Here is a 54,839-nt window from a genome sequence, read left to right on the forward strand (position 1 = left end):
CGCGAACTACACCCGCGCCTGCCGGTGATCATCATGACCGCGCATTCAGACCTCGACAGCGCGGTGGCGTCCTACCAGGGTGGCGCCTTTGAATATCTGCCCAAGCCGTTCGACGTCGACGACGCCGTGTCGCTGGTCAAGCGGGCCAACCAGCATGCGCAGGAACAGCAGCATCTGCAGGAGCCGACCAACCAGCACCAGACGCCGGAAATCATCGGCGAGGCGCCGGCGATGCAAGAAGTCTTTCGCGCCATCGGCCGCCTCAGCCATTCCAACATCACCGTGCTGATCAATGGCGAGTCCGGCACCGGCAAGGAGTTGGTGGCGCACGCCCTGCACCGCCACAGTCCGCGTGCGGCATCGCCGTTCATCGCGTTGAACATGGCGGCTATCCCCAAGGACCTGATGGAATCCGAGCTGTTCGGCCACGAGAAAGGCGCCTTCACCGGCGCGGCCAACCAGCGCCGCGGGCGTTTCGAGCAGGCCGATGGCGGCACCCTGTTCCTCGACGAGATCGGTGATATGCCGGCCGACACCCAGACCCGTCTGCTGCGGGTCCTGGCCGACGGTGAGTTCTATCGCGTCGGTGGTCATACGCCGGTCAAGGTCGATGTCCGGATCATCGCCGCCACCCACCAGGACCTGGAAACCCTGGTGCAGGCCGGCAAGTTCCGCGAAGACCTGTTCCATCGCCTGAACGTCATCCGCATTCACATCCCGCGTCTGTCCGATCGGCGCGAAGATATCCCCGCGCTGGCCCGGCATTTCCTCGCCAGCGCCGCGCAGGAGCTTTCCGTCGAGACCAAGCTGCTCAAGCAGGAAACCGAGGACTACCTGAAAAACCTGCCCTGGCCGGGCAACGTTCGCCAGTTGGAGAACACCTGCCGTTGGATCACGGTGATGGCCTCTGGGCGCGAAGTGCATGTCAGCGACCTGCCGCCCGAGCTGCTCAACCAGCCCGCCGACGCCCTGCCGGCGAACAACTGGGAGCAGGCGCTGCACCAGTGGGCCGACCTGGCGTTGGCGCGCGGCCGATCGAACCTGCTCGATGAAGCGGTACCGGCTTTCGAGCGGATCATGATCGAGACCGCCCTCAAGCACACTGCCGGGCGCCGTCGCGATGCGGCGCTGCTGCTCGGCTGGGGGCGCAATACCTTGACGCGCAAGATCAAGGAGCTGGGCATGGGCGTGGAGGGAGCCGACGACGACGAAGGCGAGGACAACTGACCGCCGGTGCGCCGAGGGTCGCACTCAACGCGGTGCGACTCGCACCTTCAATAGCCAATCGCCGTCCCGCTTCTCGGCGTCCCACTCGGCTGCCAGCGGCCGGGTCGCCACGAAGTGCAGCAGCAATCCCTTCTCGGTCGTTTGCAGGCGCCAACCAATGTTCGTGCCGCCCGGATCAAGCCGTCCACTACCGTCGCGGCCCTGTGCCTGAAACAACATACCGACCGCGCCATCGACATCCTGGCTGTACAGCTCCGGCTCACGATCGAACCAGAGCTGCAAACCATCGGTGGCTGGCTCGACACGCAGTAGCTGCACCGGACCGGGTGCGGTGACCCGACCGATCATGGCACCCACGAGCAACCCGATCAGCACCAGCGAGCCAAAAAAGCGCCGACGCAGGCGAGGTAGCGGATCGCGCCGCGCAGGGGCGCCTGCCGCAGGGTCGCCTGCCGCAGTAGAATGCCGGTCGTTTTCAGAGTCGGTGACGCGCATGTTCCATGTAATCCTTTTTCAGCCGGAGATACCGCCGAATACCGGCAACATTATCAGGCTCTGTGCCAATGCCGGCTGCAGCCTACACCTGATCGAGCCGCTGGGCTTCGAGCTGGACGACAAGCGTCTGCGCCGCGCGGGCCTGGACTATCACGAATATGCGCCGCTCAAACGTCATTCCGACCTCGACAGCTGCCTGGCAAGCCTCAACCAGCCGCGACTGTTCGCGTTCACCACAAAAGGTTCACAACCCTTCCATCAGGTGCAGTTCCATCGCGGCGATGCCTTTCTCTTCGGCCCGGAAAGCCGCGGCCTGCCAGCGGAGATTCGCGACGCATTACCAAACGAGCAGCGCCTGCGCCTACCGATGCGGCCGAACAGCCGCAGCCTGAATCTGTCCAACACCGTCGCCGTCGCGGTATACGAGGCCTGGCGACAGCTGGATTTTGCGCTCGAGTGAAGCGCCGTCTGGCTGAAACCCACCATCCGCACGACAGCCGGCCAGCTCAGGGCACGTCATAGCCAGACACCTCGCCGCCACGTATCGGCGGCAGGCGCGCAAACATACGACGCGAGGCAGGCGGCGCTCGACCCGATGACCCGCCTTCGGGCCGGCCGGGTTTCGGTCTATTCGGCTGGCAGGCCGAGTGTCGGTTGAAATGCGCGGCAGCGTCCCCCATATCAAGCGCATTCGGGCATTCATCGCCCCGCTGCGTGGAGATTTTCCCTTGACCACCATCGTTTCAGTACGCCGCAACGGCAAAGTCGTCATGGGCGGCGACGGCCAGGTTTCCCTCGGCAATACCGTCATGAAAGGCAATGCCAAAAAAGTCCGGCGCCTGTATCACGGCCAGGTACTGGCTGGTTTCGCCGGCGCCACCGCCGATGCCTTCACTCTTTTCGAACGCTTCGAAGGCCAACTGGAAAAACACCAGGGCCATCTCGTGCGTGCCGCCGTCGAGCTGGCCAAGGACTGGCGCACCGACCGTTCGTTGAGCCGCCTGGAAGCCATGCTGGCCGTGGCCAACAAGGACGCTTCGCTGATCATCACCGGCAACGGTGACGTGGTCCAGCCGGAAAACGACTTGATCGCCATGGGCTCCGGCGGAGGTTTCGCCCAGGCCGCCGCCATGGCCCTGATGCAAAAAGGCGGCGATGACATGTCCGCACAGGACATCGCCGAAACCGCGCTGAACATTGCCGGCACCATCTGCGTCTTCACCAACCAGAATCTGACCATCGAGGAACTGGACAGCGCGATCTGACAGGTCGATGAAAAACTACCTGCGTTGGCAATCCTTCGTTAAAAACAGGCTCGGAATGCTCATTTAAACCACTAAACTCCGCTTCCTCGCCTGTTTTTGCCTCGACTTGCCGGCCTCGCCTACGTTTTTCAAACGGCCTGTTTGTATCCTGCCCAGCTTCGGGAGTAACGAAAAAATGTCCATGACGCCCCGCGAGATCGTCCACGAACTCAATCGCCATATCATCGGCCAGGACGACGCCAAGCGTGCCGTTGCCATCGCCCTGCGCAACCGCTGGCGGCGCATGCAGCTGTCCGCCGAGCTGCGCCCGGAAGTCACCCCCAAGAACATCCTGATGATCGGCCCGACTGGCGTCGGCAAGACCGAAATCGCCCGTCGCCTGGCCAAACTGGCCAATGCGCCGTTTATCAAGGTGGAAGCGACCAAGTTCACCGAAGTCGGCTATGTCGGCCGTGACGTCGAATCGATCATCCGCGACCTGGCCGATGCTGCGCTGAAGATGATGCGCGAGCAGGAAGTCGGCAAGATGCGTCATCGCGCCGAGGATGCCGCCGAGGAGCGCATCCTCGACGCCCTGCTACCGCAGGCGCGCCCCACCGGCTTCAGCGAAGAGCCGGTGCACAGCAACGATTCCAACACGCGCCAGCTGTTCCGCAAGCGTCTGCGCGAAGGCCAGTTGGACGACAAGGAGATTGACATCGAGGTCGCGGATAACCCGGGCGGCGTGGAAATCATGGCACCGCCCGGCATGGAAGAGATGACCAGCCAGCTGCAGAACCTGTTCTCCAACATGGGCAAGGGCAAGAAGAAGAGCCGCAAACTGAAGATCAAGGACGCGCTCAAGCTGGTCCGTGACGAGGAAGCGGCACGGCTGGTCAATGAGGAAGAGCTCAAGGCCCGCGCCCTCGAAGCGGTGGAGCAGAACGGCATCGTCTTCATCGACGAGATCGACAAGGTCGCCAAGCGCGGCAATACCGGCGGCGCCGACGTGTCCCGCGAAGGCGTTCAACGCGACTTGCTGCCGCTGATCGAAGGCAGCACGGTCAACACCAAGCTGGGCATGGTCAAGACCGACCACATCCTGTTCATCGCCAGTGGTGCTTTCCATCTGTCCAAGCCCAGCGACCTGGTGCCCGAACTGCAGGGCCGCCTGCCGATCCGCGTCGAGCTCAAGGCCCTGTCGCCGCAGGACTTCGAGCGGATTCTGACCGAGCCGCACGCCTCGCTCACTGAGCAGTACCGCGAGCTGCTGAAGACCGAAGGGCTGGGCATCGAATTCGCAGAGGACGGCATCAAGCGTCTGGCCGAGATCGCCTGGCAGGTCAACGAGAAGACCGAGAACATCGGTGCACGCCGGTTGCACACCTTGCTCGAGCGGCTGCTTGAAGAGGTTTCGTTCAGCGCCGGCGACCTGGCCGGCCAACAGAACGGCGAGCCGATCCGCATCGACACCGCCTACGTCAACAGCCATCTCGGCGAACTGGCCGAAGACGAAGACCTGTCGCGCTACATTCTCTAAACGCAAGCACGCGGCCGACACTGGGCACCATGAGCGCCCGGCGTCGGCACCCGGAGTACCCGATGCGCATCCCTACTGCGATCAAGCTGCACAAGATGTCGAAAACGCTGGAGCTGGAGTATGGCGCCGAACAGCGCTACGTCCTGCCCGCCGAATTTCTACGGGTGCACTCGCCGTCCGCCGAGGTGCAGGGCCATGGCAATCCGATCCTACAGACGGGCAAGATCAATGTCGCGCTCGAGGGTATCGAGCCGGCCGGGCAGTACGCATTGAAACTGACCTTCAGCGACGGCCACGACAGCGGACTCTATACCTGGGATTACCTGCATTACCTGGCCAGCAACCAGCAACAGCTGTGGGATGAGTATCTCGAGGCGCTGGCCAAAGCCGGCAAGTCGCGCGATCCTGACATTTCCCCCGTCAAGCTGATGCTCTAGCAGCGCCGCCTCGACGAGCGGGCCCCGGGCGAGGCGGCATCGGCTTTCCGCCCAACGGCAGTCCCATGGCGGAGCACGCGGGTGGCGGTACGGTCGAAGATTGCGTATCGACGGATCATCCAACACGAGCTGCCGGGAGCGCGATCGCCATGCACGCCAGCAGTGTCACCCATCACCGCCTGGACCTCGACGGTATCGAGGTGTTCTACCGGGCCGCCGGGCCGCAAGGCGCGCCCGTGGTGCTGCTGCCCCACGGCTATCCTTGCTCGTCCTATGAGTTCAGGGCTTACATGCCGCTGCTTGCCGACCGCTGGCGGCTGGTCGCGTCGGACTTCCCGGGCTGCGGCTACAGCGCGACCCCGGAAGGATTCTCCTACGACTTCGACGGTTACGCCGACTTCCTCGCACGCTTTATCCAGCGCCTGGGCATCGAGCGTTTCGCGCTTTACCTGCACGACTTCGGCTCGCAGATCGGCCTGCGCCTGGCGATTGCCGAGCCGCAGCGCATCGCCGCGTTGATCCTGCAGAATGGTGATATCTACGAAGATCAGCTAGGCCCGAAATATGCCGCGCTGCAGCAGTTCTTCGCCAATCCGACGCCGCAGGCCCGCGCAGGGCTGGCGGAGGCCGTCAGCCTGAAAGGGTTCGAGGAAGAATTCCTCAACGAGGTGGACCCCGCGACGGCATTGCGCATCCCGCCCGACCTCTGGCACCTGCACTGGGCGCTGATGACGCCTCGTCGCCACGAAATCGCAACGCAAGTGATCGCGGGGCTCAAGGACAACCTTGCCTGGTTTCCCCGCTACCAGGCCTATCTGCGCGAGCATCAGCCGCCCACCCTGATCGTCTGGGGTCCTCGCGACGGTTATATGCCGCAGGGCTCGGCGAAAGCCTACCTGCGTGACCTGCCGGACGCCGAGCTGCATCTGTTCGACGACGGCGGCCACTGGCTCCTGGAAACCCATCTGGAGCAGGTCGCCCAGCTGTCCAGAGACTTCCTGGGGCGGGTGCATAGCCAGCCGTGACCTTGTTGGCAGTGATGTCGATGCACCTTCCTTGGCGGCTAGCGGATGGCGATACACCCGGGTCAATCACGGCGCCTGCCCCATCCGCCCCCCGCAACGCGCCGGATGGTGTCGACGGAAGCAATCTCCGCGAGATCCTACGGCGCGGATTCTTGCCGACCAGCGCTTTTGTCGCGCTTCGGCTTTTGTCGGCTTTCGGCCTTTTAGGTTTAGAATGCCGGCACATTCTTCCGGTGACAGTGACATGACCGATCCCCGCAAAGAGCGTGACGCAGAGCCCACCACCCACTTCGGCTACAAGAACGTGCCGGAGAGCGAAAAAGCGCAGAAGGTGGCCGAGGTGTTTCATTCTGTGGCCGCCAAGTACGACCTGATGAACGACCTGATGTCCGCCGGCGTGCATCGCCTCTGGAAGCGTTTCACCATCGAGCTGTCCGGCGTACGCCACGGCAACCGCGTGCTGGACATCGCCGGCGGTACCGGCGACCTGACGCGTCAGTTCTCGCGCATCGTCGGGCCGACCGGCGAAGTGGTGCTGGCCGACATCAATGCCTCGATGCTCAAGGTCGGCCGTGACCGGCTGCTCGACAAGGGCGTGGCGGGCAACGTGAAGTTCGTCCAGGCCGATGCCGAGAAGCTGCCCTTCCCGGATAACCATTTCGACGTGGTGACCATCGCCTTCGGCCTGCGCAACGTGACGCACAAGGAAGACGCCATCGCCTCCATGCTGCGCGTGCTCAAGCCCGGCGGCCGGTTGCTGGTGCTGGAGTTTTCCAAGCCGACCAACCCGATGCTCTCCAAGGCCTACGATGCTTATTCGTTCAGCCTGCTGCCAATGATGGGCAAGCTGATCACCAACGATTCCGAGAGCTACCGTTACCTCGCCGAGTCGATCCGTATGCATCCGGACCAGGAAACCCTGAAGGGCATGATGGCCGACGCCGGTTTCGAGCGCGTCACCTACCACAACATGACCGGCGGCATCGTCGCCCTGCATCGCGGCATCAAGCCCTGATGCTGCGCGCAGCCCTCCTGGCCGGCGCCGAGCGCGGGATAAACCGCGTGCTGCGCCTGGATCCGACGGCGTTGCCACGCTTGGCCAAACTCAGCGGGCAGATCATCGAAGTCGACTGTATCGCGCCTGGCTGGCGGCTGTTCATCCTCGCCGATGCCGAAGGGCTGAGACTCGCCGAAGACTGGGGCATCGAGCCGGACTGCCGCTTGCGTGCCTCGGCCGCGAGCCTGATGCGCCTGGCCACCAGCCGCAACAAGACCGCCATCCTGCACGGGCCGGACGTCGAGATCGAAGGTGACAGCGCGCCGTTGATGAATCTCGCCGACGTATTGCAGGACCTGGAGCTGGACTGGGAGTACGAAGTCTCGCGCTGGCTTGGACCGGTCGCTGCTCAGCTGCTCGGCAGCGGTGTCCGTGGCCAGGCCGCCTGGGCACGGCAGAGCGCGCACAGCCTGCGCCAGGACCTGGCGGACTACCTCAGCGAAGAATCACGGGCCCTGGTCGGCATCGCCGAGGCCGAAACACGCTTCGTCGAACTCGATCGTCTCAAGCTCGACCTCGACCGACTCGAAGCCCGAGTCGAACGGCTCAACCAATCTTTGAAACCAGACCAACCCGAATGAAGCTGTTCGCCGCCGCCCGCCGCCTGTTTCGCATCTTGCTGGTGGTGATCCGCTACCGCCTGGATGACATCATCCTCGATCTGCCGATGCCCTGGTGGCTGCGTGCGACCAGCTACCTGCTGCCCTGGCGCTGGCTGCCACGCCGGCGTACCGTGCTGTCCCGTGGCGCGCGCCTGCGCCTGGCCCTGGAAGGCCTCGGCCCGATCTTCATCAAGTTCGGCCAGATCCTCTCGACGCGACGCGACCTGCTGCCGCCAGATATCGCCGAGGAACTGGCGATGCTCCAGGACCGCGTACCGCCCTTCGACTCGGCCGTCGCCACAGCCTTGATCGAGCGCCAGCTGGGTGCACCGGTGGGGCAGATCTTCGCCCGCTTCGACAGCAAGCCGCTGGCGTCCGCCTCGGTGGCCCAGGTCCACGCCGCCAGGCTGCGCAGCGGCGAAGAGGTGGTGGTCAAGGTGGTGCGACCCAACCTGCGCCCGGTGATCAGCCAGGACATCGCCTGGCTGTTCCTGCTGGCCAAGACCGCCCAGCGCGCGTCCACCGAAGCCCGCCGGCTGCACCTGGTGGAAGTAGTCGAGGACTACGCCAAGACCATCTATGACGAGCTCGACCTGCTGCGCGAAGCCGCCAACGCCAGCCAGCTCAAGCGCAACTTCCAAGATTCGCCGCTGCTCTACGTGCCCCAGGTCCATTGGGATTACTGCCGGCCCCAGGTGCTAGTGATGGAACGCATCTACGGCGTGCCGGTGACCGACATGGCGCGGCTGGCCGAACAGCGCACCGACATGAAACAGCTGGCCGAGCGTGGCGTGGAGATCTTCTTCACCCAGGTCTTTCGCGACAGCTTCTTCCATGCCGACATGCACCCCGGCAACATTTTCGTCAGTACCCATCAACCCTGGAATCCGCAGTACATCGCCGTAGATTTCGGCATCGTCGGCAGCCTGACTCCCGAAGACCAGGACTACTTGGCGCGCAACCTGATGGCCTTTTTCAGGCGCGACTACCGCAAGGTTGCGCAACTGCACATCGACTCGGGCTGGGTGCCGGCGGAAACCAAGGTGAACGAGTTCGAGGCGGCGATTCGCACCGTCTGCGAGCCGATCTTCGAGAAGCCACTGAAGGACATTTCCTTCGGCCAGTTGCTGGTGCGCCTGTTCCAGGTCGCACGGCGCTTCAACATGGAGGTCCAGCCTCAATTGGTGCTGCTGCAGAAGACGCTGCTCAACATCGAGGGGCTCGGCCGAGAACTGTATCCCGAGCTCGATCTCTGGGCCACCGGACAGCCTTACCTGGAGCGCTGGATGCGCGAGCGCATGAGCCCCAAGCAGTTGCTGAAGAACGCTCAGGCGCAGATCGAGCAGCTGCCGCACCTGGCCGGCATGACCCGCGAGCTGCTCGAACGCATGTCCAACCCCCACGCGAACAACCCGCCGCCGCCGTGGCACGAGCATCATCGGAACTGGCCGTTGCGCCTCGTCGGTGCCGTGCTGCTGGGTGGCGGTGCCACCCTGGCCGCCACGGCCGACAGTATTACCGCCGTCACCACCTGGCCGGCCTGGGTGATGCTGAGCGCCGGCATCTACATCGTGGTGCGCCGATAGCCAGCAGTCGGTGAGGCTGGCACACTTGGCGCATTGAGCGGAGAATTCGATGAACTGGCTGGACGACATACACTGGAACGAAGACGGCCTGGTACCGGCCATCGCCCAGGACCATCGGACCGGGCGCATCCTGATGATGGCCTGGATGAATCGCGAAGCACTGGCCCTGACCGCAGCGGAACACCGCGCCATCTACTGGTCACGTTCGCGTGGCAAGCTGTGGCGCAAGGGCGAGGAGTCCGGCCATGTGCAGAAGCTGCATGAGTTGCGCCTGGACTGTGACGCCGACGTGATCGTGCTGATGGTCGAGCAGGTGGGCGGCATCGCCTGCCATACCGGCCGCGAAAGCTGCTTCTACCGGGTCTTCGAGAACGACGAATGGAAAACCGTCGAGCCGGTCCTCAAGGACCCGGGCGCGATCTATGCGGAGCACACACATGAGTGACACCTTCGCCCGTCTGGCCGAGGTGCTGGAAGCCCGCAAGGGCGCCGCTGCGGACAGCTCCTATGTGGCCAGCCTGTATCACAAGGGCCTGAACAAGATCCTCGAGAAAGTCGGCGAGGAGTCGGTGGAAACCATCCTGGCCGCCAAGGACGCCGCCGTCAGTGGCGACGCCAGCGATCTGATCTACGAAACCGCCGACCTGTGGTTTCATAGTCTGGTGATGCTGGCCGCACTTGACCAGCACCCGCAGGCGGTACTGGACGAACTGGACCGACGTTTCGGCCTCTCCGGGCACGCGGAAAAAGCCGCGCGCCCACAATCCTGACATTCAACTGGAGTAACGCAGCATGGGTTTTGGTGGAATCAGCGTCTGGCAACTCCTGATCATTCTGCTCATCGTGGTCATGCTCTTCGGTACCAAGCGCCTCAAGGGCCTGGGCTCTGACCTTGGCGATGCGATCAAGGGCTTCCGCAAGTCCATGGGCACCGATGAGGAAAAGCCCAGCGTCGAAGAGAAGCAGAATCACACCATCGATGCCGAGGCCCGCAAGGTCGAAGATCCAACGAAGAAGAACTGAGGCGCCATGTTCGATATCGGCTTCACCGAACTGCTGCTGATCGGCCTGGTCGCGCTGTTCGTGCTCGGCCCGGAACGCTTGCCGGGTGCCGTACGCACTGCCGGGCTTTGGATCGGCCGGGCCAAGCGCAGCTTTGCCAACATCAAGTCCGAGGTCGAGCGCGAAATTGGCGCCGACGAGATTCGCCGTCAGCTGCATAACGAGCGCATCCTCGACCTCGAGCGGGAAATGAAGCAGAGCATCATGCCCAGCTCACCGACCGCCAGCGGCAGCGCCTCTCCGCAGTCCGCCACGCCTGCACCGGAGGCGGGCACGCTCGATGTGCCGGCGCCCAGCGAAGCCAAACCCGCCGAAACGGCCCCCGTACCCCGCCCGGACAGACCCGCTGAGCCATGAGCAATAACTCCATCGATGATCAGGAAATGCCGCTGGTTGCCCACCTGACGGAACTGCGCAAGCGCCTGCTGCGCTGCGTGGTGGCGATCCTGTTGCTGTTCGGCGGGCTGTTCTATTTCTCCCAGCAGATCTATGCGCTGGTGGCAGCCCCGCTGCGCGCCTATCTGCCGGAAGGTGCCACGATGATCGCCACTGGAGTGGCCTCGCCATTCCTGACGCCGTTCAAGCTGACCATGATGGTGGCGCTGTTCCTGTCGATGCCGGTGATCCTGCATCAGATCTGGAGCTTCATCGCACCGGGGTTGTACAAGCATGAAAAGCGGGTGGCGGTGCCGCTGCTGATCTCCAGCATCTTCCTGTTCTACGGCGGCATGGCCTTCGCCTACTTCGTGGTGTTCCCGATCATGTTCGGTTTCTTTGCCAGCGTGACGCCCGAAGGCGTGGCGATGATGACCGACATCGGCCAGTACCTCGATTTCGTCCTGACGCTGTTTTTCGCCTTCGGTGTGGCCTTCGAGATCCCGGTGGCGACCTTCCTGTTGATCTGGGTGGGCATCGTCGACGTCGCCACGCTGCGCAAGAGTCGGCCCTATGTGGTGGTTGGTTGTTTCGTGGTTGGCATGGTCCTTACCCCGCCAGACGTGTTTTCCCAAGCACTGTTGGCCGTGCCGATGTGGCTGCTGTTCGAAGCCGGACTGATCTGCGGCAGCATGGTCAAGAAGCGCGAAGAGGAATTCCGCGGGGATGCTGACGACAGCCAGGTGCATAGCGGTGACCAGCCACCCGCTCCCCGCCCGTGAATCTGTTGCTGCTGGAGGCGGCCGATTTTGTGGCCGCCAACCGCGTGGTCCTGCGTGATCGCCGCCTCAAACACATCCAGGACGTGCACCGTGCCGTGGCGGGCGAAAGCCTGCGCGTCGGCCTGCTAGGCGGTGAGATGGGCCAGGGTCGGCTGCTGCGACTGAGCACCGACGAAGCCGAGCTGGACGTCGAGCTGAACCAACCACCTCCGGCCAAGCTGCCGGTCACCCTGCTGCTGGCGCTGCCCCGGCCGAAGATGCTCCGCCGAGTGCTGCAGACCGTCGCTTGCATGGGCGTGCCACGACTGGTGCTGCTCAACAGTTACCGGGTGGAAAAGAGCTTCTGGCAGACTCCGTTCCTCGAACCGGCGGCGATTCTCGAACAACTGCTGCTCGGTCTGGAACAGGCACGTGACACAGTGCTGCCCGAGGTAAGCATCGAGAAGCGCTTCAAACCCTTCGTCGAAGATCGTCTGCCGCAGCTGGCCGCTGGCACTCGCGGGCTGGTCGGTCATCCAGGCGACTATCCGGACTGTCCGCGCGCCATCTCCGACTCGGTGACGCTGGCGATCGGACCGGAAGGTGGCTGGATTCCTTACGAAGTCGACAAACTCACCGAGGCAGGGCTACAGCCGGTCCAACTGGGCGAGCGAATCCTGCGCGTGGAAACCGCCGTCAGCGCGTTGCTGGCGCGTCTGTTCTGATCGCGGCCCGGCACTTCAGACCGGCTGCCACCATGCGACCGATGAACGTAATGCACCCATCTGGAACATGCAGGTCAGAGCTACTGAACCCCAAGACAGCGGCAACTGCCATGCGACCTTTGACCATTGATCTTCACCGCCTGGAATACGCGCTGGACAGCCGCGACGCCAGCGAGCATTACCTCGATCTGGAGTCCGGCCAAATCCTCGCAGTGTTTCCGGGCGAAACCGTGCCGGGCGCGGACGAGAAATACGACGTACAGGAAGATCGGTTTCTGCATATCGAGCCGCTCGGGCTCGCGCAATCGATCGCCATGCGTGAAGCGTTCCTGTTCACCCAGCACGATCCCAACGCCCATGCCGTGCTGAGCCATGCCTTGCAGGGTCGCAAGCCGTTGCGGACCTTCGATTTCAAGCTGGAAGACTTCCCCGAGGTTCGCCAGGCCTGGCTGGATTACCAGACCGTACAGCTGCGCGAGTATGCGATGACCTGGCTGCATGAGAACGGCCTGGAGCCGTCGAAGCGCTGAGCCACCGCGGCGGGGCGTCTCAGCTTTCCAGCAGAAAAGTCACCGGCCCATCGTTCTGCAGGTGGACCTGCATCTCGGCGCCGAAACGGCCGCAGGCGACCTGCGAATGCTGCCGGCGCGCCTGGGCGAGCAGGTATTCGTAGAGCTCTTCGCCGAGGGAGGGCGGCGCTGCGCTGGAAAAGCTGGGCCGCAGACCGCTGCGCGTATCGGCCGCCAGGGTGAACTGTGAAACCAGCAGCAGGCCGCCACCGATGTCGCTCAAGGAGCGATTCATCTTGCCTTGCTCATCGCTGAATACCCGGTAACGCAGCAGTTTGTGCAACAACTTGTCGGCCCGGGCACGGTCGTCTTCACGCTCAACACCGACCAGCGCCAGCAACCCCTGATCGATGCTGCCGACCACCTCGCCCGCCACCTCGACCCGCGCATGCCGCACGCGCTGGATCAGTCCCTTCATCAGGCCTCCTCGGGGGGAAGGTGGAGCAATCGCTGGGCGATGTCAGTGGCGGCTCGGACCAATGCATCACAGGTGCCTGATTCCGACGCCGAGTGGCCCGCCTCTCGGATGATTTGCAGCTCGCTGTTGGGCCACGCCTCGTGCAGTTCCCACGCGTTTTCCAGCGGGCAAATGACATCATAGCGCCCATGTACGATGATGCCTGGCAGGTGAGCGATCTTGTGCATATCACGCAGCAGTTGGTCGGGCTCGAGAAAGGCGTTGTTGACGAAGTAGTGGCATTCGATGCGCGCCATCGCCAGCGCCCGATGAGTGTCGGAGAAGCGATCGACCACCTGGGTGTTGGGGCGCAGTGTGGCGGTGCGGCCCTCCCAGCAGGACCAGGCCTTGGCCGCGTGCATTTGGGCGATCTGATCGGTGCCCGTCAGGCGCTTGTAATAGGCCTGCATCAGATCCCCACGCTCTTCCGGCGGAATCGGAGCGAGGAAATCCTGCCAGTAATCGGGGAACAGGCGGCTGGCGCCCTCCTGATAGAACCAGGAAAACTCCTTCGGACGACAGAGAAATATCCCGCGCAGAATCAACGCATGTACATGCTCGGGATAGGCCTGAGCGTAGGCCAGGGACAGTGTCGACCCCCAAGAACCGCCAAACAGTACCCATTTATCGACACCGAGGGATTCACGAATGCGCTCCATATCGGCGATAAGGTGAGCGGTGGTGTTGTTTTCCAAGCTGGCGTGGGGGGTGGAGCGACCACAACCACGCTGGTCGAAGGTAATGATGCGGTACAGGTTGGGATCGAAAAAGCGCCGGCTTAGCGCATCACAACCGCCGCCTGGGCCACCATGCACGAACAGCACGGGCAGCCCCTCCGGTGATCCACTCTCGTCGACGTAAAGCACATGCGGTGATTCGACCGCCAGCTCGTGCCGGGCGTAGGGTTTGATCTCCGGGTACAAGGTCTGCATGGCACACTCCATGGTCGTGGCGCGGGCTCAACGGCCCGCCTGACGTTTCCGGCATCATAACGAGGTTCGAGAGGTTCGGCATGCCCCTATGGAAATTAGCCGCAACTGCCGTGGCACTGGTGCTGCTGGCCGGTTGTGGTCGCGATGATCCGCAAGCCGCGCTGGATATCGCCGCGCAGTCACTGCAGGACAGTATCGAGAACAAGGACGCCGGCGAACTGATCGCGCGGATTCATCCTGAGTTCAGCGCCAATCAGCACCTCAATCGAGACTGGGTGCGGCGCACGGCCGGCTTGATGTTCCTACGTCATGAAAATGTGCGGGTAATTGCGCTCAACCGCCATAGCTGGATCGACCCAAACTATTCGAACAAGGGCTACAGCGAGGCACAGGTGGCGCTAACCGGTGCCGAGCGCTGGCTTCCCCAACGCGTCGGTCACTATCAAGTCAGACTCGAGTGGTGGCGGGAGGACGGCGAGTGGCTGTTGGCACGGCTGCACTGGGAATAATGGCAACTCGCTTGCCAGAGCGAGAGCGGCGCCGCTCAGCGGGCCCGACGCCCAGGGGGTCAAGATTTGCCGCGCCAGATCAGCCCACTGACGTCGTAGCCGCGCCTACGGGCTTCATCGAGCAGCCTGTCGCGCATCGCCGAGTCGACTTCCGGCTCCCGTGACAGCAGCCAGAGGTAGTCGCGATCCGGACTCCCCACCAGCGCCACGCGATAGTCATCGTCGAGGTAAAGAATCCAGTAATCGCCCTTGGTTAGCCCCGGGAAGAGATTGCTGAACCAGTTGTCGAAAATAACCCAGAGCTTATCGGTGTGTCCTGGTTGCTGAGGTGCCGCCTCGCCCTGAGCCTGTTGCCATTCGCCATCAGCGGTTTCACAGCGGTTGGTCACTGCCACGCGGCCATCGTCCCGTAGCTCGTAATGGGCCTCGGACCGCACGCAGTTACGCTGGAAGAACATCGGCAGACGCGCCAGTTCATACCAGGTCCCCTGATAGCGCTGGAGGTCGACCTGCCCGGTCGTTTCGGGCGTTTCACGCGCATCCTGACGTACGCAGCCTACCATCGACAAGACACAGCACAGGGTCACGACGAGACGCATAGAGGGTCCTATTTCAGGCCTTGGCCGGAGAACATCATCACCTTGTCGCCGGCGAACTGAATACTGATGAAACTGTTCTTCTGGCCCCAGGTGCAACTGGACATGCCCAGCGCACCAGCGCATTCGCCCGGCTTGCCCAACAACTCTTCGACCTCCGAGCGGGGCATGCCGGCTTTCAGCTTGGCGAAGTTCTCTTGAGTGATCGGGCTACAGGCAGCCACCAGCACAACGGCGACGATCAATGATAGATAACGCAACGACATGGCAGATATCCTTGGGTCGGTCGGTGGCTGGCCCTGCTTGGCCACGCCGTTCAAATTAACGATTCGGAGCGGGTCGTAAGGCAACGCGTGCATCGCCTAGAAGCGGGATCCAGGCTTGGTCAGGAATACCTGCTCGGCCTCGGTGGTTTCCCGGCCGAGCACTTCATTGCGATGGGGAAAGCGGCCGAATCTGGAAATCACATCGCGATGGCGCACTGCATAGTCGAGGAAATCGGCAAACAGCGCCTGGTCTTCGGTCCCGACGAGGCCGTGGAGCATCTGGAACTGCGCGACGGCCTGATCCTGTACCCGAAGATCCTCCGCATGCTCGAGCACCAAATAAATGAACACGCGCTGAATCGGGGCGAGCAGCACATCGCCGCCATGGGCCATGCCGTCGCGCACCAGCTGCAGGGCGCGCTCATCCCCGGCGAATGCCTGCGGTGTCCCGCGATAGATCATGCGGGGCAGTTGGTCGAGCAACAACACCAGCGCCAACCAGCCATGGGGCGACTCAGCCCAGTCGGTCAGCTCGCCAGCCAGCGCCCGGTCGACCAACTCACCGAAGCGGGCTCGGGCTTCGGCGTCCTGCTCGGGCTTGTAGCCGAACCACAAGCCATTTTTTTGTTCGGAAATTTCACTGACGGTGGCGCCCTCGCCGAACCACCAGTTCAGCAATTCCAGCCAGGGCATCCGCTGCATCGGTTAGCCCTGATGGTAGCCGGTGATGCGTTCGACTTCTTCCTTAGAACCGAGGAAGACCGGCACGCGCTGATGCAACGATTCGGGCTGGACATCGAGGATACGCTGAGTGCCTGTCGTTGCCGCGCCGCCGGCCTGCTCGATGATGAAGGACATCGGGTTGGCTTCGTACATCAATCGCAGCTTGCCGGCCTTGCCTGGCTCGCGTGCATCCTTGGGATACATGAACATGCCACCGCGGGTCAGGATGCGATGCACATCAGCCACCATCGAGGCGATCCAGCGCATGTTGTAATTCTTGTTCAACGGGCCTTCGGCACCAGCCAGAAGTTCGCTGACGTAGCGCTGCACCGGTGCTTCCCAGTGGCGTTGGTTGGACATGTTGATCGCGAACTCGGCGGTGCTTTCCGGTACACGGATGTTTTCATGGGTGAGCACGAAGCTGCCCAGCTCGCGGTCCAGGGTGAAGCCCATCACGCCGTTGCCCAAGGTGAGCATCAGCATGGTCTGCGGACCATAGATGGCGTAACCCGCCGCGACCTGCTTGGTGCCCGGCTGAAGGAAGGCTTCTTCGCCCAGCGCATCGTTCTGGCTGAAGCATTCACCGGGGCAGCGCAGCACCGAGAAAATGGTGCCGACCGAGACGTTGACATCGATGTTGCTGGAACCGTCCAGTGGATCGAAGACCAGCAGATAAGCACCCTTCGGGTACTTGCCGGGAATCTGGTAGGCGTTGTCCATTTCCTCCGACGCCATGCCGGCCAGGTGGCCACCCCACTCGTTGGCTTCGAGCAAGATTTCGTTGGACAGCACGTCGAGCTTCTTCTGCACTTCGCCCTGAATGTTCTCGGTTTCGGTCGAACCGAGTACGCCGCCCAATGCGCCCTTGGAAACGGCGTGGCTGATTTCCTTGCACGCTCGGGCCACTACCTCGATAAGGAAACGCAGATCGGCAGGAGTATTGTTGCTGCGGGTCTGCTCGATCAGGTAGCGACTCAGGGTTACGCGTGACATGAAAATGACTCCGGAGGATGGAAAAACCCGCGCAGTTTAGCAGGCCAGGGGGAAACTAACCCTCCCTCAGACCCACCCAGGGGTGGCAGAGTTCAGCGCAGCGGCAAAGTGCCTGCAGCGTTCATCAAGCAGCCGCTCTGGCGGGCGCTTTGCTCCCCTGACGAGCCGGGCGCCTGCAGTGCGCGTAGGACTGCTGCAGACGATCGCCCCGCTTCGCTCAGAGCACCTTCCAGATTTCCTCGGCGTATTCGCGGATGGTCCGGTCGGACGAAAACCAGCCCGTGCGCGCCGTATTCAGCACAGCCGAACGCCACCAGCTATCAGCGTCGCGCCAGCGTGTTTCGACGTCCAACTGCGCCTTCCAGTAAGCCTCGAAATCGGCACAGACCATGAAGGTGTCATGCCATTTGAGGCCATCGATCAGCGCTGTGTAACGGGCCGGATCATCGGCTGAGAAGGCACCGTTGCGAATCGCCATCAGTACCTCATTGAGCCGCGGAGAGTCGATGATGGTGGCTTCGGCGTTGTATTCGTTGGCTTGCTTGCGTGCCTCGACCTCCTCGGCGGTCATGCCGAAGATGAACATGTGCTCGGCACCGATCTGCTCGCACATCTCGACGTTGGCTCCATCGAGCGTGCCGATGGTCAGCGCGCCATTGAGGGCGAACTTCATGTTGCTGGTGCCCGAGGCCTCGAGTCCCGCAGTGGAAATCTGCTCGGATAGGTCGGCGGCGGGAATGATGCGCTCGGCCAGGCTGACGTTGTAGTTGGGTAGGAACACCACCTTGAGCAGGCCGCGCACTGTCGGGTCATCATTGATGGTCCGAGCAATGTCGTTGGTCAGTTTGATGATCAGCTTGGCCGTGTGGTAACTGGCGGCTGCCTTGCCGGCGAAGATCTTCACACGTGGCACCCAGCTGCCGCCCGGGTCGGAGCGAATTGCCTGATACAGCGCCACGGTATGCAGCAAATTGAGCAGCTGCCGCTTGTATTCGTGGATGCGTTTGACATGAACATCGAACAGCGCATTCGGATCGACACTGATACCCAGCCGCTCCTGAATCATCCGCGCCAGCAGCTGCTTGTTGCCAAGCCGCTGGGCAGCGAACCGCGCCCGGAAGTCCGGTTGGTCGGCGAAGGGCTCCAGTTTCCGCAACATTGTTTCTGGCGCGTCGAGCAGCTCCTCACCGATGTGGTCGACTAGCAACCGGGTCAGCTGCGGATTGGACTGGTAAAGCCAGCGACGGAAGGTGATCCCGTTGGTCTTGTTGCTGATGCGTTTCGGGTACAGCGAATGCAGATCGGTGAATACCGTCTCGCGCATCAGTCCGGTGTGCAGCGCCGAGACGCCGTTGATGCAATGCGAACCGAGGAATGCCAGGTTGCCCATGCGCACCCGCCGACCGTGCCCTTCCTCGATCAGCGATACCGAGCGCAGCAGGTCGAGGTCATGCACGCCCCGCTCCCGCAAGGCATCGAGATGCTGCGCATTGATCAGGTAGATGATCTGCATGTGACGCGGCAGCAGGCGCTCCATCAGCCCCACCGGCCAGGTTTCCAATGCCTCCGGCAGCAGGGTGTGGTTGGTATAGGACAGCGTACCGACGGTCAGCTCCCACGCCTTGCGCCAGGGTATGTCGTGCACGTCGACCAATAGCCGCATCAGCTCCGCCACGGCGATAGCGGGATGCGTGTCGTTGAGCTGGATGGCAGCGAATTCCGGCAGGTTCAGTAGCGTACCGCGTTGGTCCAGGTGACGCCGTATCAGGTCCTGCAACGAGGCAGCGACGAAGAAGTACTCCTGACGCAGGCGCAGCTCCTGACCGGCTTCGGTGCTGTCGGCGGGATACAGCACTCGCGAGATACTTTCGGCACGGGCTTCCTCGGCGACAGCCCCGATATGGTCACCGGCGTTGAAGCGCTCCAGATGGAAATCCGCCTCGGCGCGGGCCCGCCACAATCGCAGCGTATTGACGCTCGCCCCGCGCCAGCCGACTACCGGCGTGTCATAGGCGATGGCGCGCACGCCTTCGGCCCAGTGCCAGAAATGCTTGGGCTGGTCCGGCCCGGTAGCGTCGTGCGGCATGGCCGTGACACTGCCACCAAAGCCGATCAGATAGCTCACTTCGGGGCGTTCGAATTCCCAGGGGTTGCCGAAATTCAGCCAGGTTTCGGTCTGCTCGTGCTGCCAGCCGTCGACGATGGCCTGGCGGAACAGCCCATGATCGTAACGAATCCCATAACCATGCGCCGCGATGCCCAGCGTCGCCATGCTTTCCATGAAGCAGGCCGCCAGCCTTCCCAAACCGCCATTGCCCAACGCAGCATCCGGCTCAGCCAGGCGGATGCGCTCGAAATCCACATCCACGCCAGCCAGCGCCTCGCGAGCCACGTCCAGCAACCCGAGGTTGCTCAGGCTGTCAGTGAGCAGCCGGCCGATCAGAAATTCCAGCGAGAGGTAATACACCCGCTTCTTGCCTTCGCGATATCCCTGGCGCGTACGATCCATCCACTGATCGATCATACGGTCGCGAGTGGCGAGTGCGACTGCCTCGAACCAGTCATGGTTGGAGGCGTGTTCTGGATCCTTGCCGATCGAGTAGGTCAGCTTGCTGATGATCGCGTTGCGAAAGGTAGCTACGTCATCGGCATTGGGAGCAGTCGATTCTTGCGACATGGACAGACCTCGTGAAGCTGGGAATAGGGGATGAGGGTTCTTGGCGGCACCGACTCACCGCTACAAAGGGCAATACAGACAGGTTTGCAGGTTTCAACTGAACCTGCGCGACCGTCTGTCCGGCGTTCGACTCGTCGGAATCGCTGGAAATTCCACCGTGGGCCGTTATCATCGCGCGCCGCCATTACCGATACCGCCGCATTGAAGACCCGACTGATCGCTTCCGCCGACCCCGACCGCCTGGAAACCTGGGCCCGCTACAGCAACGGATTGTGCCGCGATTGCCAGGCCACGTGCTGCACGCTGCCGGTCGAGGTGCGCATCGATGACCTGATCCGCCTGGAATTGGTCGATGCCTTCGAGCGTGACGAGCCGCCGAAAAACGTCGCCAAGCGCCTGAGCAAAGCCGGCATCGTCGAGCACTTCAATCAGAAGCATGGCATTTTCACCCTGACGCGGCTGGCCAACGGTGATTGTCTCTACCTCGATCGCAAGACACGCTTATGCACGGTCTATGCCAAGCGCCCGGACACCTGCCGCAACCATCCCAGGATCGGCCCGCGCCCCGGCTACTGCGCCTACCAGCAGAAAACCGCCGCTCGCTGAAGCAGGCTACCTACGCACCTCCTCCGACCGTCGAGTGGCGCCTGGAAACCGGGAAAAAAGCGCATGTGGAAACTGGCAATCTCGTGACTCAGCAGTCATGCTTGACGTCTGCCTGTATCTGCAAACGTTTAGGAATCCACCCGGCATGAGCCGCGATAGCCGCTACCTGGAAGCCATTCTGCATCACGACATCCCACTGACCCGGGCGATGGGCCTGCGTGTCGAGCAATGGGAAAATCACGAGCTGCGCCTGAAGGTCCCGCTGCAAGCGAACATCAACCACAAGAGCAGCATGTTCGGCGGCAGCCTGTATTGTGCGTCGGTGCTGGCTGGCTGGGGCTGGTTGCATCTGCGCCTGCGCGAGGCAGGGATCGAGGACGGCCACATCGTCATTCATGAGGGTCAGATCGACTATCCGCTCCCGGTTGTAGACGACGCCACCGCGATCTGCTCCGCACCGGACGACGAGGCCTGGAATCGCTTCGAAACCATCTATCGTCGACGTGGCCGCTCTCGTCTCACGCTGACCAGCCGGATCCTCGCCGCCGACGGCCGCGACGCCGTGCGTTTTACCGGCCAGTTCGTCCTGCACAAGTAGCACCCCCACCGCGATCCGCTCCAAATCGGTGCGCCGACTTTCCGTGCGGCGCACCGCCAGCGTGTCGAGCCAGACGGCACCGTCCACTCCGCAGCCCTTACGTACCGCGTCCCGCATCCTTCGCCTGTTTCAACTCGCCTCGACGGCCGTCGAGAGGCGCATGGCGGAGCGTTTCGATTTGGTTCACGTCGAGAGGCCTCCGCGCTAGCAACGCAGACATCGCGCGACTACCCTTGGCGGGCCAACAATAAAAACAGCGTCAAGGAAGCCGATACTATGGGCCATCTTCATAAATTCATCCTATTGCTCGCTGTTCTGCTCGCCGGAACGGGCGTTGCCCATGCTGAACTGCCAAGCAACTATAAAATCATCCTGCAGACCGATAACTTCCCGCCGTTCAACATGGGGCCGAACCACAAGAGTTTTGCCCGTGGCGACGAAGTCGAGGGCATCAGCACGGACACCGTGCGGGAAATCTTCAAGCGCGCCGGGATTGCCTACAGCCTGACGCTACGTTCGCCCTGGGACCGTATTTACACCCAGACCCTGAGCGACACCGGTCATGGGCTGTTCTCGGTTACCCGCACACCGCAGAACCAGTCGCAATTCAAATGGGTCGGACCGCTCGCCCGCTACGAGAGCGTTCTGCTCGCCGCGCCGGGTGCGGCGATATCGTTGACGGATCTGAGCCAGGCCAAGCACTACGAAATCGGCGCCGAGAAAAGCAGCGGCGTCAGCCAGCTGCTGACGAGCCAGGGTTTTCAGCCAATCGACAGCCTGAGCGAGGAAGAGAACCTGCGCAAATTGCTCAGCGGACGCATCGACCTCTGGGCGACAGCCGATCCGGTCTGGCGCTACCAAGCTAAACAGCACGGCGCGGAAGGCTTACAGCAGGTACTGAGTTTCCAACCGACCGATCTCTATCTGGCGCTGAACAAGGACACCCCGGACGAAGCGGTAAGTCGTCTGCAACAGGCGCTGAATGAGGTCATCAGCGAAGGATATGCCGGCTGCAGCAAGACGCCGGACCTCTGCTACCTGATCCGCGACCGCAAGGCGCCCTAAGGCGCCTTGGGTCGAAAGTCGTCAAACGTAGCGTGACTTGGGCGTGGCCATCGGCAGCGGGCCATCGCCAATCAGGCGAAACTCACCGCGCGACGCATCGTAGGCACGAATCTCGCTGGTGCCGATGTTGTACACCCAGCCATGAATGAACAACTCACCACTGGCTAGCCGCGCCGCAACCGACGGATGAGTGCGCAGGTGATCGAGCTGAGCCAGTACGTTCTCCTCGATCAGCACCCCCAGGGTATTGTGGTCAGCGCAACCACAGTTGGCCTCCACCACCGTGCGAGCCACCTCGGCATGCCGCAGCCAGGTTCTTACGGTGGGCATTTTGTCCAGACTGGACGGGTTCAGCACCGCTTTCATTGCGCCACAGTCTGAGTGACCGCAGACGATGATGTGATGGACCCCGAGGGCCATCACGGCAAACTCAATGGCGGTCGATACGCCCCCGTTCATGACTCCGTAAGGCGGCACGATATTACCGACGTTGCGTGTAACGAACAGATCGCCTGGCGAGCTTTGAGTGATCAGCTCCGGCAGGACGCGCGAGTCGGCGCAGGTAATGAACATCGCACGCGGCGTCTGTTCGTTGGCCAGCTTGCTGAACAGCTCGCGCTGCTGCGGATAGATATCTTCGCGGAACTGCATGACCCCCGCGATCAGGTTATCGAGCGCCTCCTGCGCCGTTTCGGTCGTCTTGTCTTCGAGACTCATGGCAATCTCTCTTTATGGTTTGGTTGGATACGACGTTGCACGCTCAAGGCCAGACACCGCGAAGGTGTGACAGACCGTAACGAAAGCCGGGAAGCCATCTCCCGGCTCGATGGAACAGATATCGAGGCGCCTCAAAAGATAGACCAGCCGATGCGCTGCGATAGTTTCTCCAGTGCCGCCATTCCGATCAGCGAGTTGCCGGCCTGGTTCAGCTCCGGCGACCAGACGCAGACGGTGAAACGGCCCGGCACCACCGCGACAATTCCTCCACCGACACCGCTTTTACCAGGCAGGCCGACGCGGTAGGCGAAATTGCCAGCCTCGTCGTAAAGCCCGCTGGTAGCCATGATGGCGTTGACCTGTTTGACCTGCCGTGGGCTCAGCACTGGGGCGCCGCCCTCTGGGCAAGCGCCATCGCGGGCGAGGAAGGCGAACGCTCGCGCCAGGTCGACGCAGCTCATGCGCAACGCGCAATGATGAAAATAGCTGCGTAGCACCGCCTCGACATCGTTGTGGAAGTTGCCGAACGCCTGCATCAGGTAGGCCATCGCCGCGTTGCGTGCTCGGTGTTGATATTCCGAATCGGCGACTTTCGTATCGGAGATGATCAAGGGGTTTCCCGACAGATGCCGAACGAAATCACGCATGGATAGCGCCGGCACGGCGAAGCGTGACTGGTTGATATCGCAGATCACCAGCGCGCCGGCGTTGATGAAGGGGTTCCGGGGACGGCCACGCTCGAATTCCAGCTGCACCAGCGAGTTGAACGGCTGGCCGGACGGCTCGTGGCCCAGCCGCTCCCACAGCGACTCGCCACCATGCTGAATCGCCTGAACCAGGCTGAATACCTTGGAAATGCTCTGGATCGAAAACGGTGTCTTGGCATCCCCGGCATGGAAGAGCTCGCCGGACGCGCTGCAAACGGCGATACCCAATTGATTGGCCGGCACGTCCGCCAGTGCGGGAATATAGTCCGCTACCTTGCCCTGACCGAGCAGCGGACGGACTTCATCGAGGATTTCGCTCAACAGGCTTTGCATATAGGCCCTATGGGTGGAGAAAGTCGCGGCACGCCAGTGCATTGCCGCGCCGGCCAATTGCGCCGTAGGCTACAGACGCCAGGCAGACGGTGATCATCACAGTCCATCCCAGCCCCTGCCGTAGGCCTTCCAGTGTCCCGATCAACGCCAGACGGAACCCTCTCATGTCGTCTATCCAGATCCGCCCCGTAACGCCCGATGATCACGACGCCTGGCTGGCGCTCTGGCTGGGCTACCTGAGCTTCTACCAAACCGAGCTGCCCGCTGAGACCAGCGCCAACACCTGGCAACGCTTCCTCGACCCCACCGAACCCACCCACGCCGCACTGGCCTGGCAGGATGGAAAAGCGCTCGGTCTGGTGCAGTGGATCTTTCACCGCTCCAACTGGACGGTCGAAGACAGCTGTTATCTGCAAGATCTGTTCGTAAGCCCGGAACTGCGCGGCACTGGCGTCGGACGTCGATTGATCGAGCACGTCTACGCCGAGGCCCGCGCCGCTGGCAGCTCGAAAGTGCACTGGCTGACTCATGAGAGCAACCACACCGGGATGCAACTTTACGAGCGCATCGCCGAGCGTTCCGGCTTCCTGCAGTACCGTCATGCGCTTTGACCAAGGAAGCCAAACCAGCCTAGCCCTTCCAAACACACCTCCATAGCAAGGCCGGGGTCCAGCGCAGCAGCGCTACATCGACCCCGCGGCGGTTGAGACAACCGCTCGACCACGGTTTTGCGACTGCGCCGTTCAGCGCCACAGTTTCGCCATCATCCGTGCGCGGGGGTATAGTGCCGCCCGCTTTACAGGGCGCGGTATGTGCCCTGGGCATCACCACAAGGAACGAATCGATATGATGTTGAAACGAGCGGCGAGCCTGTTGGCACTTGCTATCTTCCTCAGCGGTTGCTCCACCGCGACCTATTTCAAGCTGCCGGAACACAGCCAGGTGTCCGTCTATGAGCGACCGCAGCAATACTCCCAGGGCCTGGTCAAGACCCGTCCGTTCTTCTGGACCGCCGCTGGCGGCATTCCCTACAAGCTCAGCAATGATCAAGGCGAACTGCTGCAGCAAGGCAAACTGCGTGCGCGCTTTCGCGTTGCGTCGATCTTCTGGCCACCCGGCGGCATCATCTATTGGCCGATGGGCTTCGGTCAGCGCTGCTATGACCTGACTGGCGCCGAACCGCTGACCTGCACCCAAGGCGATCTGATGGAACTGCGCAAGCAAACCCGCCTGAAGCGCTGAGTTGCCCTACACCGCGCTCTGCTTGATCAGAACAGCATCGACGATCCGGTGCATCGCCGGTTGCTCCCGGATCGCTCGATGATCAGCAGACCGCGAACAAAAAAGGGGAGCCTTGCGGCTCCCTAAGGGACATCTGTCAGGCCTCGATCTCTATCAGCAGATCGCCGGGGGTCACCCGGTCGCCCTTGGCCACGTGTACCGCCTTCACCGTGCCGGCGATGGGCGCCTGGATTTCGGTTTCCATCTTCATCGCCTCGCTGATCAGCACCGGTTGTCCGGCCCTGACCACGTCGCCTTCCTTGACCAGCACATCGACCACATTGCCCGGCATGCTGGTGCTCACGTCGCCCGGCGCGCTGGCTTGCTTGCGTTTGCTGCCGCCTTCGCCGACGAAGTTGTTCAGCGGTTCGAACACCACTTCCTCCGGCATGCCGTCGATGGACAGGAAGAAGTGCCGCTTGCCTTCACCTTTGACGCCGACACCGGTGATGTCGACCCGGTAGGTCTCGCCGTGCACGTCGATGACGAACTCGGTCGGTACACCCTCGCCACCGGCGGCACTCACGGCACTACCGTCTGGAATCGGCAGCAACACTTCCGGTTGCAGGGTGCCGGCCTCGCGCTCCTCGAGGAACTTGCGGCCGATGTCGGGGAACATGGCGTAGGTCAGCACGTCCTCTTCGCTGTGGGCCAGCGCACCGATCTCCTGGCGCAGCTTGTCCAGCTCAGGCTTGATCAGGTCGGCCGGACGTACTTCGATGATCTCCTCACCGCCGATGGCCTGGCGCTGCAGCTGGGCGTCGATGGTGCCCGGCGCCTTGCCGTAGCGACCTTGCAGGTAGAGCTTCACCTCGTTGGTAATGGTCTTGTAGCGCTCGCCGGCGAGCACGTTGAAGAACGCCTGGGTGCCGACGATCTGCGAAGTCGGGGTCACCAGCGGCGGGTAGCCCAGGTCCTTGCGCACGCGGGGGATTTCGGCGAGCACTTCGTCCATGCGGTTGAGAGCACCCTGCTCCTTGAGCTGGTTGGCCAGGTTGGAAATCATCCCACCGGGCACCTGGTTGACCTGCACCCGGGTATCGACACCGGTGAAATCGCTTTCGAACTGGTGGTACTTCTTGCGCACCGCATAGAAGTACAGGCCGATCTCCTGGATCAGTTCCAGGTTAAGGCCGGTGTCATAGGGCGTGCCGCGCAGGGCTGCGACCATCGACTCGGTGCCCGGGTGGCTGGTGCCCCAGGCGAAGCTGGAAATCGCCGTGTCGATGTGGTCGGCGCCGTTCTCGATGGCCTTGAGCTGGCACATGCTGGCGACACCGGCGGTGTCATGGGAGTGGATGAACACCGGCAGGTCGACCTCGGCCTTCAGCGCGCGCACCAGATCTCCGGTGGCGAACGGCGTCAGCAGGCCGGCCATGTCCTTGATGGCGATGGAGTCGACGCCCATGTCGCGCATCGCCCGACCCTGCTCGACGAACAACTCGACGGTGTGTACGGGGCTGGTGGTGTAGGCAATGGTGCCCTGGGCGTGCTTGCCAGTCTTCTTTACCGCACGAATCGCGGTTTCCAGGTTCCGTACATCGTTCATCGCATCGAAGATACGGAACACATCGATGCCGTTCTCCGCCGCCTTGGCACAGAAGGCCTCAACCACATCGTCGGCGTAGTGGCGGTAACCGAGCAGGTTCTGCCCGCGCAGCAGCATTTGCAGACGCGTGTTGGGCAGCGCCGCCTTGAGCTGGCGCAGGCGCTCCCACGGGTCCTCCTTGAGGAAGCGCACACAGGCGTCGAACGTCGCGCCGCCCCAGACTTCCAGCGACCAGTAGCCGACGCGGTCGAGCTTGTCGCAGATCGGCAGCATATCTTCGGTGCGCATGCGGGTGGCGATCAGCGACTGGTGGGCGTCACGCAGGATGGTGTCGGTAACGGTGATTTTCTTCTGAGCAGTCATGGTTCGTTCCTCACAGGCCTGCGTGGGCGGCGATGGCGGCAGCGATGGCCAGGGCCAGTTCGCCCGGCTTGCGTTTGATCGAGTAGTTCAGCAATTCCGGATGGTTATCGACGAAGCTGGTGTTGAACTGCCCGCTGCGGAAATCCGGGTTTTCCAGAATTTTCTGGTAGTAGCTGGCGGTGGTCTTCACGCCCTGTACACGCATGTCATCCAGCGCACGCGAGCCGCGCGCCAGCGCCTCTTCCCAGGTCAGCGCCCAGACGATCAGCTTCAGACACATGGAGTCGTAATACGGCGGAATGGTGTAGCCGGTGTAAATCGCCGTGTCGGTGCGCACGCCTGGCCCGCCGGGAGCGTAGTAGCGAGTGATCTTGCCGAAGCAGGGCAGGAAGTTGTTGCGCGGCTCCTCGGCGTTGATGCGGAACTGCAGGGCGAAGCCGCGATACTGGATGTCTTCCTGCTTGACCGAAAGCGGCAGGCCGGAGGCGATGCGGATCTGCTCACGGACGATGTCGATGCCGGTGATTTCCTCGGTGATGGTGTGCTCCACCTGCACCCGGGTGTTCATCTCCATGAAATACACCTCGCCGTCGGCGAGCAGGAACTCCACGGTGCCGGCGTTCTCATAGCCCACCGCCTTGGCCGCGCGCACCGCCAGGTCGCCGATATAGGCACGCTGTTCGGGCGTGAGCTGTGGGCTCGGTGCGATCTCGATAAGCTTCTGGTTACGTCGCTGGATCGAGCAGTCGCGCTCGAACAGGTGCACGGTATTGCCGAACGAATCAGCCAGCACCTGAGCCTCGATGTGTTTGGGCTCAACGATGCACTTTTCCAGGAACACGTCCGCCGAACCGAACGCTTTGGTCGCCTCGGAGATCACCCGTGGGTAGGCCTGCTCAAGCTCCTCGCGCGAATTGCAGCGACGGATACCGCGACCGCCGCCACCGGAGGTGGCTTTGAGCATGACCGGATAGCCGATGCGTTCGGCCTCGCTCAGTGCCTCACGGACATCCGCCACGTTACCTTCGGTGCCCGGGGTGACCGGCACGCCGGCCTTGATCATGCTTCGGCGCGCCTCGGTCTTGTCGCCCATACGGCGAATCACTTCGGCGCTGGGGCCGACGAAGCGGATGCCGCGCTCGGCGCAGATTTCCGCCAGCTCAGCGTTTTCCGACAGAAAACCATAGCCCGGATGCAAGGCGTCGCAGCCGGTTTCCACAGCCAGGTTGACCAGCTTGCGCGGGTTCAGGTAACCCGCCAGCGGATCTTCGCCAATGAAATAGGCCTCGTCGGCACGTTTGACGTGCAACGCGTGGCGATCGGGTTCGGCAAACACCGCCACCGAGCGCACTCCCATTTCTGCGCAAGCCCGCACGATGCGGACGGCAATTTCCCCGCGGTTGGCGATCAGCAGCTTCTTGATCACGCTTCGTCCCTCGGATCAGTGAGCAGGCGGTCCCGTGTCGGACCGTGTGATTACGCCGCTTCAGGCGATGTGTTTTACCCTACCCTTTGCGCAGCAATTACCGAAAATGAATAATTGTTTGGTCAGGCATAAGCTTTGACTTATACAACTGTGCCGAACGTCCTTCATTCGCAACCGATATCCGCAGACGAGAACCGCTAGAGGCCCCATGAGAAAGTCACTGATGCGCATGACCCTGCGCCAGCTACGCGTGTTCCGAGCGGTGTGCGACAACCACTCCTACAGCCGTGCAGCCGAGCAGATGGCCCTGACCCAGCCAGCCGTCAGCCTGCAGATTCGCCAGCTGGAAGAACTGCTGGGCCAACCGCTCTTCGAGTATTCGGGCAAGAAGCTCTATCTGACCGAGGCCGCCGAAGCGCTCAGGCGCACCAGCGAAGATATATTCGGCAGGTTGGAAAGCCTCGACATGCAGCTGTCGACGTTACAGGGCTCATTGCAGGGCCAGCTGAAACTGGCGGTGGAATCGAGCGCCATGTACTTCGCACCTCACCTGTTCGCCTCGTTTCGTCAATTGCACCCTGAGGTCAGCCTGCAGTTGGTGGTGGTCAACCACGCCGAGGCGATTCATCGATTGAGCGCCAACCGCGACGACCTGCTGCTCATCTCCCAGGTGCCGGCGGATATGGATCTCGAATTCCTGCCCTTCCTGGACAACGCCATCATTGCCGTCGCGCCTGCAGGCCATCCGCTGTGCAGCAAAGCGGCGCTGACATTGCAGGACCTTACCGTTTGGCCATTGCTGATCCGTGAGTCCGGCTCCGGCACCCGCCGAGCCACCGAGCGTTATTGCGACCAGAAACGCGCTCATTTCGCCCAGACCATGGAGCTCGGCTCACTGGAGGCGCAGCGTGAAGCCGTACTAGCCGGGCTCGGCTTGGCGCTGCTGCCAAGACATGCGGTACTCCGTGAACTGAAGGCCGGCGTGCTCTGCGAGCTACCCGTCGAAGAGTTGCCGTTGATGCGCAGCTGGTGCCTGGTGCACCCGCGCGGAAAATACCTGTCACCCGTGGCGCAAACCTTCTTCGCCTTCGCTCGTACCGAACGGCAGCGGATCAACGCACTGGAACGTCAGTTCAGCGCAGGCAACCCATAATGATTCGAGAGGCCGCTGGCGGCGCCCGGCCCTTTATCGGAAAACGTGAAGCGGATTTGCGTATACGATATTCTCCGCTCATCCCCCGTCATCCAGAGTTCATTGCTGTGCCGCTCAATTCCTTCAACGCACCGAACCTCGGTATCGTCCCCTCGGCTTCCGAAGTGATTGCCAAGCACCTGCGCGAGGCGATTATCAGCGGCCAGTTCGCCGAGGGCGAGCCGGTGCGTCAGGATGATGTGGCGCGCCTGTTCAATGTCAGCAAGATCCCGGTGCGCGAAGCGCTCAAACGTCTGGAAGCCGAAGGGTTGGTGTCGTTCCAGCGCAACAAGGGCGCGGTCGTGACCGTGCTCACCGAGCCGGAACTCGCGCAGATATTCGAAGTGCGAGTGCTGATGGAGACCCAGATCATCCGCCTCGCCGTGCCGAACATGAACGACGCCACCTTTGCCGAAGCCGAGTCGATCTGTGCCGAATTCGTGCATGAAGACAACGCCGCGCGCTGGGCCGAATTGAATTGGGCCTTTCATGCCTGCCTCTACGGGCCGGCGCAGCGCCCGTTCATGATGCAGTTGATCCGCTCCATCCATGACAAGGTCGAGCGCTACCTGCGGGTACAGATGAGCATTCATGAAGGCAAACACGGCGCCGACCTGGAACATCGCGAAATCCTCCGTGCCTGTCGCAGCGGTGATGTAGACCTGTGTGCGGAACTGATCGAACGTCACATCATCGGTGTGTGTCGGGCGTTGTTCGAGCATCTGCCTCATGGCCACCGCTGGACCGGTATCGAAACACCCGTCTGGCCTGTGCCGATTTCGTCATCCACGCAGGCGAAAACGTTCAAGCCGTAAGCAGGCCGCCGATGGATGCTTGTCACTCACTCCCCATACAGGCAGGGCGGCTATGAAGCGCATTCAGGTTCTCGACAGCCACACCGGTGGCGAACCGACTCGGCTGGTCATCGATGGTTTTCCTGAGCTCGGGGCTGGCAGCATGGCCGAGCGTCGTCGAGTGCTTGCCGAACAGCATGATCACTGGCGTGCGGCAACCATGCTCGAACCCCGTGGCAACGACGTGTTGGTCGGCGCACTGCTTTGCGAGCCAGTAGACCCAACGGCCTGCGCCGGCGTGATCTTCTTCAACAACAGCGGCTACCTGGGCATGTGCGGCCACGGCACCATCGGCCTGGTGGTGTCGCTGGCGCATCTAGGACGCATCCAGCCCGGCGTTCACCGCATCGAGACGCCGGTGGGTACGGTGCAGGCGACCCTGCATGAAGACCGATCGGTGAGCGTGCGCAACGTCCCCGCCTATCGCTACCGCAAGGCCGTAAGCGTCGAGGTGCCAGGCCTCGGCACGGTGACCGGCGATATCGCCTGGGGTGGCAACTGGTTCTTCCTCATCGCCGAGCACGACCAACGCATCGCCGGCGACAACATCGAGGCGCTCACGGCCTATACTTGGGCGGTGCGCCAGGCCCTGGAAGCACAGGGGGTACGTGGCGAAGACGGCGGCGAAATCGACCATATCGAGCTGTTTGCCGAGCCCGACGAGGCGAGTAGCCAGCCGGGCGTTTCACCGGCAAGAGACAGCCGTGCGGGTGCGGCAGCTTCGCCGCGAGCCGACAGTCGTAACTTCGTCCTGTGCCCCGGCAAGGCCTATGACCGTTCGCCCTGCGGTACGGGCACCAGCGCCAAGCTGGCGTGTCTCGCGGCGGACGGCAAGCTGCAACCCGGCGAAACCTGGCGCCAGGCCAGCGTCATCGGCAGCGAATTCACGGCCAGTTACGAGTCGGACGGCGAGCGTATCGTGCCGACCATCCGCGGCCGCGCGCACCTGAGCGCCGAAGCCACCTTGCTGATCGAGGACGACGACCCCTTCGCCTGGGGCATTCATCCGTGAATGCGGATGTGATCATCATTGGCGCCGGCATCATCGGCGCCGCCTGCGCCCACGAACTGGCCGCCAACGGCCTCGATGTGCTGCTATTGGACGCCCAGCGCAGCGGCGCGACGGCGGCCGGCATGGGCCATCTGGTGGTGCTGGATGACAACCCGGCCGAGTTGGCGCTGAGTGACTTTTCGATCCAGCGTTGGCGGGAGTTGGGCCGGGTGATGGACGAAAGCTGCGGCTATCGCAACAACGGTACCCTCTGGCTCGCCGCCAGCGATGACGAAATGGCGGTAGCCGAACACAAACTCAAGACCTTGTCGGAACAGGGCATGAGCTGCGAATTGTTGGGCGGCGCAGCGCTCCGAGCAGCCGAACCCGAACTGCACAGTGGGCTGCATGGCGCCTTGAAAGTCAGCGGCGACGGCGTTCTCTATGCGCCCAACGCGGCGCGCTGGCTGATCGCGCAGGGCGGCAAGCGCATCGTTCAGCGGCGGGCGTGCGTGACGGGCCTACAGGGCCAACAGGTCGAGCTGAGCGACGGCAGCCTCCTGCACGCACAGGCAGTGGTGCTGGCCAACGGGATTGACGCGACCGAACTCTGCCCAGAGCTGCCGATCCAGCCGAAGAAAGGCCACCTGCTGATCACCGACCGCTACCCCGGCAAGGTCAGTCACACGCTGGTCGAACTGGGCTATGTCACCAGCGCCCACAACGCCCAAGGGCCATCAGTGGCCTGCAACATTCAGCCGCGCCCGACCGGGCAATTGTTCATCGGCTCTTCGCGGCAGTTCGGCACCCGCGATCCGGAGATCGACAGCTGGATGCTGGCGCGAATGCTCAAGCGCGCCGTCGACTTCATGCCCGGCCTGGCCCGGTTGAACGCCATTCGCAGCTGGACCGGTTTTCGCGCGGCGAGCCCGGATGGCTTGCCGCTGGTGGGTGAGCATCCGCAGCAGCCGGGCCTGTGGCTGGCTGTCGGCCATGAGGGGCTGGGTGTGACCACGGCACCCGGCACGGCCGAATTGCTGGTCGCACAGTTGCTGGGCAGACAGCCCGCACTGGCCATCGAGCCCTACAGCCCAGCGCGCTTTCATCAGTCATCAGACAGGCCATCGACATCTGCCACTGCCGCCTGGAGGCCTGGGTCATGATTGAAATCACGCTCGACGGTCGCGTGCTGCAGGTCGCACCCGGCACCACGGTGGCCGCGGCGCTGTATCTGGGCGGCGACGGTAGCAGCCGCACCTCGGTATCCGGCGAACGCCGCGCGCCGCTGTGCGGCATGGGCATCTGTCAGGAATGTCGGGTCAGTATCGACGGCCAGCGCCGACTGGCCTGCCAGACGCCCTGTCTCGCTGGCATGAATGTGGAAACCCGTCCATGAAATCGCATTACGACATTCTCATTGTCGGCGCCGGCCCTGCCGGAATGTCCGCCGCCCTGGCCGCCGCGCCCAGCGGCGCGAGTGTCGCGATCCTCGACGACAATCCCGTCCCGGGCGGACAGATCTGGCGTGACGGGCCGCAGGCCCAGTTGCCCGCCATGGCTCGGCAGCAGCGACAGGCGTTGGCGGACGCCGCGAATATCGAGCTGTGCAATGGCGTACGGGTGATCGCGGCACCCGGCGACAAACGATTGCTCCTCGAAGATGCGCAACAGGGACATCTCGTCAGCTACGACAAATTGATCCTCTGCACCGGCGCGCGCGAGCTGCTGCTGCCTTTTCCCGGCTGGACGTTGCCCGGCGTGACCGGCGCCGGTGGGCTGCAGGCGCTGATCAAGGGTGGCATGCCAGTGACCACTCAACGCCTGGTGATCGCCGGCAGCGGTCCGCTCCTGCTGGCCAGCGCGGCCACCGCCAAACGTGCCGGCGCGCACTTGCTGCGCATTGCCGAGCAGGCGCCACTGACGGCACTCGCCGGTTTCGTCGCGCGTTTACCACGCTGGCCAGGTAAGGCCCTGCAGGCAATCACGTTGAGCGATGCGCACTATCGCAGTAGCACGCAGGTGCTGGCGGCACTGGGCACCGAGCGCCTGGAAGCGGTACGCCTGAGCCAAAACGGCAAAGTTTCGGAAATCGCCTGCGACCGTCTGGCCTGTGGCTTCGGCCTGATCCCTAACACCGAGCTCGGTCAGGTACTAGGTTGTGCCCTCGCCGAGCGCTCCCTTCGAGTCGACGCCTATCAGGCTACGAGCCTGGCGGATCATTTCGCAGCCGGCGAATGCACCGGCTTCGGCGGCAGCGAACTGGCGCTGGTCGAGGGCAGCATCGCCGGCTACACCGCTATCGGAGATCTCGGGCGGGCCAAGGCGAGATTCGCCGAGCGACAACGCTGGCAGGCCTTTGCCGAGTTGCTGGGGCAAACCTTCCGGCTGAACGAGCGGCTGAAGACGCTGGCCGCTCCCGACACGCTGGTATGCCGCTGCGAGGACGTGCCCTACTCGGCGATGGCCAGCCACGGCAGTTGGGTCGAGGCCAAGCTGGAGAGTCGGTGCGGCATGGGCGCCTGCCAAGGGCGCATCTGCGGTGCAGCCAGCGACTTCCTGTTCGGCTGGCAGCCGCCAAAACCGCGCCAGCCGATCAGTCCGGCGCGCATCGGTACGCTCATGGCCCTGGCCGAAGGCGAACAGACGGACCCGCACCAGACACAGTCCTGAGCCATGCCTACCATTCGCCGGTTGTCGATCGTATCCTCGGGCTTCCCCTGCTCGTAGCGCGCCCGATGCACTCCCTGCTTTCGACCGACACACCCGCGGATCTGCCCACATTGCTGGCCAGCCTGAAGCTGATCGCACCCTTGCTTGACGCCATGCCCGAGGTGGTGTTTTTCATCAAGGACACCGACGCTCGCTACAGCCTGGCCAACCGCACGCTGGCCGAACGCTGCGGGCATCGCGAGCCGAATGCGCTGCTGGGCCTGACCGCCGAGCAGGTTTTCCCCTCCGGCTTCGGTGCTCAATACACCAACCAGGACCGCCGTGTGCTCAGCCAGGGGCTGCGCCTGCAGGATCAACTGGAGCTGCACCTTTACCCGGGCCGGCAGCCGGGCTGGTGCATGACACACAAACTGGCACTACGCGATCCCGACGGCACGATCATCGGTATGGCCGGGGTGTCCATCGACCTGCAGGCGCCTGAGGCCAACAACCCCGCCTACCTCAAGCTCGCCGCAGTGGACGCCCACATCCGTGCAAACCATTTCCGCCCCATCAGGCTGTCGGAGCTGACCACCATCGCCGGGCTATCGGTCGCGCAGCTGGAGCGAATGTGCAAACGGATATTCCGCCTCACCCCTCGGCAGATGATCCACAAGGCCCGGCTGGACGCCGCAACCGAGCTGCTTAGCGGAGCGCTGCCCATCACCGAGATAGCCCTGCGTTGCGGTTATACCGATCACAGCGCTTTCAGCCGCCAGTTCCGTGCGCTGACCGGCCTGTCCCCCAGCGCCTATCGAGACGCACTCCCGACCAACCATCGGGCAACTTGGTAACGCGCTGCTCCCATTTGTAGCAGACGAGCCCAGCGTGCATCGTGTCCGCGCAGAATCCGACGAACGGTCGCTTCGCTCCCATGGCTCGAGGCGCCCCAGAGCTTTCGGCTCTAGATCGCGCCTTACGGCAAGACTACTGGCTACTTGGTCAGCCCGCCGGTCGCGCTTGGATCGACCGGCACGGCTATTGCTCTGCGGATAACGTATACGAAATCTCGAAACAGCTGCTTGAATCAACTGGACGATCAACCGCATCGACGAGGACTGTATGAAGAAAACCCTAGTTGTGGCCGTTAGCGCTCTGCTTGCCGCCTCCATCACCTCCATTGCCCAGGCCGACAAGCTCGACGACATCATCGGCTCGGGCAAACTGCGCTGCGCCGTTACCCTCGACTTCCCACCCATGGGCTTTCGCGATGAAGGCAACAAGCCCGCTGGCTTCGACGTCGACTATTGCAACGACCTGGCTAAGGTCCTCGGAGTCGATGCGGAAGTGGTTGAAACACCCTTCCCCGATCGAATCCCGGCGCTGGTCTCGGGCCGCGCGGACGTGATCGTCGCCTCCACCTCGGACACCCTGGAGCGCGCCAAGACGGTCGGCATGAGCATTCCGTACTTCGCCTTCAACATGGTGGTGCTGACCCGCGAAGAGACGGGCATCAACGACTACGACGACCTCAAGGGTCGCCCGGTCGGTAACACCAGCGGCACCTTCGAAGCCATCGCGCTGGAGAAGGATGTGAAGAGTTGGGGCGAAGGCAGCTTCCGCGCCTACCAGTCGCAGAACGACACCATTCTCGCGGTCGCGCAGGGCCATGTGGACGCCACGGTGGTCACCAATACCGTCGCCGCTTCCACCATCAAATCGGGCAAATACAAGGGTCTGAAGATCGCCGGTGACGCTCCCTACGTCATCGACTACGTATCGCTGGCCGCCAAGCGCAGCGAGTATGGCCTGGTCAATTACCTGAATCTGTTCGTCAATCAGCAAGTGCGCTCCGGGCGCTATGCCGAGCTGTACGAAAAGTGGGTCGGCGGCAAACCGGTGGATCTGACCGTGCCGGGCGTCTACTACTGATCGGCGGATAACGATGCTTCGTCGCGACGCGCTCATCCAACAGCCTGCGCTCAATTTCCGGGGGCGCAGCCTGGTGTCGGGCAGTGCCCAGGCAGCCTGTCTGCATGCGGAGGTGGGCCTGAGTTTCTGGGGCGGCGTTGATCCGTTGAGTGGCGAAGTGATCGACCGTCACCACCCGCTCAACGGTCAGGTCATCGCCGGCCAGGTGTTGGCGATTCCCAGCGGGCGTGGGTCCTGCACCGGCAGCAGTGTCCTGCTGGAGCTCATCCTCAACGGTCATGCACCGGCCGCGCTGGTCTTCGCCGAAGCAGAGGAGATTCTCACCCTCGGCGTACTGGTGGCGCAGCAACTGTTCGGCCGTTCGCTACCGGTGGTGAGCATCGGTTCGCAAGCCTTCGCGGCGCTGCGCGACGCCCGCTACCTGCGCATCGAAAACGGCCGGGTGGAGGGCTTCGCCGAGCTGCCAAAAGATGAATGGACCGCTTCGACGGCTCCCGAATACCCCTTACCGGCAAGCATTACCTTGAACGCGCAGGACCAGGCCATGCTCGCCGGTGAGCATGGCAAGGCCACTCAGGCGGCCATGCAAATCCTGTTGCGCATGGCCGAACTCCAAGGCGCGCGGGAGCTGGTGGATATCACCCAGGCGCATATCGACGGCTGCATCTATACCGGGCCGGCGAGTCTCAGGTTCGCACGGCAGCTGGCCGACTGGGGCGGGCAGGTGAAGGTCCCGACCACCCTCAATTCGATCTCTGTGGATCAGCGCCACTGGCGACAGATGGGCGTCGCCGCCACGTTCGGCGAGCCGGCCAGCCAGTTGGCCGACGCCTATGTCGAAATGGGCGCCAGCGCCAGTTTCACCTGCGCGCCCTATCTGCTCGACAGCGCGCCAAGCGCCGGTGAGCAGGTCGTCTGGGCGGAATCCAATGCCGTGGTGTATGCCAATAGCGTGCTGGGTGCGCGCACGTTGAAGTACCCCGACTTCCTGGATATCTGCATCGCCCTGACCGGCCGCGCGCCGCTGACGGGCTGCCACCTGGCCGATCAGCGCCACGCCACACTGCGTATCGACCTGCCTGCGCTGCAGGATCTGGATGACGCCTTCTACCCGCTGCTGGGCTATCACCTCGGCCTGCTCTGCGGCAGCGACATCCCGGTGATCTGCGGGCTCGAACAACGCGAACCGACGCTCGACGACCTCAAGGCCTTTGGCGCTGCCTTCGCCACCACCTCGGCAGCGCCGATGTTTCATATCGTTGGCGTTACACCGGAAGCGCCATCGGCCGAGGCTGCCCTGGGCGGCCAAGCGCCAGCCCGCACCCTCTCCATCCGACATGCTGATTTACTGGCCAGCTGGCGCGAACTGGACAGCGGTGAATTCGCAGCCGTCGAATTGATCAGCCTGGGCAATCCGCATTTCTCGTTGAGCGAATTCGCCCGCCTCGCACAGCTCTGCGAAGGCAAGGTCAAGCATGCCGATGTGGCCGTGCTGGTCACCTGCGGCCGCGATATCCAGCGCCAAGCCAGTGCAGCGGGCCATCTGCGGGTACTCGAGCACTTCGGCGTGCAGATCATCACCGACACCTGCTGGTGCATGATCGAAGCGCCGGTCTTGCCCCCAACCACACGCACCCTGATGACCAACTCAGGCAAATACGCCCATTACGCGCCCGGTCTGGTTGGCCGGCAGGTGCGCTTCGGCAGCCTGGCCGAATGCGTCGATACCGCCTGCAGCGGCCAAACCAGTGGTCGCCTGCCGCGCTGGCTTACCGCTGCCGACATCGAAGGAGTGCACTGAGCGATGTTCGACTACACCTTCCATTGGCGGCCCGCCTTCCGCGCCCTGCCGGATATGCTCGCCGGCGCGGTGGTCACCTTCGAGACCGCCGCGCTGTCGATGATTTTCGGCGTGCTCATCGCACTGGTGCTGACCGCCATGCGCGAGACCCGCAACCCGCTGCTCAAAGGCGTTGGCAGCGCCTGGGTCTCGGTGGCACGCAACACGCCATCGCTGTTCCAGATCTACGCGCTGTATTTCGGCCTCGGCGCCTTCGGTTGGCACATCAGCTCCTGGGCGGCGCTGCTTGCCGGCATCACCTTCAACAACGCCGGTTACCTGGCGGAAAACTTCCGCGGCGGCCTGAAAGCAGTGCCGGATACGCAGATGCGCGCCGCGCGATCGCTGGGCATGAGTGCGTTCCAGGCGTACCGGCTGATCGTCATTCCTCAATTGCTGCGCATCGTCTTCCACCCGCTCTCCAACCAGATGGTCTGGGCCGTGCTGATGACCTCGCTGGGCGTGATCGTCGGCTTGAACAACGACCTCACCGGCGTGACCCAGGACTACAACGTCAAGACCTTCCGCACCTTCGAATATTTTGCCCTGGCCGCCGTGATCTATTACCTGATCGCCAAGCTGATCGTAGGGGTGGCCCGGCTGATGGCCTGGCGGCTGTTCCGCTACTGAGGATCCGAGCATGTTTGATACCAGCCTGACCTCAACCGATCTGCTGTTCCTGCTCAAGGGCGCCGGTGTGACCTTGATGCTGACCTTCTGGGCGATGCTGCTGGGCACCATTGCCGGCATCGTCTTCGGCGTGATTCGCGCGCTGTTTCCCCGGGCAAGTCTGCCGCTGGCCTGGTTCCTGGACATCTTTCGCAGCGTGCCGCTTCTGATCCAGTTCGTCCTGTTCAACGCCCTGAAAAGCATCGTCGGGCTGGACTGGAGCGCCTTCACCGTCGGCTGCGTGGTGCTGGGAATCTACGCCGCGGCCTTTTTCACCGAAGTGGTGCGCGGCGGCGTGCTGGCGGTGCCGGGCAGCTTGCGTCTGGCCAGTCGCTCGCTGGGCCTGACCTATTGGCAGGACCTGCGCTATATCGTCTTGCCGGTCGCGACCCGCGTCGCCTTTCCAGGCTGGGTCAATCTGGTGCTGTCGGTAATGAAGGACACCGCGCTGGTGATGTGGATCGGCATCATCGAGCTGCTACGCGCCTCGCAGACCATTGTCACGCGCATTCAGGAGCCGCTGCTGGTGCTCTGCATCGCGGGACTCATCTACTACGTCATGAGCCTGGTGGTCGCTCGCCTGGGCGCCCGGCTGGAAAAAAGGTGGCAGCAATGATTGAGATCGAAAAGGTGCACAAGTCCTTCGGCGAGCTCGAAGTGATCAAGGGCGTCGACCTGACCGTCAACAAGGGTGAGGTGGTCTCGATCATTGGTGGCTCGGGCTCGGGCAAGTCGACCCTGCTGATGTGCATCAACGGGCTGGAATCGATCAAGAGCGGTTCGATCCGTGTCGATGGCACCGAAGTGCACGCTAAGGGCACCGACATCAACAAGCTGCGGCAGAAGATCGGCATCGTTTTCCAGCAATGGAACGCCTTCCCGCATCTGACGGTGCTGGAAAACGTGATGCTGGCGCCACGCAAGGTACTCGGCAAAAGCCGCGCCGAAGCCGAAGAACTGGCGGTCAAGCAACTCACCCATGTCGGCTTGGCGGACAAGCTGAAGGTATTCCCCAGCAAGCTGTCCGGCGGCCAACAGCAACGCATGGCCATCGCCCGCGCACTGGCCATGTCGCCTGATTACATGCTGTTCGACGAAGCCACTTCGGCCCTGGATCCACAGCTTGTTGGCGAGGTGCTCGACACTATGCGCCTGCTCGCTGAAGACGGCATGACCATGGTGCTGGTAACCCATGAGATGGGCTTTGCTCGCGAGGTGTCCGATCGGGTCGCGTTCTTCCGTGATGGCCTGGTGCACGAGATCGGCCCGCCCGATCAGGTCATTAGCAACCCGCAGAAGCCGGAAACCGCGGCTTTCCTGAAGTCGGTGATTTAGGGGAGATCGCATGCGTTCGAGCAAGGTCATACACGTCGTCAGTTGCCACGCCGAGGGTGAAGTCGGTGACGTCATCATCGGCGGCGTCGCCCCACCACCGGGCGACACGCTGTGGGAGCAGTCCCGCTGGATCGCTCGTGACGAAACCCTGCGCAACTTCATGCTCAACGAGCCGCGCGGCGGGGTGTTCCGTCACGTCAATCTGCTGGTCCCGCCAAAGAACCCGCGCGCGCAGATGGGCTGGATCATCATGGAGCCGGCCGACACACCTCCGATGTCCGGCTCCAACTCACTGTGTGTCGCCACGGTACTGCTGGACAGCGGCATCCTGCCGATGACCGAGCCGGAAACACGGCTGACGCTCGAAGCGCCGGGCGGGCTGATCGACGTGGTCGCCCAGTGCCGTAACGGCAAGGTCGAGCGGGTCGAGGTGCGGAACGTGCCTTCCTTCGCCGACAAGCTCGACGCCATGCTCGAAGTCGAAGGCCTCGGCACGCTCAAGGTCGACACAGCCTATGGCGGTGACAGTTTCGTGATCGCCGACGCTCAGGCGCTGGGCTTCAGCATCCGTCCCGACGAGGCGGCCGATCTGGTCGCCACGGGGTTGAAGATCACCCGCGCGGCCAACGAGCAGCTCGGTTTCGTCCACCCGAGCAACCCGGATTGGGCGCATATCTCTTTCTGCCAGCTGGCCGCCCCGGTGGTCCGCGAGCAAGGCGTGGCCACCGGTGCAAACGCCGTGGTCATCCAGCCGGGCAAGATCGACCGCTCGCCGACCGGCACCGGTTGTTCGGCGCGCATGGCGGTGCTGCATGCCAAGGAACAGCTGGCCGTGGGCGAGCCCTTCATCGGACGCTCGATCCTCGGTTCGGAGTTCCATTGCCGCATCGATTCGCTGACCGAGCTGGCCGGCCAGCCAGCGATCTATCCGTGCATCTCGGGACGTGCCTGGATCACCGGCACGCACCAACACATGCTCGACCCGGACGACCCTTGGCCGGAAGGCTATCGGCTCTCCGACACCTGGCCGGGAGCCAAACAGCAGTAGAACAGACGCCCGTCCTTCGGGCGCGACGGAGCAGGGATGCCTTCTTTACACGAAGCACAACGTATACGAAATACCATAAGACGGGAGACAAACATGAGCAAACGAGTCAACTGGAGCGGGGTCTTCCCCGCCGTTACTACGCAATTTAACGATGACTTTTCCATCAACCTTGAACAAACCCACAAGGTCATCTCCAACGTCATCCGTGACGGCGTGTCAGGGCTGGTGGTCTGCGGCTCGGTAGGCGAGAACACCTCGCTGAGCACAGAAGAAAAGATCGCCGTCACCGAGGTCGCCGTGGACGCCTCCAAAGGCCGCGTGCCGGTAATTTGCGGCGTGGCCGAGTTCACCAGCGTGCAAGCGGCGAAGGTCGCCAATGCGGTGAAGCGGGTCGGCGTCGACGGCGTGATGCTGATGCCGGCGCTGGTCTACGGCTCCAAGCCGTTCGAGACCGCCGAGCACTACCGCTACGTGGCGAAGAATGCCGATGTACCGCTGATGGTCTACAACAACCCACCGATCTACAAAAACGACGTCACGCCGGACATCCTCATCTCGCTGTCCGACTGCGACAACGTGGTCTGCTTCAAGGACTCCTCGGGCGACACCCGCCGCTTCATCGATGTGCGCAACGAAGTTGGCGACCGCTTCGTGCTGTTCGCCGGCCTCGATGACGTGGTGCTGGAAAGCATCGCCGTGGGCGCCGAGGGCTGGGTGTCGGGCATGTCGAACGTGTTCCCCAAGGAAGGCGAAACCATTTTCCGACTGGCCAAAGCCGGCCGTTTCGCCGAGGCCATGCCGATCTACGAATGGCTGATGCCGATCCTCCATCTCGACGCCCGTGCCGACCTGGTGCAATGCATCAAGCTCTGCGAAGCCATCGCCGGCCGCGGCAGTGCCCTGACTCGCCCACCACGCCTGGCCCTACCCGATGCTGACCGTCAGTACGTCGAACAGATCATGGCCAAAGCCATGGCCAATCGTCCGACGCTGCCCGACGTAGGCCTGTGAGCCGTTCCGCCCCTGCCGCAACCTGCCTGTGCCGCGCCTGCGGCCAGGCCCCTGACTCGCCATGAGAGGTTTCGCCATGCAACTGAAAAAAGCCCATCTGTTCGCCGTCTTCGGCCTGGCCCTGGCGTGCGCCGGCACCCAGGCCGCCGAGACTTACACGGTGCCAACTTCGGTGCCGGAAGGCAGTTTCTTCTTCGAGAATTTCCTGGTGCGCTTCGCCAAGAACGCTGACCTGCTGACCGATGGCGAGGTGAAGATCCGCCCGGTCGGCGCCGGGGTGATCGTCCCGGCGCTGCAGGTCTTCGAATCGGTACAGAACGGCGTACTCAAGGCTGGGCACTCCACCTCCACTTACCTGGTCAATCAGGACCCGTTGAACAACGTGTTCGCCAGCTACCCGGGCGGCATGTCCGGCGAAGAGACGCTGTCCTGGCTGTACGAGGGCAATGGCTTGAAATACCTGCAGGAATACCGTGAGAAGGAGATGGGCCTGCACTCGATGGTGGTCGGCGTCGGCAGCACCGAGATCCTTGCCCACTCGAACAAGAAGATTCAAAGCCTGGAAGATTTCAAGGGCGTGAAGTACCGCACTGCCGGCGCCTGGGCCGAAGTGGTCAAGCAGGTCGGCGCCTCGCCAACGGTGGTGCCGCCAGGCGAGATCTACACGCTGCTGCAACGCAAGGGCGTGGACGCCATTGAGTGGGCAACGCCGGGCGCCAACCTCACCGAGGGCTTTCACGAGGTCGCGCCCTACATTCTCACGCCGGGCGTGCACCAGCCGTCGTTCGTCTGGGAATTTTTCATGACCACCAAGAGCTGGGACTCGCTGGACAAGGACACCCAGGCCAAGCTCGAAGCGGCGGCCAAGCTGACCACGATGCAGAGCTACTTTCACTTCCTCGACGCCGACATGAAAGCCATGCAGACCTACAAGGACGCCGGCATCGAGATCCTCCGGCTGGATCCGGCAGCGATTGAGGATCTGGCCAAGCGCGGCAATGACCTGGTCACCTCACAGATCGAGGCACGCGCCGCAGGGAAGACTGACGCCAAGGCGATCCTCAAGGACTACCAGGACTACATGAAGCGCTGGTCGGACAACTCGTCCTACCTGTACCGTCACTGAGCAACGCCGCCGGCCGCCCAGTGGCGGCCGGCCTGGAGGTTCAATGAAGCGCAATTGTTTCGACTGGCCGGGCACCGCCCTGCTCTGGGTCGCGGCGGCCATGGCGCTGTTACTGGTGCTGGCGATGATCTTCGAAGTGTTCTCGCGTTACGTGCTGAACGCGCCGACGCTCTGGGCCTTCGACATCTCCTACATGCTCAATGGCGCCATGTTCATTCTCGGCTGCGCCTATGCGCTGAAGATCGACGCCCACGTGCGCATCGACTTTCTCGCCTCGCGGCTCAAGCCGGCCGTGCAGCGCTGGATCAACGGCCTGTTCTACCTGCTGTTGTTCGCCCCCATTCTTGGCGCCCTGACCTGGACGGCCGGCAAACGCACCTGGCACGCCTTCGTCACCGGCGAGGTCGAACACGTCAGCCCCTGGGCACCGCTGATCTGGCCGTTCTACAGCGCTCTGGCCATCGGCCTGGCTGCACTGACCCTGCAGGTGCTGGTCGACGCCTACCGCTACTTCACCGACCAGAAGCAGCCCAGCGGGGGAATGCCCGAATGATGGATTTCATCCCGCTGTTGATGTTCGCGATGCTGTTCGTCTTCATCTTTCTCGGCATTCCGGTTTCGTTTTCGCTGATCACCGTGTCAGCTCTGTTCGGCATGCTGCTGTTCGGCGAAAACATCTTCCAGCAGATGTTCGGCTCGCTGCTGCAGGCCTCGACCAACTTTTCGCTCTCCGCGATCCCGTTGTTCGTGCTGATGGGTGCAATCCTCGAGCGCAGCGGCCTGGCCCGGCGGCTGTACGAGGCGCTGCAGCTCTGGCTCGGCGGCTTTTCCGGTGGCCTGGCGATGTCGACCATGTTGATGTGCGGCATCTTCGCCGCCAGCTCGGGGATCGTCGGCGCAGTTGAAATCGTCGTCGGCATGATGGCCATCCCGGCCATGAGCAAATACCACTACGACCGCTCGCTGATCGCCGGCACCATCTGCGCAGGCGGCTCGCTTGGCACCATTATCCCGCCATCGGTGATCGTCGTGGTGTACGCCTCGATGGCGCAGCTATCGATCGGCCAGCTGTTCGCCGCGACACTGATTCCTGGTGTGCTGATGCTGGCGTTGTTCCTGCTCTACATCGGCGTGCGCTGCTGGATCACACCTTCGCTGGCCCCCGCCGTGCCGGCGATGCAGGCCACGCCGCTGATGGAAAAGCTGGCGATCACGCTCAAGGCGCTGATTCCGCCGTTCCTGCTGATCTTCGCCGTGCTCGGCTCGATGCTTGCCGGGATCGCCTCGCCCACCGAATCCGCCGCGGTCGGTGCGTTCGGTGCGGCCTTGCTGGCGCTGTGCTTTCGCGAATTGAGCGTGGCCCGGCTGATCGAGGCGTTGGTCTCAACCATCACCATCACAGCCATGATCATGCTGATCGTTACCGGCGGCACCATGTTCACCGCGATCTTCGCCGCCAGCGGCGGTGGCTGGATGCTCGCCGATTTCATGGGCGCGATGGACCTGAGCCCTTATTGGCTGATCCTGGCGCTGATGGCCATCGTGCTGATCGCCGGCATGGTGCTGGACTGGATTTCGATCGTGCTGATTTTCGTACCGATCTTCATGCCGTTGGTGAAGCTGGCAGGGATCGATCCGATCTGGTTCGCGGTGATGTTCATGGTAGTGGTGCAAACGGCCTACCTGACGCCGCCGCTGGCTCCGTCGATCTTCTACCTGCGTTCGATCGCGCCGCCGGATATGAGCTACGGTCACATGTACAAGGGCGTTCTGCCGTTCATCGCCATTCAGCTGCTGCTGTTCCTGATCATCCTCGCCGTACCGGGCATCGCCACCTGGCTGCCGAGGCAACTGTTCTGAACCGCTACCCCTTGGGATTCATTTAGAGGAGAAATGCATGGCCCGCTTAACCCTGGATGAAGTACGCGATCTGGCGCAGCGCATCCTGCGCCAGCACGGGTTCGCCGAAGCCTATGTCGAGGCCATCGCCGAAAGCATGGTCGCGGCGGAACGCGACGAGTGCAAATCCCATGGCATCTATCGCCTGCTGGGCTGCATCGCGACGCTGAAAGCCGGCAAGGTAGTTCCCGATGCGGTACCCGAGGTCGTCGATCACGCGCCGTCCGTGGTGCGTGTGGACGCCAGGGGCGGCTTCGCTCAGGTGCCGTTCCAAGCCGGCCTGCCCCTGCTGCTCGACAAGGCGCGGCAACAGGGCATCGCTTTGCTGGCCATCAACCACTGCGTGCATTTCTCGGCGCTCTGGTCGGAAATGGAGACGCTGACCGCAGCCGGGCTGGTGGCCCTGGCCTGTACACCGAGCCACGCCTGGGTCGCGCCTGCCGGTGGCAGCCGACCGGTATTCGGCACCAATCCGATCGCTTTCGGTTGGCCACGCGCCGGAAAGCTTCCGTTCATCTTCGACTTCGCCACCAGCGCCGTGGCGCGCGGCGAGATCGAGCTGCATCGCCGCGCTGACAATCCGATCCCCGAGGGTTGGGGAATAGACGCCCAAGGCAACCCCACCACCGACGCCGCACAGGCACTCAACGGCGCCATGCTGACCTTCGGTGGCCACAAGGGCTCGGCCCTGGCGGCTATGGTCGAGCTGCTCGCCGGTCCGCTGATCGGCGACATGACCAGCCAGGAATCGCTGACCTACGATGCCGGCACCAAATCGGCGCCCTATGGCGGTGAGCTGATCATCGTCATCGACCCCAAGCGAATCCTCGGCGATGCCGCTGATGAGCACCTGGCGCGTGCCGAGACGATGTTCGAGTCCATTCAAGGCCAGGGCGCCCGACTGCCGTCACAGCGGCGCTATGAGGCCCGCAAGCGGACGCTGCGCGATGGCGTGGACATACCCGACGCGCTGCACGCCGACCTCATGGCGTTACTGGAACAACCCGCATAAGCCGGCGCGGGCCACACCGGCGCTCAGGCCGGTGTGGCGCTCACTAGCGGCACTCTGCCGAGGACGACAGCTGCGGACCGGCAATCATCAGGTCGGGAAACTCCATCAGTTGCGCCTGCAGCTGGCGTTGCTCGTCATAGCTTTCGATGGCGCGGCGAAAATACATGCGACGCTCGTCTTGCTGCTTGCGGCGGGCACGGGCGTCGAGGTTGACGTAGGCTTCGCGGTGCTGGGCCATGCGGGTCTCCCGAGAAAGGTGCTGGGAGGCTCAGCATCGGCGCCATGGGTGACGCTATAAGGTCAGGCTGATGACACTGCGATGACGACCGGTGCGGCGCCAGCCACTCAATCTTCGTGAGGTTTCACCGATTTGGGCGACAGACGCAGGCTGCGCAGGCTGCGCTTGACGCTCTTCAGGTGGTTCACCAAGCTCGGCCCACGGGCCATGGCGACGCCCATCGCCAGCACGTCGATGACTACCAGATGGGCGATGCGTGAGGTCAGCGGCGTGTAGATTTCGGTGTCTTCCTGGACGTCGATGGCCAGGTTGATGGTGGCGAGTTCGGCCAGCGGTGTCTGGCTCGGACAGAGCGTGATCAGCGTGGCGCCGGACTCGCGCACCACATTGGCGGTGATTAGCAGGTCCTTGGAGCGCCCCGACTGGGAAATGCAGATCGCCACGTCGGTGGGCTTCAAGGTGACAGCCGACATCGCCTGCATGTGCGGATCGGAATAGGCCGCCGCGCTGAGCAGCAGGCGAAAGAACTTGTGCTGGGCATCGGTGGCCACCGCGCCGGACGCGCCGAAACCGTAGAACTCCACCCGCTCCGCTTTGGCCATGGCGGCGACCGCACGCTCCAACGCATCGGAGTCGAGCTTTTCGCGCACTTCCATCAGCGTATGCAAGGTGGTGTCGAAGATTTTCAGCGCGAAGTCAGTGACCGAATCATTCTCACTGATGGCGAACTGGCCGAAGCTGGCGCCGGCAGCGAGGCTCTGCGCCAGTTTCAGCTTCAGATCCTGGAAACCCAAGCAACCAATGGCGCGGCAGAAACGCACAATGGTCGGCTCGCTGACCCCCACCACATGGGCCAGGTCGGCCATCGAGCTGTGCATCACGGCGGCTGGATCGAGGAGCACATGGTCGGCCACCTTCAGCTCCGACTTGCGTAGCGAACTTCTCGATTGAGCGATGTGTTGCAGCAGGTTCACGTTCCGGACTCGCTATGATCAATACCTGGCAAGAGGGGTCGAACGCTGCGGGTGCGCTCGCATCCATTCTTGCCGGCTGGGTGTAGTGGGCTTGTAGTTATACTACAAGCCTTGCAGCATCGCCCACCTTTGAGTCTGTCCACCTTCTAGGAGTGACGCTGTGTCTATTTCCTGCGACATGCTGGTATTTGGCGGTACCGGCGATCTGGCGCTACACAAACTCATCCCTGCGCTCTACCACCTGCACCGTGAAAAGCGATTGCACGACGACGTGCGCATCCTCGCGATCTCCCGTCAGGACATCGACCGCAACACCTATCTGAGCCTGGCCGAGCGTCATTGCCGCGCGGAAATCGCACGCACCGATTTCGAGGCCGACGTCTGGCAAGCGTTCAGCCGACGGCTCGACTACTTCGCCATGGACGCGTCCCAGCGAGGCGAATTCATCGGCCTCGCGCATCACCTCGGTCAAGCCGAGGGACGCGTGCGGGTACATTACCTGGCCACCGCGCCAAGGCTGTTCGAGCCCATTGCCTCCAATCTGGAAAGCGCAGGTCTTGCTGGGGAAGACGCGCGCATCGTGTTGGAAAAGCCAATCGGCCATTCGCTGGATTCCGCGCTGGAAATCAACGAGGCGATCGGCGCGGTGTTTCCCGAATCGCGGATCTACCGGATCGATCATTATCTGGGCAAGGAAACCGTACAGAACCTTATGGCGCTGCGCTTCGCCAACGCGTTGTTCGAGCCGATCTGGCGCAGCGGCCATATCGACCATGTGCAGATTACCGTGGCCGAAACTCTCGGCGTCGAGAACCGCGGCAGCTACTACGACCACGCCGGCGCCATGCGCGACATGCTGCAGAATCATCTGCTACAGCTGCTCTGCCTGGTTGCGATGGAGGCGCCGGTGCGGTTCGATGCCAAGTCGATACGTGGCGAGAAGGTAAAGATTCTCGAAGCCCTCAAGCCGATCACCAGCGACGACGTGCAGGACAAGACCGTGCGCGGGCAATACGGCGCCGGGCGCATCGGCGGCCACGATGTGCAGGCCTATTACTTCGAAAACGATGTCGACAACGACAGCGACACCGAGACCTTCGTCGCGGTGAAGGCCGAGATCGACAACTGGCGCTGGGCCGGCGTGCCCTTCTATCTACGCACCGGCAAACGCATGGCGCGCAAGCGCTCGGAGATCATCATCACCTTCAAGCAGGTGCCGCACATGCTCTTCACCAAGGGCGAGGTGAACCGCCTGGTGATCAGCCTGCAACCCGAAGAAAGCATCAGCCTGCAGGTGATGGCCAAGGCACCAGGCAAGGGCATGCAACTGGAGCCCGTCGAGCTGGACCTCAACCTCGCCAATGCCTTCAGCAAGACCCGCCGCTGGGAGGCTTACGAGCGGCTGCTGCTGGATGTCATCGAAGGCGACTCGACGCTGTTCATGCGCCGCGACGAAGTGGAAGCCGCCTGGAATTGGGTCGATCCGATCCTGCGTGGCTGGCACAGCCACTACCGCAAACCGAGGCCCTATCCGGCCGGCACCGACGGCCCGGACCAGGCGCACCAGTTGATCGAGCACCAAGGCCGGCAGTGGTGGCGTTGAGGCACCTTTCCGGGCGCGCCATCAGCGGCGCCCGGAACAGTTGCAGCACGCGGCACAGAGCGGCTTGCGGCTTATCGAGATAACTAACTCAGCCGCCGCCCATCAACTACCAGAACAACTTGATCGAACCCGCTCAATTCAATTCGCCACAAAAATTTCATTGAACGCGACGAAGTCGTCAATCTTCCCGGAACATATCGCCGATATTCGCGCTGAATATCTCTGGGCGAACACGATAGTGCAGCGGCCGAATCTCGAGCGTTTCGCAGCGCAACTTCCGTTACATCTCTTCCGGCCTGCATCGGTGCCAGACGGCGGCACCAGCGGCGGCATGGATTTTCGCTACAGCCCTTGATTTCGCTGGCTTACACGGAAACTCTCGGCGGCCGCAGGATACCCACTGAAAGCAGGCCAGCGGGGCCCGAAATGCACGTTGATTCTTCAGCTCAACTCACAGAAGATATCTGCCGTGATATTTAGCCGAATTCGGCTCGCACTCCTCGGCCTCGTCAAAAAGTTCAGATTGCTCGATAAGCGGCGAACTTCCGCCATATCAACGACGAATCCAGGCCAATGAAAGGCAGCTCGGGTTGAGATTAAATTTTTGATGTGTTTATTCTAATAAAGGATTCAATCAACAACCCCAAAGGATTTGTTTTGAGTGTTCCTACCGTAACGCTCCGTCGCCCAACCGACGGCGACGGTTCTGCCCTCCATGATCTGGTAGCACGCTGCCAGCCTCTGGATACCAACTCGGTGTACTGCAACCTGCTGCAGTGTTCCGACTTCGCCGACACCTCCATCGCGGCCGAAAACGCAAACGGCCAGTTGGTAGGTTTCATTTCCGGTTATCGCCCTCCCGCTCGCCCCGACACGCTGTTCGTCTGGCAAGTCGCGGTAGACGCTTCGATGCGGGGCCAGGGTCTGGCACTGCGCATGCTGATGGCCCTGGTCACTCGGGTCGCCAGAGAACAGGGCGTCCGTCACCTGGAAACGACCATCTCGCCTGACAACGGCGCCTCGCAGGCGTTGTTCAAGAAGGCTTTCGCTCAACTGGAGACCGACTACAGCACTCGCACGCTGTTCTCTCGGGCCAAGCACTTCGCCGGGCAACACGAAGACGAAGAGCTTTATCGGGCGGGTCCGTTCGACGCCACCGACTCCAGACAACGAATCAAAGGAAACCCTATGCAAACGTTCGAACTGCACGAATCCGGTGTCCGTAGTTATTGCCGCTCCTTCCCCGTGGTCTTCAAGCAGGCCCGCGGCGCAGAACTGATCACCCGTGAAGGCAAGCACTACATCGACTTCCTCGCCGGCGCCGGCACGCTCAACTACGGGCACAACCATCCGGTACTGAAGCAGGCGCTGCTCGATTACATCGCCGCCGATGGCATCACCCACGGCCTGGACATGTATTCCGATGCGAAGGAGCGCTTCCTGTCGACCTTCGATCGGCTGATCCTCAAGCCGCGCAACATGGACTACGTCATGCAGTTCACCGGCCCGACCGGCACCAACGCGGTCGAGGCCGCGCTGAAGCTGGCGCGCAAGGTGACCGGCCGCAACAACGTGATCAGCTTCACCAACGGCTTCCACGGTTGCAGCATCGGCGCCCTCGCGGCGACCGGCAACAAGCATCACCGTGGCGCTGCCGGCGTTCCGCTGACCGACGTCAGCCGCATGCCGTACGCCAATTACTTCGGCGAGAAGGTCAACACCATCGGCATGATGGACAAGCTGCTTACAGACCCTTCCAGCGGCATCGACAAACCCGCCGCGGTGATCGTCGAAGTGGTCCAGGGCGAAGGCGGCCTCAACGCCGCGTCGGCCGAGTGGATCCGCAAGCTGGAAAAACTCTGCCGCAAGCACGAGATGCTGCTGATCATCGACGACATCCAGGCCGGCTGCGGGCGTACCGGTAGCTTCTTCAGCTTCGAAGAGATGGGCATCAAGCCGGACATGATCACGCTGTCCAAGTCCCTTTCGGGCTTCGGTCTGCCGTTCGCCATGGTGCTGCTGCGCAAGGAGCTGGACCAGTGGAAGCCGGGCGAGCACAACGGCACCTTCCGCGGCAACAACCACGCCTTCGTTACCGCTGCTGCGGCCATCGAGCACTTCTGGAGCGATGACCAGTTCGCCAAGAGCGTTCAGGCCAAGGGCAAGCGCATCGCCGACGGCATGCACAAGATCGTGCGCCGCTACGGCCCTGATTCGCTGTTCGTCAAAGGCCGCGGCATGATGATCGGCATCAGCTGCCCGGACGGCGAAACCGCCGCCGCCATCTGCCGCCACGCTTTCGAAAACGGCCTGGTGATCGAAACCAGCGGCGCCCACAGCGAAGTGGTCAAGTGCCTCTGCCCGCTGATCATCAGCGAAGAGCAGATCGACAAGGCCATGAGCATTCTGGACAAGGCGTTTGCCGCCGTGATGTCCGAACAGGACAACAATCAGGCTGCCTCTTAAGGAATCGAAAATATGATCGTACGTACCCTGGCTGACTGCGAGCAGTCCAACCGCAAGATCAAGACCGAGACTTGGGACAGCACCCGCATGTTGCTCAAGGATGACAAGATGGGCTTCTCGTTCCACATCACCACCATCTATGCCAACACCGAAACGCATATCCACTACCAGAACCATCTGGAGTCGGTGTATTGCATCAGCGGTAACGGTGAGGTCGAAACCATCGCCGACGGCAAGATCTACAAGATCGAGCCCGGCACCCTGTACATCCTCGACAAGCACGACGAGCACCTACTGCGCGGCGGCAGCGAGGACATGAAGATGGCCTGCGTGTTCAACCCGCCACTCAATGGCAAGGAAGTACACGACGAGAGCGGTGTCTATCCGCTTGAGGCCGAAACCGTTTGAGCGGGCAGCGGGGCGGGCTGAGCCCGCCCCGCTGCCTCCCGAAGGCATCGAAAGGAGAGCTAACGTGAACCCCGCACAAGCCGACCTGTACCCTTCACGCCAGCAAGACGAGCCCAGCTGGCAGGAGCGTCTGGATCCGGTTGTCTACCGCAACGACCTGGCCAATGCGCCCCTCTCGCCGGAGCAGATCGAGCGCTACGAGCGTGACGGCTATCTGGTCGTCCCCAATCTGTTCAGCGCTGAAGAAGTCGCAGTCTTTCGCGAAGAACTCGAACGCATGCGTCTGGACCCGGCGGTCGCCGAGTCCGGCAAGACCATCAAGGAACCCGACAGCGGCGCGATTCGCTCGGTGTTCGCCATCCACAAGGACAACCCGCTGTTCGCCCGGATCGCCGCAGACGAGCGCACGGCCGGCATCGCCAGTTTCATTCTTGGCGGTGACCTTTATGTCCACCAGTCGCGGATGAACTTCAAGCCGGGCTTCACCGGTAAGGAGTTCTACTGGCATTCGGATTTCGAGACCTGGCACATCGAAGACGGCCTGCCGCGCATGCGCACGCTGAGCTGCTCGATCCTGCTGACCGACAACGAGCCGCACAACGGTCCGCTGATGCTGGTACCGGGATCGCACAAGCACTACATCCGCTGTGTTGGCGCGACGCCGGAGAACCACTACGAGAAGTCGCTGCGCAAGCAGGAGTTCGGTGTACCGGACCACGACAGCCTGACCCGTCTCGCGGACCGTTATGGCATCGACACCGCCACCGGCCCGGCAGGCAGCGTAGTGTTCTTCGACTGCAACACCATGCACGGCTCGAACAGCAACATCACACCCAGTGCGCGCAGCAATCTGTTCTACGTCTACAACCACGTGGATAATGCCGCGCAGGCCCCGTTCTGTGGGCTTTCGCCCCGTCCGGAGTTTGTCGCCGAACGCGAGCGTTTCGAGCCGTTGCACATCCAGAAACAGAAGTATCTCTGACATCCAGGCGGTTAGAAACGTCAGCGAGGCAGCCAAGACAAGGCAGGAATCGCTGAGAAAAGGACCGGGCTCGCGCTCGGGTTTAGAGCTGTAAATGGACATTTCGAAGCGATTCCTAACGCCGTATTGGCGCGGCCGGCTAGGCAACGCAGGTAGTTTTTAACGGCTGGATCTCATCAGGCCCGACTATGGGTCTGATCTTTGTTGGCGGCCAGATGGCGGCCCAGGGATGAAAATTCACCCCCAAGACGGGAAGTTGAATCGATGCATACCGTAGAAAAAATCGGCGGCACATCCATGAGCCGCTTCGACGAGCTGCTGAACAATATCTTCATCGGCGGGCGCGAAGGCGATGCGCTCTATCAGCGCGTCTTCGTCGTCTCGGCCTACAGCGGCATGACCAATCTGCTGCTGGAACACAAGAAAACCGGCGAGCCGGGTGTCTACCAACGCTTCGCCGATGCTCGCAGCGAAGGGGCCTGGCTCGACGCGCTGGAAACCATCCGCGAGCGCATGGTCGGCAAGAACGCCGAACTGTTCGCCAGCGAATTCGAGCTGCGTGCCGCCAACCAGTTCATCAACTCGCGCATCGACGATGCCCGCGAATGCATGAGCAGCCTGCAGCGCCTGTGCGCCTATGGTCATTTCCAGCTCGACGAGCATCTGATGAAGGTCCGCGAGATGCTCGCCTCCCTCGGCGAAGCGCACTCGGCCTTCAATTCTGTATTGGCGCTCAAGCACCGCGGCGTCAACGCCAAGATGGTCGATCTGACCGGCTGGCATCGCGATGCACCGCTGCCGTTCGAAGAGATGGTGCGCCACAGCTTCGCCGAGGTGGACCTGTCTCGCGAACTGGTAGTCGCCACCGGCTATACGCACTGCAGCGAAGGGCTGATGAACACCTTCGATCGCGGCTACAGCGAGATCACCTTTGCGCAGATAGCCGCCGCTACCGGAGCCCGCGAGGCGATCATCCACAAGGAATTCCACCTCTCCAGTGCTGACCCGAATCTGGTCGGTGCCGACAAGGTGGTCACCATCGGCCGCACCAACTACGACGTGGCCGACCAGTTGTCGAACCTGGGCATGGAGGCGATCCATCCGCGTGCGGCCAAGACGCTGCGCCGTGCTGGGATCGAACTGCGCATCAAGAACGCCTTCGAGCCGGAACACGCCGGCACCCTCATCAGCCAGGACTACAAGAGCGAGCGGCCCTGCGTCGAGATCATCGCCGGGCGCAAGGATGTCTTCGGCATCGAGGTGTTCGACCAGGACATGCTCGGTGACATCGGCTACGACATCGAGATCAGCAAGCTGCTCAAGCAGCTGCGTCTCTACGTGGTCAACAAGGACTCGGATGCCAACAGCATCACCTACTACGCATCGGGCTCGCGCAAGCTGATCAACCGCGCCGCACGGCTGATCGAGGAAAAGTACCCGGCTGCTGAGGTTACGGTACACAACGTTGCCATCGTCTCGGCGATCGGTTCCGACCTCAAGGTCAAGGGCATCCTCGCCAAAACCGTCGCGGCCCTGGCCGGTGCCGGCATCAGCATCCAGGCGGTGCACCAGTCGATTCGTCAGGTGGAGATGCAGTGCGTGGTCAACGAGGAAGACTACGACGACGCGGTCGCTGCGCTGCACCGTGCACTGATCGAGCCGGAAAACCACGGCGACGTGATCGCCGCTGCATAGCGCACCGCGACAGCACGCCACGAACCGCCGGACCCGGCTCTGCTAGGTCCGGCGGTTTGCTGTCTGCCAGTCGAGCGCGTCGGACATTGCGCGGCGCCGATACCAAGCGGCGAAGAACACCAGTGCCAACAGCAACTCGGCCAGGTCGCCGCCGTAATACATCAGCTGGGCAGCGGCCTCGATCTGCGCCAGATCGTGTGCCGAGTCACGTGGAAAGCCGTAGGCGTACATCAACTTGCCGAGCACGGCATGAGCGGCGATGGCAACGAACAGCACCCCTAACCGCAGCCACATACCAGGCCGATGGGGCGCGGGATCCGGCCCGGCAATCGACCAGCTGAACAGGTAGCCGGCCAGGACGAAATGCAGCTGCAGCCAGACATGCAGCAGTGGCTGATTGAAGCTCAGCTGA

60 protein-coding genes and 2 pseudogenes (2 of these 62 cut by a window edge) are annotated in these 54,839 nt (G+C 62.6%); 47 read left to right on the plus strand and 15 right to left on the minus strand.

Translation table 11 applies throughout. The annotated features are described in order from the left end of the window. Positions 1-1,227 carry the 3' portion of a nitrogen regulation protein NR(I) gene (gene ntrC / locus ACL0K2_RS12120; RefSeq protein WP_045160234.1) on the plus strand. The gene continues 210 nt to the left of window position 1, outside the view, so only the last 1,227 of its 1,437 coding nucleotides appear in the window; the start codon falls outside the window, past its left edge; its stop codon occupies positions 1,225-1,227. A 24-nt stretch (positions 1,228-1,251) separates the two neighbouring features. On the opposite strand, the gene ACL0K2_RS12125 is transcribed toward ntrC, so the two are convergent. Further along, positions 1,252-1,722, minus strand: a complete 471-nt coding sequence (locus tag ACL0K2_RS12125) for a hypothetical protein (RefSeq protein ID WP_045160233.1) — start codon at positions 1,720-1,722, stop codon at positions 1,252-1,254. Here ACL0K2_RS12125 and trmL point away from each other — a divergent pair. The 15 genes from trmL (at position 1,721) to ACL0K2_RS12200 (ending at position 12,666) form a co-directional block, all read left to right on the plus strand. Beyond that, a complete protein-coding gene (gene trmL / locus ACL0K2_RS12130; protein WP_045160232.1) occupies positions 1,721-2,182 on the plus strand; it encodes a tRNA (uridine(34)/cytosine(34)/5-carboxymethylaminomethyluridine(34)-2'-O)-methyltransferase TrmL in 462 nt (153 codons plus the stop codon). The two genes, ACL0K2_RS12125 and trmL, sit on opposite strands and share 2 nt — an antisense overlap. A gap of 268 nt (positions 2,183-2,450) precedes the next feature. Further along, a complete protein-coding gene (gene hslV, locus ACL0K2_RS12135; protein ID WP_045160342.1) occupies positions 2,451-2,987 on the plus strand; it encodes an ATP-dependent protease subunit HslV in 537 nt (178 codons plus the stop codon). 175 nt (positions 2,988-3,162) lie between these two features. Continuing rightward, on the plus strand, positions 3,163-4,506 hold the full coding sequence (gene hslU / locus ACL0K2_RS12140) for an ATP-dependent protease ATPase subunit HslU (protein ID WP_045160231.1): 1,344 nt from the start codon (positions 3,163-3,165) through the stop codon (positions 4,504-4,506). 62 nt (positions 4,507-4,568) lie between these two features. Continuing rightward, positions 4,569-4,943 carry a gamma-butyrobetaine hydroxylase-like domain-containing protein gene (locus tag ACL0K2_RS12145; RefSeq protein WP_045160230.1) on the plus strand — a complete coding sequence of 125 codons (375 nt, stop codon included), beginning with the start codon at positions 4,569-4,571 and terminating at the stop codon, positions 4,941-4,943. Positions 4,944-5,092: 149 nt separating this feature from the next. Next, a complete protein-coding gene (locus ACL0K2_RS12150) occupies positions 5,093-5,968 on the plus strand; it encodes an alpha/beta fold hydrolase (protein ID WP_413042740.1) in 876 nt (291 codons plus the stop codon). Between the two features lie 244 nt (positions 5,969-6,212). Further along, positions 6,213-6,983: a bifunctional demethylmenaquinone methyltransferase/2-methoxy-6-polyprenyl-1,4-benzoquinol methylase UbiE gene (ubiE, locus tag ACL0K2_RS12155; RefSeq protein WP_045160229.1), complete on the plus strand. Its 771-nt coding sequence runs from the start codon at positions 6,213-6,215 to the stop codon at positions 6,981-6,983. Next, positions 6,983-7,606, plus strand: coding sequence for an SCP2 domain-containing protein (locus tag ACL0K2_RS12160; protein ID WP_239609949.1), 624 nt, complete (start codon positions 6,983-6,985; stop codon positions 7,604-7,606). Before ubiE ends, ACL0K2_RS12160 begins: the two co-directional genes overlap by 1 nt. Continuing rightward, positions 7,603-9,213: a ubiquinone biosynthesis regulatory protein kinase UbiB gene (ubiB, locus tag ACL0K2_RS12165; protein ID WP_045160227.1), complete on the plus strand. Its 1,611-nt coding sequence runs from the start codon at positions 7,603-7,605 to the stop codon at positions 9,211-9,213. Before ACL0K2_RS12160 ends, ubiB begins: the two co-directional genes overlap by 4 nt. A 49-nt stretch (positions 9,214-9,262) precedes the next feature. Beyond that, entirely contained in the window at positions 9,263-9,658 is a 396-nt protein-coding gene (gene hisI, locus ACL0K2_RS12170) for a phosphoribosyl-AMP cyclohydrolase (protein WP_045160226.1), read from the plus strand. After that, the gene (locus ACL0K2_RS12175; RefSeq protein ID WP_045160225.1) at positions 9,651-9,983 is read left to right on the plus strand and encodes a phosphoribosyl-ATP diphosphatase; all 333 of its coding nucleotides are present in this window, start codon (positions 9,651-9,653) and stop codon (positions 9,981-9,983) included. The genes hisI and ACL0K2_RS12175 overlap by 8 nt, the downstream gene beginning before the upstream one ends. A 22-nt stretch (positions 9,984-10,005) precedes the next feature. Then, positions 10,006-10,236, plus strand: a complete 231-nt coding sequence (gene tatA, locus ACL0K2_RS12180; RefSeq protein ID WP_045160224.1) for a twin-arginine translocase TatA/TatE family subunit — start codon at positions 10,006-10,008, stop codon at positions 10,234-10,236. Positions 10,237-10,242: 6 nt separating this feature from the next. Continuing rightward, positions 10,243-10,632 (plus strand): Sec-independent protein translocase protein TatB, encoded by a 390-nt coding sequence (gene tatB / locus ACL0K2_RS12185; RefSeq protein WP_045160223.1) that lies wholly within the window; start codon positions 10,243-10,245, stop codon positions 10,630-10,632. Then, positions 10,629-11,432 carry a twin-arginine translocase subunit TatC gene (gene tatC, locus ACL0K2_RS12190; protein WP_045160222.1) on the plus strand — a complete coding sequence of 268 codons (804 nt, stop codon included), beginning with the start codon at positions 10,629-10,631 and terminating at the stop codon, positions 11,430-11,432. The genes tatB and tatC overlap by 4 nt, the downstream gene beginning before the upstream one ends. Beyond that, the gene (locus tag ACL0K2_RS12195) at positions 11,429-12,136 is read left to right on the plus strand and encodes a 16S rRNA (uracil(1498)-N(3))-methyltransferase (protein WP_239609944.1); all 708 of its coding nucleotides are present in this window, start codon (positions 11,429-11,431) and stop codon (positions 12,134-12,136) included. Before tatC ends, ACL0K2_RS12195 begins: the two co-directional genes overlap by 4 nt. A gap of 110 nt (positions 12,137-12,246) precedes the next feature. Beyond that, on the plus strand, positions 12,247-12,666 hold the full coding sequence (locus ACL0K2_RS12200; protein ID WP_045160220.1) for a UPF0158 family protein: 420 nt from the start codon (positions 12,247-12,249) through the stop codon (positions 12,664-12,666). A gap of 19 nt (positions 12,667-12,685) precedes the next feature. Here the strand turns inward: ACL0K2_RS12200 and dtd are convergent, their stop codons facing one another. Both dtd and pip read right to left on the minus strand, forming a co-directional pair. Next, positions 12,686-13,123 carry a D-aminoacyl-tRNA deacylase gene (dtd, locus tag ACL0K2_RS12205; protein ID WP_413042741.1) on the minus strand — a complete coding sequence of 146 codons (438 nt, stop codon included), beginning with the start codon at positions 13,121-13,123 and terminating at the stop codon, positions 12,686-12,688. Then, positions 13,123-14,094, minus strand: coding sequence for a prolyl aminopeptidase (pip, locus tag ACL0K2_RS12210; protein ID WP_045160218.1), 972 nt, complete (start codon positions 14,092-14,094; stop codon positions 13,123-13,125). The genes dtd and pip overlap by 1 nt, the downstream gene beginning before the upstream one ends. Before the next feature lie 80 nt (positions 14,095-14,174). Here pip and ACL0K2_RS12215 point away from each other — a divergent pair, with 80 nt between their 5' ends. Beyond that, positions 14,175-14,603, plus strand: coding sequence for a hypothetical protein (locus ACL0K2_RS12215; RefSeq protein ID WP_413042742.1), 429 nt, complete (start codon positions 14,175-14,177; stop codon positions 14,601-14,603). Positions 14,604-14,662: 59 nt separating this feature from the next. Here ACL0K2_RS12215 and ACL0K2_RS12220 read toward each other — a convergent pair whose 3' ends face one another. The 5 genes from ACL0K2_RS12220 to ACL0K2_RS12240 all read right to left on the minus strand — a co-directional run bounded on the left by ACL0K2_RS12220 (position 14,663) and on the right by ACL0K2_RS12240 (position 19,858). After that, positions 14,663-15,202, minus strand: coding sequence for a lipocalin family protein (locus ACL0K2_RS12220; protein WP_413042743.1), 540 nt, complete (start codon positions 15,200-15,202; stop codon positions 14,663-14,665). Between the two features lie 8 nt (positions 15,203-15,210). Next, the gene (locus ACL0K2_RS12225; RefSeq protein ID WP_045160215.1) at positions 15,211-15,465 is read right to left on the minus strand and encodes a lipoprotein; all 255 of its coding nucleotides are present in this window, start codon (positions 15,463-15,465) and stop codon (positions 15,211-15,213) included. A gap of 96 nt (positions 15,466-15,561) precedes the next feature. After that, positions 15,562-16,158: a DUF924 family protein gene (locus tag ACL0K2_RS12230; protein WP_413044465.1), complete on the minus strand. Its 597-nt coding sequence runs from the start codon at positions 16,156-16,158 to the stop codon at positions 15,562-15,564. A gap of 12 nt (positions 16,159-16,170) precedes the next feature. Continuing rightward, a complete protein-coding gene (locus ACL0K2_RS12235) occupies positions 16,171-17,181 on the minus strand; it encodes a class 1 fructose-bisphosphatase (RefSeq protein ID WP_045160213.1) in 1,011 nt (336 codons plus the stop codon). A gap of 217 nt (positions 17,182-17,398) precedes the next feature. Then, complete coding sequence (locus tag ACL0K2_RS12240) at positions 17,399-19,858, minus strand: glycogen/starch/alpha-glucan phosphorylase (protein WP_413042744.1); 2,460 nt, start codon at positions 19,856-19,858, stop codon at positions 17,399-17,401. A gap of 201 nt (positions 19,859-20,059) precedes the next feature. On the opposite strand from ACL0K2_RS12240, the gene ACL0K2_RS12245 reads away from it, so the two are divergent. From ACL0K2_RS12245 to ACL0K2_RS12255, 3 genes are all read left to right on the plus strand, one after another. Beyond that, the gene (locus tag ACL0K2_RS12245; protein WP_239609940.1) at positions 20,060-20,464 is read left to right on the plus strand and encodes a YkgJ family cysteine cluster protein; all 405 of its coding nucleotides are present in this window, start codon (positions 20,060-20,062) and stop codon (positions 20,462-20,464) included. 145 nt (positions 20,465-20,609) lie between these two features. Next, positions 20,610-21,062, plus strand: a complete 453-nt coding sequence (locus ACL0K2_RS12250; RefSeq protein ID WP_045160208.1) for a thioesterase domain-containing protein — start codon at positions 20,610-20,612, stop codon at positions 21,060-21,062. Between the two features lie 276 nt (positions 21,063-21,338). Then, complete coding sequence (locus tag ACL0K2_RS12255) at positions 21,339-22,127, plus strand: substrate-binding periplasmic protein (RefSeq protein ID WP_045160207.1); 789 nt, start codon at positions 21,339-21,341, stop codon at positions 22,125-22,127. A 21-nt stretch (positions 22,128-22,148) separates the two neighbouring features. On the opposite strand, the gene ACL0K2_RS12260 is transcribed toward ACL0K2_RS12255, so the two are convergent. After that, complete coding sequence (locus tag ACL0K2_RS12260) at positions 22,149-22,844, minus strand: carbonic anhydrase (RefSeq protein WP_045160206.1); 696 nt, start codon at positions 22,842-22,844, stop codon at positions 22,149-22,151. Between the two features lie 131 nt (positions 22,845-22,975). Next, positions 22,976-23,884: a glutaminase B gene (glsB, locus tag ACL0K2_RS12265; protein WP_045160205.1), complete on the minus strand. Its 909-nt coding sequence runs from the start codon at positions 23,882-23,884 to the stop codon at positions 22,976-22,978. Positions 23,885-24,048: 164 nt separating this feature from the next. Between glsB and ACL0K2_RS12270 the strand changes: the two genes are divergently transcribed. Together ACL0K2_RS12270 and ACL0K2_RS12275 are read left to right on the plus strand one after the other, a co-directional pair. Continuing rightward, complete coding sequence (locus ACL0K2_RS12270) at positions 24,049-24,495, plus strand: GNAT family N-acetyltransferase (protein WP_045160203.1); 447 nt, start codon at positions 24,049-24,051, stop codon at positions 24,493-24,495. A 235-nt stretch (positions 24,496-24,730) separates the two neighbouring features. Further along, entirely contained in the window at positions 24,731-25,126 is a 396-nt protein-coding gene (locus tag ACL0K2_RS12275; RefSeq protein WP_045160202.1) for a hypothetical protein, read from the plus strand. Positions 25,127-25,262: 136 nt separating this feature from the next. Here the strand turns inward: ACL0K2_RS12275 and oadA are convergent, their stop codons facing one another. Together oadA and ACL0K2_RS12285 are read right to left on the minus strand one after the other, a co-directional pair. After that, positions 25,263-27,077 carry a sodium-extruding oxaloacetate decarboxylase subunit alpha gene (gene oadA, locus ACL0K2_RS12280; RefSeq protein ID WP_239609937.1) on the minus strand — a complete coding sequence of 605 codons (1,815 nt, stop codon included), beginning with the start codon at positions 27,075-27,077 and terminating at the stop codon, positions 25,263-25,265. Positions 27,078-27,087: 10 nt separating this feature from the next. Beyond that, the gene (locus tag ACL0K2_RS12285; RefSeq protein ID WP_045160200.1) at positions 27,088-28,503 is read right to left on the minus strand and encodes an acetyl-CoA carboxylase biotin carboxylase subunit; all 1,416 of its coding nucleotides are present in this window, start codon (positions 28,501-28,503) and stop codon (positions 27,088-27,090) included. A 208-nt stretch (positions 28,504-28,711) separates the two neighbouring features. Between ACL0K2_RS12285 and ACL0K2_RS12290 the strand changes: the two genes are divergently transcribed. The 18 genes and pseudogenes from ACL0K2_RS12290 (at position 28,712) to ACL0K2_RS12375 (ending at position 46,061) form a co-directional block, all read left to right on the plus strand. Next, on the plus strand, positions 28,712-29,656 hold the full coding sequence (locus ACL0K2_RS12290) for a LysR family transcriptional regulator (protein ID WP_045160198.1): 945 nt from the start codon (positions 28,712-28,714) through the stop codon (positions 29,654-29,656). A gap of 107 nt (positions 29,657-29,763) precedes the next feature. Next, positions 29,764-30,426: pseudogene (locus ACL0K2_RS12295) on the plus strand (GntR family transcriptional regulator); the annotation flags it as partial. Between the two features lie 136 nt (positions 30,427-30,562). Continuing rightward, the gene (locus ACL0K2_RS12300) at positions 30,563-31,561 is read left to right on the plus strand and encodes a proline racemase family protein (RefSeq protein WP_413042745.1); all 999 of its coding nucleotides are present in this window, start codon (positions 30,563-30,565) and stop codon (positions 31,559-31,561) included. Further along, positions 31,558-32,703 (plus strand): NAD(P)/FAD-dependent oxidoreductase, encoded by a 1,146-nt coding sequence (locus tag ACL0K2_RS12305; RefSeq protein ID WP_413042746.1) that lies wholly within the window; start codon positions 31,558-31,560, stop codon positions 32,701-32,703. The genes ACL0K2_RS12300 and ACL0K2_RS12305 overlap by 4 nt, the downstream gene beginning before the upstream one ends. Continuing rightward, positions 32,700-32,936: a (2Fe-2S)-binding protein gene (locus ACL0K2_RS12310; protein ID WP_045160195.1), complete on the plus strand. Its 237-nt coding sequence runs from the start codon at positions 32,700-32,702 to the stop codon at positions 32,934-32,936. The genes ACL0K2_RS12305 and ACL0K2_RS12310 overlap by 4 nt, the downstream gene beginning before the upstream one ends. Next, positions 32,933-34,210: an FAD/NAD(P)-binding oxidoreductase gene (locus tag ACL0K2_RS12315; protein WP_045160194.1), complete on the plus strand. Its 1,278-nt coding sequence runs from the start codon at positions 32,933-32,935 to the stop codon at positions 34,208-34,210. Before ACL0K2_RS12310 ends, ACL0K2_RS12315 begins: the two co-directional genes overlap by 4 nt. Before the next feature lie 65 nt (positions 34,211-34,275). Continuing rightward, positions 34,276-35,043, plus strand: a complete 768-nt coding sequence (locus tag ACL0K2_RS12320; RefSeq protein ID WP_045160193.1) for an AraC family transcriptional regulator — start codon at positions 34,276-34,278, stop codon at positions 35,041-35,043. A 268-nt stretch (positions 35,044-35,311) separates the two neighbouring features. Beyond that, positions 35,312-36,121: a transporter substrate-binding domain-containing protein gene (locus tag ACL0K2_RS12325; RefSeq protein ID WP_045160192.1), complete on the plus strand. Its 810-nt coding sequence runs from the start codon at positions 35,312-35,314 to the stop codon at positions 36,119-36,121. 13 nt (positions 36,122-36,134) lie between these two features. Continuing rightward, the gene (locus ACL0K2_RS12330; RefSeq protein ID WP_413042747.1) at positions 36,135-37,922 is read left to right on the plus strand and encodes an aconitase X; all 1,788 of its coding nucleotides are present in this window, start codon (positions 36,135-36,137) and stop codon (positions 37,920-37,922) included. Between the two features lie 3 nt (positions 37,923-37,925). Further along, positions 37,926-38,591, plus strand: a complete 666-nt coding sequence (locus ACL0K2_RS12335) for an amino acid ABC transporter permease (protein WP_045160190.1) — start codon at positions 37,926-37,928, stop codon at positions 38,589-38,591. Positions 38,592-38,601: 10 nt separating this feature from the next. Continuing rightward, entirely contained in the window at positions 38,602-39,246 is a 645-nt protein-coding gene (locus tag ACL0K2_RS12340) for an amino acid ABC transporter permease (protein WP_045160189.1), read from the plus strand. Continuing rightward, positions 39,243-39,965: an amino acid ABC transporter ATP-binding protein gene (locus ACL0K2_RS12345; protein WP_045160188.1), complete on the plus strand. Its 723-nt coding sequence runs from the start codon at positions 39,243-39,245 to the stop codon at positions 39,963-39,965. The genes ACL0K2_RS12340 and ACL0K2_RS12345 overlap by 4 nt, the downstream gene beginning before the upstream one ends. A gap of 10 nt (positions 39,966-39,975) precedes the next feature. Then, positions 39,976-41,013, plus strand: a complete 1,038-nt coding sequence (locus tag ACL0K2_RS12350; protein ID WP_045160187.1) for a trans-3-hydroxy-L-proline dehydratase — start codon at positions 39,976-39,978, stop codon at positions 41,011-41,013. A 93-nt stretch (positions 41,014-41,106) separates the two neighbouring features. Beyond that, entirely contained in the window at positions 41,107-42,024 is a 918-nt protein-coding gene (locus tag ACL0K2_RS12355) for a dihydrodipicolinate synthase family protein (protein WP_045160186.1), read from the plus strand. A 76-nt stretch (positions 42,025-42,100) separates the two neighbouring features. Beyond that, a complete protein-coding gene (dctP, locus tag ACL0K2_RS12360) occupies positions 42,101-43,150 on the plus strand; it encodes a TRAP transporter substrate-binding protein DctP (protein ID WP_045160185.1) in 1,050 nt (349 codons plus the stop codon). 43 nt (positions 43,151-43,193) lie between these two features. Next, positions 43,194-43,703: a TRAP transporter small permease subunit gene (locus ACL0K2_RS12365; protein ID WP_045160184.1), complete on the plus strand. Its 510-nt coding sequence runs from the start codon at positions 43,194-43,196 to the stop codon at positions 43,701-43,703. After that, the gene (locus ACL0K2_RS12370) at positions 43,700-45,010 is read left to right on the plus strand and encodes a TRAP transporter large permease (protein ID WP_045160183.1); all 1,311 of its coding nucleotides are present in this window, start codon (positions 43,700-43,702) and stop codon (positions 45,008-45,010) included. The genes ACL0K2_RS12365 and ACL0K2_RS12370 overlap by 4 nt, the downstream gene beginning before the upstream one ends. Positions 45,011-45,047: 37 nt before the next feature. Next, on the plus strand, positions 45,048-46,061 hold the full coding sequence (locus tag ACL0K2_RS12375) for an Ldh family oxidoreductase (RefSeq protein WP_239609932.1): 1,014 nt from the start codon (positions 45,048-45,050) through the stop codon (positions 46,059-46,061). Between the two features lie 43 nt (positions 46,062-46,104). Here ACL0K2_RS12375 and ACL0K2_RS12380 read toward each other — a convergent pair whose 3' ends face one another. Further along, positions 46,105-46,299 (minus strand): PA3496 family putative envelope integrity protein, encoded by a 195-nt coding sequence (locus tag ACL0K2_RS12380; RefSeq protein ID WP_413042748.1) that lies wholly within the window; start codon positions 46,297-46,299, stop codon positions 46,105-46,107. A 107-nt stretch (positions 46,300-46,406) separates the two neighbouring features. Then, positions 46,407-47,273: a transcriptional regulator HexR gene (gene hexR / locus ACL0K2_RS12385; RefSeq protein ID WP_045160179.1), complete on the minus strand. Its 867-nt coding sequence runs from the start codon at positions 47,271-47,273 to the stop codon at positions 46,407-46,409. A gap of 160 nt (positions 47,274-47,433) precedes the next feature. Here hexR and zwf point away from each other — a divergent pair, with 160 nt between their 5' ends. The 7 genes and pseudogenes from zwf to ACL0K2_RS12420 all read left to right on the plus strand — a co-directional run bounded on the left by zwf (position 47,434) and on the right by ACL0K2_RS12420 (position 54,427). Next, on the plus strand, positions 47,434-48,876 hold the full coding sequence (zwf, locus tag ACL0K2_RS12390; RefSeq protein ID WP_045160178.1) for a glucose-6-phosphate dehydrogenase: 1,443 nt from the start codon (positions 47,434-47,436) through the stop codon (positions 48,874-48,876). 64 nt (positions 48,877-48,940) lie between these two features. After that, positions 48,941-49,231 carry a hypothetical protein gene (locus tag ACL0K2_RS12395; protein WP_155397581.1) on the plus strand — a complete coding sequence of 97 codons (291 nt, stop codon included), beginning with the start codon at positions 48,941-48,943 and terminating at the stop codon, positions 49,229-49,231. A gap of 254 nt (positions 49,232-49,485) precedes the next feature. Then, positions 49,486-49,965: pseudogene (ectA, locus tag ACL0K2_RS12400) on the plus strand (diaminobutyrate acetyltransferase); the annotation flags it as partial. Positions 49,966-50,064: 99 nt separating this feature from the next. Beyond that, positions 50,065-51,342 (plus strand): diaminobutyrate--2-oxoglutarate transaminase, encoded by a 1,278-nt coding sequence (ectB, locus tag ACL0K2_RS12405; RefSeq protein WP_045160339.1) that lies wholly within the window; start codon positions 50,065-50,067, stop codon positions 51,340-51,342. Between the two features lie 12 nt (positions 51,343-51,354). After that, positions 51,355-51,750: an ectoine synthase gene (locus ACL0K2_RS12410; RefSeq protein WP_045160177.1), complete on the plus strand. Its 396-nt coding sequence runs from the start codon at positions 51,355-51,357 to the stop codon at positions 51,748-51,750. Between the two features lie 64 nt (positions 51,751-51,814). After that, positions 51,815-52,732: an ectoine hydroxylase gene (thpD, locus tag ACL0K2_RS12415; RefSeq protein ID WP_045160176.1), complete on the plus strand. Its 918-nt coding sequence runs from the start codon at positions 51,815-51,817 to the stop codon at positions 52,730-52,732. Between the two features lie 264 nt (positions 52,733-52,996). Continuing rightward, entirely contained in the window at positions 52,997-54,427 is a 1,431-nt protein-coding gene (locus ACL0K2_RS12420; RefSeq protein WP_045160175.1) for an aspartate kinase, read from the plus strand. A 42-nt stretch (positions 54,428-54,469) separates the two neighbouring features. Here the strand turns inward: ACL0K2_RS12420 and ACL0K2_RS12425 are convergent, their stop codons facing one another. Continuing rightward, a protein-coding gene (locus ACL0K2_RS12425; RefSeq protein ID WP_052679262.1) for a cytochrome c oxidase assembly protein crosses the window boundary here: on the minus strand, positions 54,470-54,839 show its 3' end. Its footprint extends 437 nt past the window's final position; 370 of the gene's 807 nt are visible here — the last part of the coding sequence; the start codon falls outside the window, past its right edge — the gene reads right to left on this strand; its stop codon occupies positions 54,470-54,472.

The organism is Pseudomonas sp. YJ42 (assembly GCF_047225135.1).
Classification (GTDB): domain Bacteria; phylum Pseudomonadota; class Gammaproteobacteria; order Pseudomonadales; family Pseudomonadaceae; genus Stutzerimonas; species Stutzerimonas stutzeri_E.

Excerpts from the sequence above, each read along its gene's own strand:
- ACL0K2_RS12270 (WP_045160203.1), top strand. The coding sequence starts at position 24,049 with ATGTCGTCTATCCAGATCCGCCCCGTAACGCCCGATGATCACGACGCC.
- ACL0K2_RS12310 (WP_045160195.1), top strand. The coding sequence starts at position 32,700 with ATGATTGAAATCACGCTCGACGGTCGCGTGCTGCAGGTCGCACCCGGC.
- ACL0K2_RS12175 (WP_045160225.1), top strand. The coding sequence starts at position 9,651 with ATGAGTGACACCTTCGCCCGTCTGGCCGAGGTGCTGGAAGCCCGCAAG.
- ACL0K2_RS12300 (WP_413042745.1), top strand. The coding sequence starts at position 30,563 with ATGAAGCGCATTCAGGTTCTCGACAGCCACACCGGTGGCGAACCGACT.
- glsB (WP_045160205.1), bottom strand. The coding sequence starts at position 23,884 with ATGCAAAGCCTGTTGAGCGAAATCCTCGATGAAGTCCGTCCGCTGCTC.
- ACL0K2_RS12230 (WP_413044465.1), bottom strand. The coding sequence starts at position 16,158 with ATGCCCTGGCTGGAATTGCTGAACTGGTGGTTCGGCGAGGGCGCCACC.
- ACL0K2_RS12365 (WP_045160184.1), top strand. The coding sequence starts at position 43,194 with ATGAAGCGCAATTGTTTCGACTGGCCGGGCACCGCCCTGCTCTGGGTC.
- ACL0K2_RS12375 (WP_239609932.1), top strand. The coding sequence starts at position 45,048 with ATGGCCCGCTTAACCCTGGATGAAGTACGCGATCTGGCGCAGCGCATC.
- ACL0K2_RS12340 (WP_045160189.1), top strand. The coding sequence starts at position 38,602 with ATGTTTGATACCAGCCTGACCTCAACCGATCTGCTGTTCCTGCTCAAG.
- tatC (WP_045160222.1), top strand. The coding sequence starts at position 10,629 with ATGAGCAATAACTCCATCGATGATCAGGAAATGCCGCTGGTTGCCCAC.
- ACL0K2_RS12145 (WP_045160230.1), top strand. The coding sequence starts at position 4,569 with ATGCGCATCCCTACTGCGATCAAGCTGCACAAGATGTCGAAAACGCTG.
- ACL0K2_RS12220 (WP_413042743.1), bottom strand. The coding sequence starts at position 15,202 with ATGCGTCTCGTCGTGACCCTGTGCTGTGTCTTGTCGATGGTAGGCTGC.
- ACL0K2_RS12235 (WP_045160213.1), bottom strand. The coding sequence starts at position 17,181 with ATGTCACGCGTAACCCTGAGTCGCTACCTGATCGAGCAGACCCGCAGC.
- ACL0K2_RS12420 (WP_045160175.1), top strand. The coding sequence starts at position 52,997 with ATGCATACCGTAGAAAAAATCGGCGGCACATCCATGAGCCGCTTCGAC.
- ACL0K2_RS12380 (WP_413042748.1), bottom strand. The coding sequence starts at position 46,299 with ATGGCCCAGCACCGCGAAGCCTACGTCAACCTCGACGCCCGTGCCCGC.
- ACL0K2_RS12160 (WP_239609949.1), top strand. The coding sequence starts at position 6,983 with ATGCTGCGCGCAGCCCTCCTGGCCGGCGCCGAGCGCGGGATAAACCGC.
- ACL0K2_RS12355 (WP_045160186.1), top strand. The coding sequence starts at position 41,107 with ATGAGCAAACGAGTCAACTGGAGCGGGGTCTTCCCCGCCGTTACTACG.
- ACL0K2_RS12330 (WP_413042747.1), top strand. The coding sequence starts at position 36,135 with ATGCTTCGTCGCGACGCGCTCATCCAACAGCCTGCGCTCAATTTCCGG.
- ACL0K2_RS12255 (WP_045160207.1), top strand. The coding sequence starts at position 21,339 with ATGGGCCATCTTCATAAATTCATCCTATTGCTCGCTGTTCTGCTCGCC.
- hslU (WP_045160231.1), top strand. The coding sequence starts at position 3,163 with ATGTCCATGACGCCCCGCGAGATCGTCCACGAACTCAATCGCCATATC.
- ectB (WP_045160339.1), top strand. The coding sequence starts at position 50,065 with ATGCAAACGTTCGAACTGCACGAATCCGGTGTCCGTAGTTATTGCCGC.
- ubiE (WP_045160229.1), top strand. The coding sequence starts at position 6,213 with ATGACCGATCCCCGCAAAGAGCGTGACGCAGAGCCCACCACCCACTTC.
- ACL0K2_RS12215 (WP_413042742.1), top strand. The coding sequence starts at position 14,175 with ATGCCCCTATGGAAATTAGCCGCAACTGCCGTGGCACTGGTGCTGCTG.
- ACL0K2_RS12125 (WP_045160233.1), bottom strand. The coding sequence starts at position 1,722 with ATGCGCGTCACCGACTCTGAAAACGACCGGCATTCTACTGCGGCAGGC.
- ACL0K2_RS12250 (WP_045160208.1), top strand. The coding sequence starts at position 20,610 with ATGAGCCGCGATAGCCGCTACCTGGAAGCCATTCTGCATCACGACATC.
- ACL0K2_RS12225 (WP_045160215.1), bottom strand. The coding sequence starts at position 15,465 with ATGTCGTTGCGTTATCTATCATTGATCGTCGCCGTTGTGCTGGTGGCT.
- tatA (WP_045160224.1), top strand. The coding sequence starts at position 10,006 with ATGGGTTTTGGTGGAATCAGCGTCTGGCAACTCCTGATCATTCTGCTC.
- trmL (WP_045160232.1), top strand. The coding sequence starts at position 1,721 with ATGTTCCATGTAATCCTTTTTCAGCCGGAGATACCGCCGAATACCGGC.
- ACL0K2_RS12315 (WP_045160194.1), top strand. The coding sequence starts at position 32,933 with ATGAAATCGCATTACGACATTCTCATTGTCGGCGCCGGCCCTGCCGGA.
- ACL0K2_RS12370 (WP_045160183.1), top strand. The coding sequence starts at position 43,700 with ATGATGGATTTCATCCCGCTGTTGATGTTCGCGATGCTGTTCGTCTTC.
- tatB (WP_045160223.1), top strand. The coding sequence starts at position 10,243 with ATGTTCGATATCGGCTTCACCGAACTGCTGCTGATCGGCCTGGTCGCG.
- ACL0K2_RS12320 (WP_045160193.1), top strand. The coding sequence starts at position 34,276 with ATGCACTCCCTGCTTTCGACCGACACACCCGCGGATCTGCCCACATTG.
- ACL0K2_RS12275 (WP_045160202.1), top strand. The coding sequence starts at position 24,731 with ATGATGTTGAAACGAGCGGCGAGCCTGTTGGCACTTGCTATCTTCCTC.
- dtd (WP_413042741.1), bottom strand. The coding sequence starts at position 13,123 with ATGAAGGGACTGATCCAGCGCGTGCGGCATGCGCGGGTCGAGGTGGCG.
- oadA (WP_239609937.1), bottom strand. The coding sequence starts at position 27,077 with ATGACTGCTCAGAAGAAAATCACCGTTACCGACACCATCCTGCGTGAC.
- ACL0K2_RS12150 (WP_413042740.1), top strand. The coding sequence starts at position 5,093 with ATGCACGCCAGCAGTGTCACCCATCACCGCCTGGACCTCGACGGTATC.
- ACL0K2_RS12350 (WP_045160187.1), top strand. The coding sequence starts at position 39,976 with ATGCGTTCGAGCAAGGTCATACACGTCGTCAGTTGCCACGCCGAGGGT.
- ACL0K2_RS12345 (WP_045160188.1), top strand. The coding sequence starts at position 39,243 with ATGATTGAGATCGAAAAGGTGCACAAGTCCTTCGGCGAGCTCGAAGTG.
- dctP (WP_045160185.1), top strand. The coding sequence starts at position 42,101 with ATGCAACTGAAAAAAGCCCATCTGTTCGCCGTCTTCGGCCTGGCCCTG.
- ubiB (WP_045160227.1), top strand. The coding sequence starts at position 7,603 with ATGAAGCTGTTCGCCGCCGCCCGCCGCCTGTTTCGCATCTTGCTGGTG.
- hisI (WP_045160226.1), top strand. The coding sequence starts at position 9,263 with ATGAACTGGCTGGACGACATACACTGGAACGAAGACGGCCTGGTACCG.
- pip (WP_045160218.1), bottom strand. The coding sequence starts at position 14,094 with ATGCAGACCTTGTACCCGGAGATCAAACCCTACGCCCGGCACGAGCTG.
- ACL0K2_RS12290 (WP_045160198.1), top strand. The coding sequence starts at position 28,712 with ATGAGAAAGTCACTGATGCGCATGACCCTGCGCCAGCTACGCGTGTTC.
- ACL0K2_RS12335 (WP_045160190.1), top strand. The coding sequence starts at position 37,926 with ATGTTCGACTACACCTTCCATTGGCGGCCCGCCTTCCGCGCCCTGCCG.
- ACL0K2_RS12240 (WP_413042744.1), bottom strand. The coding sequence starts at position 19,858 with ATGTCGCAAGAATCGACTGCTCCCAATGCCGATGACGTAGCTACCTTT.
- ACL0K2_RS12260 (WP_045160206.1), bottom strand. The coding sequence starts at position 22,844 with ATGAGTCTCGAAGACAAGACGACCGAAACGGCGCAGGAGGCGCTCGAT.
- ACL0K2_RS12200 (WP_045160220.1), top strand. The coding sequence starts at position 12,247 with ATGCGACCTTTGACCATTGATCTTCACCGCCTGGAATACGCGCTGGAC.
- ACL0K2_RS12410 (WP_045160177.1), top strand. The coding sequence starts at position 51,355 with ATGATCGTACGTACCCTGGCTGACTGCGAGCAGTCCAACCGCAAGATC.
- ACL0K2_RS12325 (WP_045160192.1), top strand. The coding sequence starts at position 35,312 with ATGAAGAAAACCCTAGTTGTGGCCGTTAGCGCTCTGCTTGCCGCCTCC.